This is a genomic window from Calothrix sp. UHCC 0171 (assembly GCF_034931845.1).
GTDB lineage: Bacteria > Cyanobacteriota > Cyanobacteriia > Cyanobacteriales > Nostocaceae > Brunnivagina.
The window spans coordinates 432,938-475,913 of sequence record NZ_JAYGHN010000001.1; the positions used below are offsets into that span (position 1 = coordinate 432,938).

Sequence of the window (42,976 nt, forward strand, 5' to 3'; positions counted from 1 at the left end):
CTGAGTTTGGCATATTCGCTATATGTTCCAGGTGCAGGATAGCCAAGCGCACGAATTCTTTCTGCAATTAAGTCTACTGCTAGCGCTAACTCAGTATATTGTGTCTCAAACATCAAATGTAATGTTTGAAACATCGGTCCTGTCACGTTCCAATGGAAATTGTGGGTTTTGAGATATAGTGTGTAAGTATCTGCCAAAAGACGCGACAATCCTTCAGCAATTTTTGCTCTTTTACCGTCATCAATACCGATATTTACAGAAGCCGCTTGAGTTGCCATATAAATTTCTCCTGATTCCTATTAGTAATTAGTCACTGCTTCTTGGTCATTAGTCAAGGGAGAATGAGTAATAGTAGACGGACTTACTATTCCAGTTTGTCCCAGGTTATACTTAATACTGAGTTAATTCCTGTATCATTACCTCACTTTACAAGTTTCCCATTTTCCCTACGCCATGTGCATTTGGAGTACACTCTTGGGTGCTTTACGAATTTTGGCTAAAATAGTTTCTTGACCTAAACGCTGACATGCCTCGTAGCGATGGCAACCTGAGAAGCCATAATACTGTCCTTCTACTTCTAGTACATCTATTGGTTCTTGCTGACCGATTTCTGCTATTGAAGCCATTAAGGCTTTCACTTTTTCTTGGTCGTTTGTGCGGGGCAAGGGTCGCCGAATTTGGTTTAATGGTATTTTTTGCACTCTTACCATGTATTGTTGTTCGCTAATTAACTTTATCTTTCAGTTCTTAATCTAAATCATAGTCGTTATGACTTTATTTTGCAATTGTTTCAGATAAGCTTTTGAGGAACACTCACACTACAACTATGAATAATTCTTATATTACATAAAAACTACAATAAGTATGTGGGTGTGTTTGCTTTATTTCGGTTACTAAAAGGGAATGGAGGACAGGTGACAATGGATATGATTTTGGGGCGTTTGTATTACACAACAGTAACGATGTTTTGCGTTCTGGGTTTAACTGGTGCATCGAGTACAGCCAGTAAAACTGAGGATGTGGAATTAAAGATTGGGATAGTACAGAGGTTTGGGGATGACGCGAAGGAAATATTGCAATTGGAACCGACGAAAGGCGATCGCTTGCGTTTAAATTTCCAGACTAGAGCTGGAGAGCGCTCTGTGACTACAGATAAGCCAGTTCGCTTGGAAATTGCCATGCAGTCTTTAGCGAAAGCAACTGCTGAGGAGCGCTTAATTTTGGGCGTATTCCGTACATTTGAAGCTGCGGAGGACAATGCGAACAAGTGGCGTGAAAAGGGTATAGAAGTCGAAATTGCTCAACCCGATCGCTGGCAAGTTTGGGCAAAACGTGGTACGTACAGCACTCCTCTGCTGCGGAGACTATTATTGCAAAGCCTGCAAGCAACTGGAAGAACAACACCTTTTATTGAAACCCAAGTTCTGAAACAGGTACCAATAGTTACATGGAAGGTAGGAGATAAAACTTATACATCAAAATCAATTAAAATTACCAGTGACAAAAACCTAGTTCGGGTGAATGAAGGTAAAAAACTTGATGTGCAAGGGAATAATAACCCAGCAAAGAACAACACTAAAGAGGCTAAAAAAGATACTCTTAACCCAGACAAGGCGCGTCTTTTCCCTGGTGAATTGTTGATACAGCCAAATGCCTATGGGACATACACCTTAGTAAATCAAGTACAGTTAGAAACATATTTAAGGGGGGTAGTCCCTTACGAAATTGGGACAACAGCGCCAACATCAGCATTAGAAGCACAAGCGATTATTGCCCGAACTTACGTTTTGCGTAATTTGCATCGATTTGCTGTTGATGACTATCAACTATGTGCTGATACACACTGCCAAGTTTATTTTGGCTTGAAAGGAGTTGCACCAACCACCGATAAAGCGATCGCAGCCACACGAGGAATGGTGCTAACTTATGATAATCAATTAGTTGACGCACTATATGCAGCGAGTACAGGAGGGGTAACAGCTTCATTTTCGGATGTTTGGAATGGTGATGAACGCCCCTATCTACGTCCTGTTATCGACTCCGCCAACAACATTTGGAATTTATCAGCCAAGTCACTGGCTGACGAAAAAAATTTCCAAGCCTTTATCAACAAAAAACAGGGATTTAACGAATCAGAATGGCAATTATTTCGTTGGCGTAGAGAAAGTAGCCTTGAAGATATAGCTAAAGACTTACAAAAATTCCTCAAAGTCAAAAAAAGCCCCTATGCCAAATTTAAACAAGTTCGGGATATGAAAGTAGTCGAACGTAGCATCAGCGGACGGATTCTCAAACTCGAAGTCGCCACAGACATCGGCTCATTCCAACTCAACAAAGACGAAGTTCGCAGTGCCTTCGCAGCTCCAATTAGCACTTTATTCTACCTCCAACCAATTAATAAAGGTCAACCGCAACTTTGGGGATATGCCTTTGTTGGTGGGGGTATGGGACATGGTGTTGGTTTAAGTCAAATCGGGGCGCAGAATTTAGCTAAACTCGGTTGGTCGAGTGCGAACATTCTCCAGTTCTATTATCCCAACACCCAACTGCAAATACTCAATGACAAGATTAAAAAATAGCAACACGAGAAAATTATGCATTAAAATAAGCAGTCACAAAGAAGGAAGCTTGATCCCGATTTGTGCTGCTTGTTAAATTATGTCAAAAATATTGTGTGAGGCGCTAGAAAAATTTAGTAGAGTTCTTCTTCCTTGTTGGTTTCGATAGTGCAATCAGAAGTTGGGTAAGCTACACAAGTAAGTACATATCCAGCTTCGATTTGCTCATCATCCAAGAACGATTGGTCAGATTGATCAACAGTACCAGCAGCGATTTTACCAGCACAGGTGGAACAAGCACCAGCGCGGCAAGAATAGGGCAGGTCAAAACCAGCTTCTTCAGCAGCGTCTAGAATGTAAGTATCGTCTGGACAATCAATAACGTGAGTTCCTTCTTCGGTGACGAGTGTGACTTTGTAACTTGCCATTTTGTAATCCTCTCTGTTTGAAAACGGACCGTATAAGTTCTCTTAAAGCAGCAACTACGACTCATCTCGCCGGATGAGTCGATTTTTTATTTGCTTCAATTCTGATACTACGAGAAAAAAGAAACGATGTAACCAGAAAATGAACACGATTAGTAATGAAATTTAGTTACTTAATACCGATAAGTTTTAGTTATATTATTACCAAGAGTCTAGTCAACTCATTTAGTTATCTTATTTATTGTTAAAAAGTTGAAATATTTGCTGGGAAAGTTTTTGAGTCTGTCATAATCCACCTTGCATACAGATATTATTAAATGGCATCAGTATTTAAAGTAGCAGTCAGCGTTCAATAGAGCATGATGCTTCTCATTTATTTGTCTTAGAAGTATTAAAAATAACTTGTCTCAATCTCTAAAGGAAACAATTTTCAGGAAACCAAGAGAGTAAGCTAGTGGCGACAATGTATAATTCTTCAGTCTCTGTGACAAAAGCTGTTATAAATGTGGGTTTGATTGGTACTGGGTATGCGGCAAAACTGCGAGCGGAATCGCTACTGCCTGATAGTAGAGTTCGTTTAGTCGTAGTTGCAGGTCATGATTTAGAAAGAGTTCAAACTTTTGCCAAGGAGTACGAAGCTGAAGCAATAAATTCTTGGCAACAAATTTGCGATCGCGATGATATAGACTTAGTGTTCATATCGACGATGAACAGCGAACATAGCAAGATTGTACGTGCTGCAATCACCTCTGGTAAACATGTTGTGGTGGAGTATCCCCTCGCCTTTGACACTCAGGAAGCGGGAGAGTTAATTGCTTTGGCAAAACAACACAATAAACTCCTCCACGTCGAACATATTGAACTTTTGGGTGGAGTTCACCAAGCAATTAAACAATACCTGCCAGAAGTGGGGCAGGTGTTTTACGTCCGTTACAACACGATTAAACCCCAGTTACCAGCACCCCGTAAATGGAGTTATAACCATAATTTCTTTGGCTTTCCCCTAATTGGTGCTTTGTCGCGTTTACATCGCCTCACAGATTTGTTTGGTGAAGTTTTGACTGTAAATTGCCATCACCGTTTTTGGCAAGTTGAGGATAATTACTATCAAAGTTGTTTTTGCATCGCTCAACTTTCCTTTGCTAGCGGATTATTAGGACAAATTATCTATGGCAAAGGTGAAACCTTGTGGCAACCTGAACGTAAATTTGAAATTCATGGTGAAAAAGGCGGTTTAATTTTTAATGAAGAAAAAGGAATTTTAGTGCGGGCAGGGGAAAAAATACCTTTAGATGTTGCCAGTCGTAGTGGATTATTTGCGAAAGATACCAGTATGGTTTTAGAGCATCTGTTAAATGGTATGCCGTTATATGTTCAGCCTGAAGCCAGTTTATACACCTTGAAGGTTGCCGAAGCGGCAAAGCGTTCTGCGGACACTGGTTTAACAATGATTGTAGATTAATATCACCAGCAAAATCCCCCGAAATCTTCTGTTCCAGGGGGATTTAAGGGCAGGTTAGGGAAATATTGCTATTGTGCCTGTTGTATTCTCAAATCAATCACAGATGCATTGAAGTTATAGTTAAAGCCTTCTAGCTCAAAAGGCATCCCAATTTTAACTTTACTATTACCAAGAACTGGTCCATTATCAGTGAGTTGGGCTTTACCTTCTAAGGTTAAAAGCATATCAGTGCTGAAGTTATCTTTTCTGGGGTCTCTTAATTCTTTTACCGAACCATCTGGTTGGGGAACAGGAATTGTCCGAGGTAATTCTCGAATTGATTTAATGTTGATTTCGCCATAGGGTTGATTGCGGATAATAACTTTGGTTTTACCACCTTTATTAAAACCATTAACGTATAACTGTTGAGTGTCGCGCACATTTAAGCCTCTCACCACCAAATCAACTTCGATAGGTACGGTTTTCTGATTTACTTGGGCAATGGAACCCGTACCAGGCAGTAAGAAAATACCAATTGCAACTAATACAATTACGCAAATAGCGCCAACATCAAGAAGATTGAATTTACCAAACAAGCGACCTTTGGAATCTAAAATAGCCATAAAATATTTCCTGATAGCAAGGTTAAAAGTTACAAGGGAAAAAGGAAAGGGTCATTAGTTCAGATGCGATGGAAATGCGTTCGCTGAGGCAATGACTAAATCAACACAACTTAGGTTGGTGGGAAACTAACGTCATGAGCAAGACGAGTAAGTATAGAATTCTTCCACTCGACCCACATAGTATATATTTTTTACCAAAGGGTGAAGTCCAGCGACAGTGTATCATAACTGGTGCTTTTGATTACTGACGTTAAAAAAATGTACAATTCGTTGTCATCTAAGACTGTAAAGTTAGCATTGAGTCAAGATAAATAGTCAAGATAAATCAAATCAGCTTTGACTATTTGCTGGTTTGTCAGTTGTAGTTCATTAGTTCTCACATAGCAGTTCTTGGTGTTTGTGTCTAGAATGCAACAAACATCTGCGGAAATTCGTCGAATACTTTTACGTTCTCGCAAAACCCTCCCACGACCGGACGATTATGAGGATTATGAGTTGGAAGTATTTTTCTGTGAATGACTTGATAAAACGGCGACGTTGGTTATACCCATTAACCTCTATAGTAGTTGCCATATCTCTTTGCCTGGGTACAGCGCTTCCGTCACCAGCGATTGACTGGTTCCCCATATTGATTCGTGGCGCACAAGTGCTTCAGCTTTCCAATATATCGGAGCGTCAAGAAGTTGAATTAGGCCGGCAGATGAATAGCCAGATTGTGGGTAGCGAAGTCAAACTGAGTCGCAATCCTGAAATTAATCTTTATGTTGAAGAAATTGGTCAGCGTTTGGTTCAATATAGCGATCGCCCCAACCTCAAATATACTTTCCAAGTAGTTGATAATGATAGCGTTAACGCCTTTGCCACTTTAGGAGGTTTTGTTTACGTTCACACTGGGTTATTGAAAACCGCAGAAAATGAAGCCGAACTCGCTAGTGTCATGGCACACGAAATTGGTCATATTGGTGGTAAACACCTGCTTAAACAGATGCGTCAACGTGCTGTAGCCAGTGGTGTAGCCTCCGCAGCTGGTTTAGACCGTAACCAAGCCGTGGGCATAGGTGTTGAACTAGCACTTAACCGTCCCCGCAGTCGTGGAGATGAATTTGATGCCGATCGCCGGGGCTTAAAAACTCTGAGCCGTGCGGGTTACGCGCAATCGGGAATGGTGTCGTTTATGCAAAAACTTCTCCAGTCTAAACAGTCAGTACCCACATTCTTAAGTACCCACCCAGGTACAGGCGATCGCATTACTGCCCTCAAACGTGCCATCAATGAGCAGCCATCGAATGGGAGAGCCGGATTGGACAAAACAGTATATCGCTCAAATCTTAACGCCCTACGGTGAGCCAGATGCGGAGAAATCTAGAAAAATTAATTTTTGTTTTCCACTCTCCGCATTCCCTTCTTTACTGACCTCATAGTACACAACGGCGGAAATAAAGCTAACATCTAGAATGGTTGAAAAGCTGATAAAATCCTCTTTCTTTTGCTTTCTTACAAAGTTAGACGTGACGGAAACCGACACCGTCTACTTTGCGCTTCTTACTCTTTACTTTTGCCTTGACGTACTAGCGCCTATTCCCTTACTTTGATGCACTTGATTAATGTCATCTGGGTTGACAATGGCGATCGCTTCTGAGAGGGGTAAAATACGGGTGATATTTTTGAATACATTCACTTGGTAGACCATAGAGTTATTAATATCTAAGCCAGTCAACCAACCACTACGAGGATGATAGGCTCCCGTATCAATATCTAACCATCCCCGACCTTGTGCTAATTGTCCCGGCTTCACTCCAGGCATTGTAAATGTAATTGTATGACCAGTGATGATGAGTTTGTCGGGGAAAAAAGCTTTTTGAATGCTATGAAACTCATTACGTACCCAGCAAAATTGTTCAGATGTTTGTTTTGCTAGAGCGATTGTCGGGTCAACACCGGCATGAACTAGCCAAATATCCCCCAAATCCAAATATGTGGGTAAATTTGCAAACCATTCCACATGTTCATAGGGAATAATTGCTTGCTTGTAACTAGCTACAGTTGCTTGTCCACCAGTACATAGCCATGTTTGCACCATGGGACTAGGGTCGTCTATTTCGGCAAGAACATTTAACAGTATTTGTTCGTGATTACCAAGCAAACATTTATACTTATGATGAATAACAAACTCTACCACCTGGGCACTTTCTGGTCCACGATCGATTAGGTCTCCAAGAAAATAAACCTCATCCGTTGACGTGGGTGCGATCGCATCCAACAACGTCATCAATCCCTTATAGTAACCGTGAATATCCCCAATGATTATCCGGCGATGGTTGAATGCATTCATCTAGTTATAAATGTAAAATTAATCATCAAAAATCGTACCTGATATTTTTTACAAGTACAAATACTTACTTTCAGTAAAAAAAAGTAATATACATGTTTTTATTGTAGTCTGCAACTTGGTATCAAGATGTTTTACAACTTACCGATAATTAAAAACGAAGGCAGCGATCGCGCGTTAAGGTAGGATTTGATGGGAACATTGCCAAATGAACTTGAATAATTCTCATGAGCGATAATTTTTCTCAGGAAGTAAGTGCGCGTATTTGTGGACACATGAATGAAGACCACAGTAATGCTGTGATTCTTTACGCCCAAGTATTTGGTGGTTTAACGGAAGCAAGTGCAGCACAAATGCTTACCATTGATCCACAAGGAATGGATTTGCTGGCACGGGTAAGTGATGAAGATGTACCAGTGCGGATCAATTTTGACCATGTCCTTCAAGACTCTGAAGATGCCCACCAGACTCTCATTGCCATGGTTAAGCAGGCACGAGTTCAGGCAAAGTAGGAAGCGACGGGACAAGGAGAATATGCAAGGAGATGGGCGAAGAAAATAGGTTCTGATTTTTACTGTTCTCTACCTTTGATATTTCTCTATGTCCCAGGCTCAATTTCCAATACTCTCATCTCAAAAATATAATCTTAAATTAAATTTAATGGATAGACGTTCTTTTTTAATTACTACAAGTACATTCGCCCTCTCACAACTATTACTTGGATGTGGAGGGAAAAATCAACCAGGACTAACAGTTGATTTATTAAAATATTCTCTTCCTAATCAGGTAATTGGTCAATTTCGCCGAAACTTGCAGAAAGATATCAATCTGAAAAATATGCAAGTTGATATTAGACTTGTTGAACAGTTACGAGATGTATTCAAAAAATTAGAGAGTTGGCAAAATAAGCATACATCTAATGACAAGAACTGGGTAGAAGGAATTAGTCGTCGTTTGCAGATTGGCAAACCGGATAATCAGGTTTCTGCTGACTTACTAACATTAGGAGATTTTTGGTTAAAACCAGCAATTGAGGCGAAATTAATTCAACCATTAGATATTGACAAAATACAACAATGGTCAACTTTGCCTAAACAGTGGCAAGATTTAGTAACGCGCAACGATCGCGGTTTTTTAGATAAACAGGGAAAGGTGTGGGCAGCGCCTTATCGTTGGGGAAATACCGTGATTATTTACCATCGTGATAAATTTGAGAAAAATGGTTGGAAACCACCAACAGATTGGGCTGATTTGTGGAGAGCAGAGTTTCGCGATCGTATTTCTTTGCTCAATCATCCACGTGAGGTTATTGGCTTAGTTTTAAAGAAGTTGGGAAAGTCTTATAATACAACAGATTTAAGTTTAGTTCGAGACTTGGAAGAAGAACTCCAACAGTTACATCAGCAAGTCAAATTTTACGGTTCAACAAAATATATTGAACCTTTAATTATAGGCGATACCTTAATTGCTCAAGGTTGGTCACAGGATATATTACCAAACTTGTCTAGATACCCATATTTAGGTGTAATTGTTCCCAATTCCGGTACAGCTATGTGGGCAGATGTTTGGGTTCAACCAACAGGTCGTCAAAGCCAAGCAGAACTATTAAAACAATGGATAAGTTTTTTCTGGCAACCAAATATTGCCAAGGAAATCATGATATTAACTAAAACTAATTCACCAATTCCAACTAATATTACTGCATCGGATATTCAAGAACCATTACGCAATATTTTATTAGCAAATCAGGATACTTTTGCCAAAAGTGAATTTTTACTACCTTTACCAATAGAAGCTGAAAAACAGTATAATAATTTATTTAATCAGCTAACATAAGGATTAATTAGTAACGCATCATGATTCAGGTTTTGGTAGGGAAAAGATAACTTCTCAGACTTATTTTAACCTTCCACGCTAGGCATACTCAATTGATTTTGAGCATTCATATTAATATTACAAACTGGTCGTTCAATTGCAAAGTTACAAGTATAAGTTCCTAAAAGTTCTTGTTGATAATTAAAAACTCGCAAATTATAACCATAATTTCTTGTATCACTACCCACACGATTGACAAACTCGTAGCGTTCAAGGTAATCCAGCAAAGTCCAAAGTTGCTGATTCACAATTAAATCTACGCGAGCTGCTTCTCCTGGAACTCTAGGATAAGCTATCCAATTATCAAGCAATTTATCTTCGGAATTTTTCTTCGCCCACCATAAACTAGGAATAGTCAAATTGGCTGCATCTATTGTATCTGCCGTAATTACACCTTGGGGATTTTTCAACTGTTCTAAATCTAAAGGTGTTGGCGATGGCTCAACCAGATTACGTTTTTCTGCATATCCGACTTGGTTAATAAAAATGAGGATGAGGCTTGCGAATATTAGATGCATCAAAGTCGCAAGTGTTTTTTTCTGCTTCAATACCATACTAATTGTGAATAACATTTAAAAAGATGTTGCTGGTGTGTTTGTATCTGCTGATTTTTCTTGTAACGATTTTAATAAATTTTCTGTGATGATGGCATTAACAAATTTATTTCCCTGTAAATTCATGTGAATATGATCATGGTATAAATCTTTGGGGTTTTGAGATGCCTCAAATAACGGCAGAAAATCTATATATGTTATTCCCTGGGCTTCCGTAAATTCCCTTAACCTTCGTCTTGCTGTAATCTCGTAGTCACGGGAATTTTTGCCCAGTTCGCGTTTTAGGGGTGTCATTGCCAGTAAAAATTTGGCTTTGTGTTGATTTGCATATGCTTGAATATTGCGAATCGCCTCTAAGTTAACTCCGACTCTATCTCCAGTTTCTGTTTGCATTTTTTCGAGTTCAGGAATCGGCTTTTGTTTCTCGATGTAACGCTGATATACTTCGATTAAGCCTAGGTTTAAGAATGGTTTTTTATCAGCATAGTTTTTATCTCTTCCCACTGGTAATGATGTTGGTTTGGTGGCAAATAAATCATCAGTGTTAATTAACAACACTAATGCCTGGGCTGAAAATGTACCAAATCTCTGCAAATATGCTAATTCATTTCTTGGTCCCCAGGAATTTGCTGAGGCATTTAATACTTCTATATTTTTAAAGTCAAGTGTATATACTGTTTCATCAGAGAAACTATTAATCGAGGTATTTGCCAAGGACTGAATCATTAAGCTAGAAATGGTTTCTTTTTGATCAGTCCACCAACCACCATTGGCAATAGAATCGCCCAACAGTAATACCCGTAATGTTGAGGATGGTAGTTCCTTTTGAATTTGGGGACTACGCATTGAGTATTGATTGATTTCGATGCGTTTGCCATTACGACGGGTATTTTGGTTAGGTGCCAGCAAATAACCAATTTTCTCATCACCAACATAAATTAAAGGGTTGCCAAATCCATACAGCGATCGTAAAAGCGATTCAACCACTATTATCGCTCCCACTACCACAGCAAAAGTAATTACTAACCCCATTTTCACAAACAAACCCCCACAATTACTGAAATCATTCGGAAAATTAGTCCAAGTCAAAAGTCACATCTTATACTAATTTCTCAAAAATGACCTGAGGGTAATTGAAGAGGATATGGGTAAAAGCAGACTTAGAGAATTACCCTCTCCGTATGTCTCTCTTATTTTCTCAATAATTGATGCTCGTAAATGTAATGATGCAATTCGTTATAAATCTCAATTATATTCTTAATTAACTTACCGTATACTTCGCCTCTAGAAAGACTACAATCGGAACGAACGGAATCAAAACTTTAAATCAAATCTATTAAGAGGAGGCTTACAAAAGTATGTCCGACTTAAACCGAGGCATCATGAAATTTGATGGTGCCGATTCTCCAAAACTTGTAACTATTTCGACAGTGTTGCTGTTGGGTTCAATTGCGGCTCTAATTATCTGGGCTGTACAATCTGCCTACGCTGTTAGTTAGGCTGTTAGTTAAGCTATTAGTTTTACTAATTGTCATAGTTCCAAAATCACACAGAATTATCTTTATCTCATAGATAAATTCCTTAGAGACGTTAAATTTAACGTCTCTAATACTATTTATTTTTGCTCATTGCCAAAAAAACTGTCACAAAGGCGTTAGAATAGGCAACCGAGCGTGTATGTTTATCATGCACCAAGAAAATCAAAAAATTATTTTAGTCTTGGATTTTGAATTTACATTGAAGGTATATCTAAAATCCAAATTTAAGGATGTTTGAACTCAGGGGTTTTTTAGTTATATTCGTAATCTGCCCGCTCTTGGGTGCGTTGCCGCTAATTGCTTGGATTACGCAAGCGTTATCAAAAAAGCAATTGGCACAACTCGGTACTGGTAATGTTGGTGTTTCGGCAGCCTTTTACCACGGGGGAACGCTGGTGGGGACGCTGGCGGTATTATCGGAAGCATTCAAGGGCATTGCCGCAGTTTTGCTGGCGCGTGCTGTTTTTGATGACGGTTCCGCTTGGGAATTGCTGGCACTAATTACTTTAGTTTTGGGTAGATATTTTGTTGGGAGAGGTGCGGGAACGACGAATGTTGTCTGGGGATTTGCGGTACATGACCCCTTGGCGGCTATCTTTGTTTTATTATTAGCAGTTATTAGTTTTACAATTATCCGCTCCCGACAAGCCGCTAAATATGGCATTTTGATCGTATTCCCGATTATTGTCAAGGTGTTACATTCCGAAGATGGATTTCGATTGCTGGCTGCGATCGCCTTGGCTGGGTTATTGGCTTGGATATATAATCAAATTCCGGATGATCTAGATTTATCTGTAACCGGTGCAAGTTTAGACTCCCAAGGGGCAATGAATTTTCTTCGCGGTGATGGTGTGTCAGTTCTCACTTTAGATGATGAACTTGATGCGGCTTTTGTGGGGAATAAAGCCGCCAAGTTAGCGGAAATTAAGCGTTGGGGTTATCAAGTTCCTAAAGGTTGGGTATTACTTCCCTACGAAGACCCACAAAGTTTAATCGATATTCTGCAACCTTCAGAATTATCTCCCCTGGTGGTACGTTCTTCGGCGGTGGGTGAAGATACAGATACGGCTTCGGCGGCGGGACTATACGAAAGTATTTTGAATGTTACGACCAAACAAGGATTACTAAGTGCGATTAATCGGACTCAAGCTTCCTACAATAATCCTTCGGCAGCACAATACCGCCGAGACAAAAATCTTAAAGAAGCGGCAATGGCGGTTCTGGTACAGCAACAAATCCGTAGTGTCTATTCAGGTGTAGCTTTTAGTCGTGACCCCATCACCCAAGAAGTAGATGCCATTATTATTGAAGCACTACCAGGAAGTCCGACACAAATTGTATCCGGCAGGGTGACACCCGAACAATATCGGGCTTTTGTGGTCGAAAGTGATAATGTTTCCTTTATCCACCTGGAAGGGCAAGGTAAGGTTCCTCAAGTAATTCTCAAGCAAGTTGCCTATTTAGTTCGCCATCTGGAAGAACGATATCATGGTGTACCCCAGGATATTGAATGGAGTTACGACGGGCAAACGTTGTGGGTATTACAAGCTCGTCCGATCACGACTTTACTACCCATTTGGACAAGAAAAATCGCGGCTGAAGTTATCCCCGGCTTAATTCGTCCCTTAACTTGGTCAATTAATCGCCCTTTAACATGTGGGGTATGGGGGGGAATTTTTGCTGTTGTTTTGGGTGAGCGTTCTTTGGGTTTAGATTTTAATGAAACAGCGACATTGCATTTTTCCCATGCCTATTTCAACGCCACCTTATTGGGTCAAATTTTCCGCCGCATGGGTTTACCGCCAGAAAGTCTGGAATTTTTAACTCGTGGCGCGAAGATGAGTCCGCCGCAGCTAGATACAACGTTACGGAATTTACCAGGATTACTAAAGCTGCTAGGGCGCGAACTATCTTTAAAACAGGATTTTCAGCGAGATAATCGCCGTAAGTTCATGGTCGCATTGTCGCAACTATCACAAGAGCCGGCAGATGATTTAGATGCAGCACAATTATTAACACGCATCGACTATATTTTAGAATTGTTGCAAAAGGCAACCTATTACAGCATCTTAGCTCCTTTAAGTGCGGCTTTGCGTCAGTCAATATTTAAAGTTAAAGATTTGGATATTAACAATAGCCAAACTCCTGAAGTTGCAGCAATCACAGCATTGCAAAAATTAGCAACAGAAGCAAAGCAAATACTATACATCAATACAACCACTGAAGAATCAAGCACAGGAATAGCTTCCGGTTTTGATCCGGATAATGTCTTTGAGGATTTAGCTGTTTCCACAGAAGGGCAAAGAATTCTGGCAGAATTTCAACAACTGTTACAACGCTACGGTTATTTGAGTGAGGTGGGCACTGACATTGCGGTGCCGACTTGGAAGGAAGAACCCGAAATTGTCAAAAGTCTGTTTGTGCAACTGATGTTGGGTACCCAGCCCGAAAAAAATCACAAAAAACGCCGTCTGCAAATGAATATGTTTGTGCAGAGCCGCATGGATATCAAGGGACAGGTGACAGAAGTTTATTCGCGCCTGTTGGCGGAGTTGCGCTGGTGTTTTGTGGCTTTAGAAAAACAGTGGTTAGACGATGGAGTATTACAGCAAACAGGCGACATTTTCTTTTTAGAATTCGAGGAAATTCGTCAACTGATTGTAGCCGCCAATCCAGAGATGGTGAGTAGTTTGCAAGTGCTGATTTTGAGAAGGCGATCGCAACTTGATCGCGATCGAGAAATGAACCCAATTCCCCTACTAGTGTACGGCAACACTCCCCCAGTTATCCCGGCTTTGATGCCTGCACTTGCCCCCGACCAAATTTTGCAAGGTATTCCCGCCAGCCCTGGACAAGCGACAGGAAGGGTAAAGGTGTTGCGAAATCTACAGGATATCCCCGAAATCGAGTCGGATACGATTTTAGTTGTACCTTATACCGACTCTGGCTGGGCAGCTTTATTGGTTCGGGCAAAAGGAATCATTTCTGACGCTGGTGGTCGGCTTTCTCACGGTGCAATCTTAGCTCGCGAGTACGGAATTCCCGCAATTATGGATGTCAGAAATGCAACTTGGGTCTTGCAAGATGGACAGCGCGTGCGAATCGATGGTTCCAGGGGTATTGTGGAAATAGACAACGATTTAAGACCAGATTAAATAATGCCAAATCAAGTGCCAAATGACTATTTAAATTTCACTGCATCTGCGAAACGTTGGTTAATCTCATCCCAGTTGAGGACATTCCACCAAGCATCTAAATAATCGGCACGGCGATTTTGATACTTGAGATAATAGGCATGTTCCCAGACATCATTACCCATGATGGGGTATTTACCAGCAGCAAGGGGACTATCCTGGTTGGCGGTGCTGACGACTTCGAGTTTGCCATTTTGATCTCGAACTAGCCATACCCAACCACTCCCAAAACGCTTGCTGCCTTCTTCATTGAAGCGCTTCTTGAAGTTGGCGAAACTACCGAAATTTTCTTGAATAGCTGGGGCAATTGCACCTGTCGGTTCTCCGCCACCATTTGGTTTCATAATCCGCCAAAACATCGCATGATTAATATGCCCACCGCCGTTATTACGGACTACATTGCGGACATCTTCGGGTACGCTGTTGAGATTTCGCACCATTTCTTCGACACTAATATTTTTGAGTTTGGGGTGTTTTTCTAAAGCTGCATTCAGGTTCTTGACGTAAGTTGCGTGGTGCTTATCATGGTGAAACCGCATTGTTGCTGCATCAATATGTGGCTCCAAGGCTTCGTATGCGTAAGGTAAAGGTGGTAGCTGGATTACTCCTTGTGTTTCTGCACTATTTTCTGTGGCTGTGGGACTGGCTGTGGGACTATCTTCTGGATTCGGAGCAACAGTTAAGGTTTTCCCAGCAGTTGGTATTATATTCTCCGATGAAGTACAACTATTTAGCAGCAATGCACCCGTACTAGCACCCAGTAAACCTAAAAAATGGCGACGATTTAAATTCATAACGATATAGGCATCTATGTAAAATTTGATTATGCTTTTATACTGTCACTTTTATTTTCTAAGATTTAGACTCAAAGTTACCAATTTTCAGCAAAATTCAGACTAATTATTTTTTTACTGCCAACAAGTATTAAATAATACTCGATATTTTTTAACTGCTCGATAATCTTTGTACAGTTTCCCCAGCTAACAATTGATGAGCTTCAGCTAAAATCTGAGGGATTTTATCAGCATGGGGGCTTTGACTTAAGCATTGACGTAAATCGATTTCCTGAAGGCGATCGCTTTTATTTCCAGGAAACCAATGGCTACCATTTCCTAACAGGTTATAGCGCATTTTTGCGTAGTCTAGCATATCGTAGGTTAGAGCTAGATTTCTCAACCATAAAATAACATGAATATTGATATTGCCAGGAGTTTGTTCATAAGTTGGTAAATTTACATGCCAAGTTTTTGCCCAGTCTTCACCACATAAATTAATCAATTCTTGTTCTAACTTAGTTAAAATTGGCGGCAAAATTTCATCAGCATTATTTAGTAAATCTAATACTTGTAAATGTTCGTCAAAATCACTTGCTTTTGCTGCACCTATACTTAATGTATGCACTTGCGAATGACTCAAACAAAACAAGTCATTAAATACCATCGGACTCAATGGTTTACATAATTCTACTAACTTTGGTGGTGGGCTATATAACTTACCACCTTTATCTGAGGGGCTAATAATAAATACTCCCATATCATGGCGAGTCGCCGCTTCAATAGCTCGCCAATTATTTTGATTAATGTAGTACCAATGTAAATTTACATAATCAAACTGATTCGTCTCAATTGTATTGATGATTATGTCGCAAGCACCATGAGTAGAAAAACCAATAAATCGTACTTTCCCCTGTGCTTGTAGTTTCTGCGCTACATCCAAACAACCACCAGCAGACATTGTCTGCTCAAATGTTTCACGATGATTAATACCGTGAATTGACAGCAAATCCACGTAATCCAGATTCAGATACCCTAAAGACTTCTCAAATTCATATTCAAAATCCTTTGGATTCGCTTTGGGAGTAACTTTGGTTTGCACAATTAATTTTTCCCGTGGTAAAGTCGGTAAGACCTGACCTAACTGCATCTCTGAACTACCGTAACCACGCGCAGTTTCAATATGATTGATTCCAACTGCCAAAGCACGGTGAATAGTGGCTTCAAGGTTGGCTTGGTTATCACTAGGAACCTCTGCTTGCGGAACATCTTGCCATTTGAACTGATACCGCATTCCCCCACAGGAAAATATAGGCATTTGTAGTTCTGTACGTCCAAATCTTCTGTAAAGCATTATGTCTTTTTCTTTCGCTTCTGGCTCAATATAACGTTATTATTGATTACTGGAGATTAAATACTCTCATTGGTGATGATGCGTTTGTATTAACTCCAAAATTATGCATCCATAGATTTGCATCTATAATTCTGAATCACTTTCACCTCAATTAATTTCACTTAAATATCATCAGGGAATGTATAACATTCTGGTTTAGGGTGTGTAGTCAAGAGCGATAAAAAAAGATAAAAAGTTATTTTGTGCCGAGGAAATTACTGATTAATTTTTTCGAGTTGCATCATTGATAACTCTTTTATGAATTATTTTTGCGTCTGTTTTCCCATTTTTCTATTCTACAGGCAGAGACAACAATTAACCAAATGCTGCATGATTACATACGTTATTTCGGTGATTCAGATTCTTGTAAAAACATATCCTGTGAAACAAGAAAAACTTATCTTTAGTCATCAGGAAATGATGAGATAACTACTGAAGTATTTGTTTGTACCATTAATTAGTTGATAGAGGTTTCAATGCGAGGAAATTCAGCAGAACAGCCAGTAAATCAGTCAATAGAAGTCAACTCCAGAGAGATACCTAAAGTTTCGACTCATAGTATCGCCGGCTATTTAATAGTTGGGATTCCGATGGTTTTACTTATTAGTGTTATTGGTTATAAACAATATCGAATACTGGCTCGTCGTCGCCGGATTGAGAAACTGGAACGCCTATGGCACATAGATATTGATGAAAAGACATATTAGACATATTAGACATATGAATAGCTATTGGGCATTGGACAAGGGAAAAGAACTACTCGCATTTACTATTTCCATGCCCAATGCCCTATGAGCAAATTTATATTTGTCTCACAGATGGTTTCCCATCTATCACTTCACCAATTAAAACGATATCCGCACAATTAACAAAAATTCCATTTTCCAAAACACCAGGAATATTATTCAGTGTTTTCTCGAGGTTAACTGGGTCAGGAATATCATTAAATCTGACATCAATCACCATATTACCCTGGTCAGTAATTACTGGTCCTGCCTTTTTGACTCCCATACGGAGTTCGGGTTTACCACCGAGTTTGGTAATGGCATTCATAACGGGTGTCATTGCCATGGGGATAACTTCGACAGGAACGGCAAAAGATGAACCTAGTTTATTGACTAATTTACCACCATCAACAACGACAACAAACTGGTTAGCGAGATAATCTACAACCTTCTCGCGGGTATGGGCTGCACCACCGCCCTTAATTAAATTTTTTTGTGGGTCAACTTCATCTGCTCCATCAATGGCAATATCAATATGGTCGATCGCATCGAGTGTAGCTAGAGGAATACCATACTGCTTTGCCAAAACTTCTGCTTGAAAAGAAGTGGGAACCCCAACAATATTTTCCAGTTCGCCAGATTTGAGACGTTCTCCAATATATTGAATTGCATAGGCTGTCGTTGAACCCGTACCCAAGCCAACAATACTATTCGACTTCACCAAAGCGGCTGCGGCTTTACCCACTTCTTCCTTCATTATCTTTACTGGGTCTGCTGCTGCGCTCATCTTAAAAACTCCTGATTATCCATTGTTTATAATCCATATCCTACCGTTAATAGGGAATGGGGGAATAATTCCCAATGCGTCATCTGGAAGTATTTTCAGGAACGAAGTTATTCCGAGTTGGTCTTAAGTAATTAGGTAGTTTTTGAATATACAGTAGTTACCAGGGTAATGAGAAAAACCGGAAATACGCAGATGCTGAATCAGATAGGAGTTGGAAAAAGCTAAATACTGATAGCTGATGTTATGCGGCGTTTTGATTGATTGAGGTCAATTTTCTCCCACTCTACTGTGTACACACAAGTGAGGAGTCAATCCTGGTTTTGGACTTATTCTGTGTAACTATACCGACAAGGTGCTGTATAAAATCTCGTGAGTCATTGTCTGTTAGTTATTAATTTAAATCATGCGTAATTGTTTCACTACTTTATCTTTGATTGCCTTATTACAAACCTTACCAGTCATGGTGTATGCTGCGGATAATGTGGCTGTACAAAGTTCTGATCCGATCGCCCAGGTAATTGCAGCGAATTGGATGCGAAATTTCGCTGATGGCAAATTTTACCCGGAAAGAATGATTAGTCGGGCAGAATTAGCGGTAATTATGGTCAAAGTGTTTAAACTCGATCAACGCCAAGGTTTACCTAAAGAAAATATTGCTGTTGCGGATGTTCCAACTTCCCACTGGGCTTTTAATGATATTCAAATAGTTCTCAAAACCGCGATTATGCGGGGTTATCGCGATAATTTATTTTTTCCCAATCAGCAAGTGACAAAAGCAGAGGCGATCGCAATTTTTGCTCAAGCTTACGGTGTTTTCCAATTTCCTGATGAAACAATTGATGAAATTTTAGCACCATACGCCGATAGAGCATTAATTCCCACATGGGCAAGAAAAGCCTTAGCTACAGTCATTGCGGAGGGATTTATTACTCCAGATGCTCGCGGGAACATTAAACCGTTGCAACCTATGACACGTGGGGAAATAGCATATTTACTGAGTAAATATTTACAACGTCAGCAAAGGCAGCCAGATACACCAATTGCCCCGGAAGCACCACCAATGAAGTAATCCAGTCTCAAAATTGGAGTTTTGACACTCTGCCCTCTGAAGAGAGGCAGATTCTTTAAGACTTGCTTAAAAGGGATAGTCAAATATCCCCCTAGACGCTCAAAACAACTACCTTTAAAGATGCTGCAATTGCGCTTACTTTTTAAATTTCGTTGCGTTCCGAGTCCATCACCATGCCAGTTTGGTACGCTCAACATCCTGCCATTGCTTGTTTACCCAGGGCTGAACTTGTTCAGGAACGAGGTAAATCAGGGATTTCACCTTACTAGGGTGTTTCATCACGTAGATGGTTATTCCTACTTGCTACAAGTAGTTTAGCATTTTTGAATGCAGATAAATCTGCACGAGTCGTTTTTCCTAGTAAAGTCAGTGATTCCCTCACGGGAACCACTGCTCTCCAAAACCGTGCTTGAACCGTTAAATTCACACGGCTCCTCAGTGAATTGGTACTTGTCAGGTATACCTCATTACCAACATATCCTCTTCCCAAAACCAATTTAGTTCGGAGGGTGGTTTAGGCTTGGTACTATTACAACCAGATTGAGTGCCGGGACTACTATCATCAGCAGTCTTTGTGTCGTGGCAATGTCTGTGTAGAAGTTGCCAATTTTTATACTCATCCTTTCCACCTTGCGATTTGGGGATGATATGGTCAATTTCCATCACATCGTTTTCACGGAAGAACAAACCACAGTAGGCACATTTCCCTTTTTGCCATTTCAAGAGTGAAGCCACCCTTTTGGGCATTTCTGGGTTGTTACCCATTCTTGTACTCCAATAAATCAAATTCCCATCGTATGGGGAAGCAGCGCCAGTAACCTTTATATGCCGCGCTATTTTAATGCGGGTATGGTCAAGTAACCTCAGTGGGTTTTCTCCTGCTTCCTTGGTTGCGAATACCCAATTATCACCGTCTATCGGGTGCCAATATTTCTTTGACACCCAAAAGCATGATTTTTTTGGGTGGCGGAATTTTGCCCAAGAGACGAGTTTTAAGTAAACCAGGTTGTCTAAAAATGCATAGATTTCCTTGCTTATGACAGTTGCAAAGTAATTAGCCCAACCCCGAATAATCGGGTTTAGTTGTTTAATGAGCGCCGCTTGAGGTGCTGCTTTATGAGCATCAATTACACGAGCCAAATGGTCATAATGTGCCTTAACTTTTTCTTGACTTGGGGTGATGATGGTTTTAAAGCCTAGCTTTTCCCCTTTGGTATTTTTACCTGTATGGTGTTTTCCTTTGGGGAATTGACGTATATTAAAACCAAGAAAATCAAATCCTGGTTTTTGCCCTTCATATTTTGATAGGGTATGTATCAATCTTGTTTTACTAGGCTTTAATTCCAAGCCATAGTCTTTTAACCATTCGGACATTATTTCCCGGCATTTTTGGACGACGGTTATATCTTCATGAAGAATTACCAGGTCGTCGGCATACCTAATCAACATGGCTCCTGGTTGATAACCAGAATATTTACCTTTTTTGAGGATTGTACCTTTTGGAAAGGCTTGTTTGATTCGGTTTTCCATGCCGTGGAGGGCAATATTTGCCAAAAGTGGCGAAGTAGTTCCGCCTTGGGGCGTTCCCTCCGATGTTGGAAACAACTGCTTACCGTCCATTACCCCCGCTTTCAACCAAGCTCGTATTTGACGGCGAATGGTAGGGAATGTGTTTAGTTTTTTAAGCAGTGCCTCATGGTCGATGCGGTCAAAACAACTTGCTATATCAGCATCAAGCACAAATTTTGGTTTATACCTGATACAGTTAAATATTGCCTCGATTGCATCATGACATGACCTTCCGGCTCTGAACCCATATGAGTTAGGTTCAAATCGCGCTTCCCATTCCGGCTCTAAGGCTTGTAGGGTGAGCGCTTGCAAGGCTCGGTCTTTCATTGTAGGTATACCTAAAGGTCTTTTCTCATCCTTTCCAGGCTTGGGAATCCATACACGCCTGGTCGGGTTAACCTTAGAACCCAGTTTTAGTTTATCGATTAGGGTTAGGCGTTGTTTTGGGGTCAGCGACTTAACACCATCCACACCAGCCGTCTTTTTCCCTTTATTATCCTGGGTAACTCTACGAACCGCTAATGCTCTTGCTGACCAAGAATTCATCAAGGTTTTTTGGAGTCTGCGATATGCTTTTACATCGCCACGTTGAGAGGCTCGATAAATTCTCTTTTGCAGCTTATACACTCTACGCTCCAGCTTTCGCCAGTTGATAGAGCGCCATTCCACCGTAGTCTTAAAACTCGTATTAGACATATTTACTGCTACTGGAAACTTCATCTTCCAAATCACCGTGATTCTGTCTGCCTATCCTCACCATTACAGTGAGGCGTTTGCTTTTGAATCAATCTTGACTACTCGTAGTATTAGTTAGCACCTACTCAATTATTGAAGATTGAGAACATACGAGAGGTTACTTCGTTTCTAATAGTCATTGTTTGAGTTTTTAGAGCGGTACTATCCACCGGGTTTAGAGGAAGTGCTTGTTGGACACCCAGGACCTTGCCAACTCCCCATTATCCTTGCCCTTTTGGGACTCCCAGCGTTTCAGCCTGATTACGCTGGTTATTCCTGACGATGGTTCAAACATACCTTCGTATTCCTACTCATGAACTCCTGCTTGATGTATACCAGATTAGGCTTCCAGTATTTAACACCTTTCACCCCCGCTTCAAGGATTGATGGCTAGTCGCTACCTTGGGGGACACAGTTCTAGACTGCGCTCTGTGTGCTTTCACTCCTGCACCTGGAGGATGGGACTTGGTTTCAAACCTCACCCACATGACTATCAAATTGTTAAAGTTACTTAGTAACTTTGCGGGTAATCCTCCACCCTTTTCAAGGTTAGTTTCTACCCAACGAATCGCACCCCTGGGCTGAAGCCGCAGGGCTTCCAAACTCCCAGGTATTTTACGTGAGCGCCGAACTAAGACCTTAAATAACTGGCTCCATTGACATCAACAATAGAACCTGTGAGAAATTCTGAACCGGGGGAAGCTAAAAATAAGACAGTTTGGGCGATTTCCTCCGGTTTTGCTACTCGATTTAAGGGACTTTGCTGGCGAATCGTATCTCCTGCCGCACTCGCTAAAAGTTCACTTGTCATATCGGTTTCTACGTACCCAGGAGCAACTGCTGTCACGCAAATATTGTGTGGTGCTAAGTGCTGTGCTAGGGACTGACTAAAAGAATTGAGGGCAGCTTTACTGGCTCCATAGGCTGTGGCTGTGGGTTCGCCGCGAAAAGCACCCCGGGAAGTAATATTAATAATGCGTCCGCTTTGTCGCTGAATCATGTATTGAGCAACACAATAAGCTAGGTTTACTGCCCCCAAGAGGTTTGTATTTAAACTGCACTGCCAAATAGCTTGCCAATCTGCATAACTGGTACTGCTGAGGGGATGTTCTACGTAAATACCAGCATTATTCACCAAAATATCAATCTGTCCAAACTCAGCAATGATATAATCAACCATCTCGGCGATCGCCACAGCATTAGTCAGGTCTGCACCCACGACAATATGTCTGTTACTGGCTAAAGAATCCCGGAAACTTTCTGCAAGCTGACGTTGCTGATGATAATGGATGGCTACACGGGCATTTGCAGAGGCAAAAGCAGATGCGATCGCTTTGCCAATTCCTCGCGAAGCGCCCGTAACCAGCACTGTTTTTTCGTGAAAATCAAAATTAATCAAGCTTCAAATAACCTGTATGCAAATTCCCTAAGGTTAAAGACAAAAATTCATACCCTCAAATTAAAACCGTAAGCCTACCCCACCCTGTAATGACAGCGCCGTGCCACCACCGTCACGAAAAGCATCAAAGGCAATAATTGCGTTCCCAAAAATGACAGTGTTGCTACCAGGTACACTGTAATCAACACCAGGTTGGAGAGCAAAAGCAATTTTATTCCCCACTGGTGAAGGATCATCACCCCCAGCCAGTACCAATCCCGCACCAATATAAGCATCGGTTTGCCAGTTGAGAGGAATATCGTAGGAAACCGTTGGCACTACAGCTGTACTTTTACCTACCAAAGCTTGAGCGCGAAAAGAAACGGGTGATTCCAACAATTTGTAACGAACTGCTAACACACCCCCAACTTGAACGCCATCAGATAAACCTATAGATGGACCAACACCAACATAGCTACCATAAGCAACCTGTGCTTGGGCGGGTTTGGAGAATTGTGTCGCACTTAAAATTACAGTTGCGATGATGAGGGATGTTAAAGATTTCAGATGTTGATTGAGATAGTTCACGTCCTGACTCCTCACAATAATTGTGGATTTTGGATTGGGCAATGGGTCTGAAAATTACGAAATTTCCCCCACCGCCTATCCTCATTTATACTACGGACATCGGGGATGAATGCCACCTTGAGTACAAATGTAAGCTAATTGTTTGGGGTCTAAACCCTTAGCAAAGGTAAAATCTACACCTTTAACTACGGCAGATTGTGCGCCAAGTTGAGGTTTCTGGACAAAATCCTCCGAGGAGTCTTGTCCTCCTGGAGAAAGAATTGCACCTTGGAAGTCAGCCCCGGCAACATTTGCACCTTGTAAGTCCGTAAGGCTTAAATCGGCGTTGCGTAAGTTGCTATTTTCGAGGTTAGCAGAACGTAAAATTGCCCGCGACAACCGAGTGGCGTTGAGGTTGGCACTGGTGAGGTTCGCGTGGTTTAAGTAAGCACCGGATAAATCGGCAGCTTGCCAGTCAGTTTTCGTCAGATTGGCATAGGAAAGTTGCGTACCAATGGCGATCGCTCGTCCAAATTTAGCACCGTATAATTCCGCATCAGTAAATTTTGCTTCACTAATGTCAGCACCAGTTAAGCTGGCACTTTCTAAGACGGCTCCGCGTAAATCTGCCCCGACTAATTGAGCGCTACTGAGGTTTGTCCCAATTAAACGTGCCCCTGTGAGATTGGCTTTATTAAGGGTGGCGCGGCTCAAATTACTCTTATTCAGTAAAACTCGACTGAGGTTGGCATCACTGAAGTTAGCTTGCTTCATTTGGGCTTGGCTTAAGTCGGCAACCCAATCATCATAGGTATCCCAACGTCCATCTTCACCAGGACCGCGAAAACGACTAGTTTTGAAGCTGGCTTGATCAAGGTTAGCACCTTTGAAATTCACACCCCATAAATCTGCTTTATCGAGAAGCAAATTAAAGTAAGCTGTGGCATTGGCATTCGTTTGCGATAATTGCGCCCGATTCAGATCAATATTTTTTAATTGATTGCTGTAAACTGCCAAAATTTTATTAATTGCCTGTTGGTTGACCTGTAATTGCTGTTGTCGTACTTGCCGTTGACTAGCATCCCCATTCTGAGAATTAATTTCATTGGTGAGGAGTTGATTTTTGCGTTTGAGGTCGGGAATTGCATCTGCTCCAACATTTACCAAGGCTTGCTGAATTGTGTTTAGAAGTATTGGATTTGTTTCTTCTGCGAGCAAATCGACTAAAAATTGGGTGGATTGGGAATAATTTAAAGTGCCAATCGCCATAATTATCCGTTGGCGTTCTTCAACTGTGGCATTGGAGTTATTTTTCAAGCGTTGTTCAAGTTCGCTAAATTGCTTGCGGTTTCCTTCTTCGGTAACGCGAGAATTTTCCTGCGACTGGATATATACCTGAGTCGCCACCAAAGTACCTAAAACTGCAACCATACTCACTAGCGCCATCGCAAACAGAGCAATGCTAGGATTTTGGCGTATCCACCGCCATAAATTAGACTTACGGATAGTTTCTGGGGACATAACTACGGAAGCGATCGCAGCTTCTTCGTCAGCTTCGTTCCACGGCTGAGTGCGCCGGCTTTGGGGTGGTGTGAATGGCTGTGTTGCATCAATTGTATAAGTCCCAGCCAGGCGATCATGTAAAGCGCGCCTTGAACGCCAACGCGGAAACCCCAAACCCTCACCTAACAGTGTGATTGCTGCCAAACCCGCCAACACAAATAAATTCGGGAAAGTCGGACTGTAGCGCCACAAAATATAGGCAACTGACATGGGTACACCCCAACGCCCTACCCCTTCCCGCACCAAAACCGCCAGAATACCGGGTGCTGTTCCAGTTTCAGACACAACCCGCACCGCAAACCAACGCTTGGGGATTGTACTACCAGTTTTGGCAAGTAAATATAATTGCCAACATGAAAGCGTCAAGGGGGCAATGGCTCCCACCGTCCAGAGAAAATTAGTTAACCAAGAAACATTACGAGTACCATAAGCTATTGGTAATGCCAGGGGACGGGCAACTTCACGTTCAACCAGTCCCAATAGGGGGTTTAGGGGAGATCGACTCAACTCACCGTGGTTATTGGCAAAAACACCAATCCCATAGGGAACCAAGCCACTCACCGCAATTAGAGCAATTTCTGTAGTCCATGCTGCCAAACGCCGAGTTACTAAAGACATAGAATTCGCCTGCCCATTTGGCTGTTGTTGCGATCGCTGTGATGGATTTGTACTTCTCCTCGCAATTGGGGTTGTCATTATCGAGTGTCCTTAATCTTTAACTTTAAATATGGAAATACTCATGTCTGTGCCGGAAAAGGCAATTAAAAATAAACCATTCAGTTTACAACGAGATACTTAAGTTTGCCATGTGTTATCTGCCTTTTCTAGTTAGTAGTAAACCATGACAAATAAACCTAGCGAAGGGGTACAAAAAATTTATATCCTACCCATGCCAATCCTGCAAATAAAAACACACTCATAGCTGCAACAATCAATTGGTAAATCCCTGGCAGCATGGCAAAGCCAAATATAACACCTGCGATCGGAAAATGATGATTAAACCAGCCGAAAATACGGCGATTTGCATTGCCACTACACCATTAATCTGACGGTAGCCCCTGTTTCTAGTTTTGCCAGTTGACACGGAAAGTCATGACTAGTTTTAGACACTGACTACTGCGTTTCCGAATATACTATTTTCATCAAAAAATAAGTAAGTATATTTACAAGTTTCCTGGAAATATTATGGAACTAAAATATAATTGTTTTCGTCTTAAAAACTAAGATAATTATCTCAACATCGCTGAAAATAGTCGGGAATTGCGGCATCTCGTGGAAAGTAAATATGAAAATTCACATCTTTTTAAAATCTCTGTTTGTTCCCACTGGCTTGGCGATGGGTATTCTTGTCTCCTCGGCTCATTTAGTCAATGCCCAACAAGTAAAAATTAGCCCAAATTTTCAGCCAGACCCAATTACCTTAACCGGAAAGTCTGGAGGCAGCAATAAAAGCAATTGTGGCAATATTCCATCTGCCCCAAGTCACGTGATTGAAGTCACCGAATCCTTACCATATTTACGAGTAGCAGTAGAAAATGTTGGAGGCTCTGGACAACCAACTTTACTGATAGATGGACCTGGGGGCAAATATTGTGTACTAGCCGATAATTACTCCGGAGGTAAGCCAGAAATGACGGGTTTTTGGAAGGCAGGGATTTACTCCCTATCCGTAGGCGAACTCTCTCAAGGACAGCATAACTATACCTTATCTATTTCCCAACAAAAGAAGTAATTGCTGAAGCAGGGGAAAAGGAGAAGATGCGGAAATAAAAATTTGCACAGCAAGCCCTACTTATAGTCTTCCTATCTCCTCATTTTCTGATCCGCCTTTTCCTTCCTCTACTCTTCCAAAACATTCGTCGGGATTTCGACAGCCTTGACATCGATAGTCCCTTCCGGTGCTACACGCTGAAAATGACCATCTTGTACCGATAGCACCTCACCACAATTCGGACATTGGAGTTCCCTGTTTTTGAAGCCTGGAAGTTCAAACCCGCACGCCGGACATTTATCTGTTACTAAATTTTGTTGCAACCACCAACGGAAACCAAAAAAGCCAATTATTGGCACTAAAAAGATTAATCCGACCAGAATCAACAACGAATTGACTAACCACCCCAAACCAAGTGACCCTAGTAACCAAACGACGACGAATAGAGTCAACCAAGGGCGAAGATTTGCTAACTGGAACTGAAAAGATTTAAGGCTCATTTTATCAATATCTACTTACTATGTCTTGCTCTCCTTTTTAGGATAGCGATTTTGGTAGTAAATTTTTTAGCGCACCTGAATTGAAGTATAAAATCTCCAAAATCTGGCAACACATAAAATTAGGACTTACACACGTGAAGCCAGAAACCCTGTTTCTTCGTCGATATCTGGTCGTCAAAACAACGATTTTGCATAGTAACCGGGTTTCTTTGCGTAAGCTCTCCATCTCCGCCTCCCTGCGTCACCATCTGTTACTTTTTTTTGGAGAATTGGTATTATTTGCAAATCTCTGACTGCAAACTCTTACTTTCTACCTCTCCGTGCTTGTGGAGGAGCTAAAAATTGTTCTTGTAATCTAGCTTGGAAAGCAGCAAAACCAAAATGGGAAATCACTTCTTCCCGTAGCCATTGCCCATTACAGCGTTGGTCATTACCGGTGAGTATTTCGATACATCCTTTGGCAACCGCCTCTATGTCGCGGTGAGGAACTCTCCAACCAAGACGACTATTTTGAAGCGGGTCAGCAGAACCATCATTATCACCTGCTAAAACAGGCACACCACAAGCCATTGCTTCTAAGTAGACAATCCCAAACCCCTCTTGTGAGGGCATAATGTAAGCATCTGCGAGACGATAATGTTCTACGAGTTCTTCGGTGGGCACAAATCCGGCAAAGACAACGCGATCGCTCACACCACAATTTTCTGCTAATTGCTGCAACCGAGGTAAATCATCACCCCTACCAATAACTAAATATCTCACATCGGGAAAAGCTTGGGCTATTTGGGGTAAAGCTTGAATGGTAATATCCACTCCTTTATAAATATCACCCGACCATAACCGCGCTACCGTCATCAAAACCTGTTGGGATTGATTCAACCCATAACGCTTTAACAACACTGCTGATTTTGCGCCAGGGGTGAAATAATTACCATTTACTGCACAGGGCAAAATATTAATTCTTTGGGGGTTAAGTTGATTAACCGTGCTGGCAATATCACGGGTATACCGACTCACTGCCCAAATACGATCAGCTTTTTGTAGACTATTTTTGGTTATATTTGGCAATGGTGCCCACACTTCCTTACCATGGGTCATGACTGTGTAGGGAATCCCCAAATTTTGGCAAAAGACCCCCACCAAAGGGGCAAGGTTAACATGTCCGCAATAAACATGCTGAGGGCGATTCTGCACCAAATATGCGAATAAAGCTGTTGCCATTCGCATTCGTCCGACTTGAGGAGAGCTAGTTTTAAAATAGTTAAATCTTAAGCGATCATCGGACTCAAAGGGATTTTGACAACTACGTGCATCCCGTAGGATAAATACTTCTGCATCACAATTGGTCGGCAACGCTAAATACGATTGAAAAACATCTTTGACATAGGACTGGATTCCACCCTCGCGTGAAAAAATTTCCAGAAAAACAAAAACGTCATTGGCTCGCTTGGTTGTTTTTGATACTAAATAACTTTTACCTCGGTTCGGACTTTTTTTAAGCATATTTTTTCTACATTACTGTCCATAAAGCGGATAAATACAACCCAATATCGAACTATTTATGATGAACAATAAAAATAAAACTATAATTACTGATAATTTATAATACAAATTATTTACGTAATATACTTACATAATAGCAAGCAAACATCGTGACGAGAATGTGATGATTACTGAAAGAATGAAATATTTTATACAAAATAAATAATATGCTGGTGGTGAAGAAAAATAAATATTTAATGACCTTGTAAACCATACTTAACAATCAACAGACAATTTCTGTCATCAACAGAGCGCTCGTAAACAACACGATCAGCTAAACGACGCAACAAAAACCAGCCGTATCCGCCGACTTGAAGAGTACCAGGTTCTGGTTCAGCGATCGCATCTGGATTAAATGGTTTACCACGATCCCAAATTCTGATTTCGAGGCGATCTTTCCACAAGAATAAGTCAATGTCGATAGTTGTTTCTGGTGGTAAGGCGTGATGAGCATGACGAACTGCGTTGGTAAAACCTTCTGCCAACGCTAAGTTAAGCTGATAAAGTTGGCTCTCTGACCAGCCTAATTGCGACAAGTATTTTAGACAAAATTGCTCAAACCATTGTTGCACTTGGTTTAGAAGCTTTAGCTCGCTCTTAACCGTTAGATGGTCTTGCTGCATTATGCTAAGCATTGACCTGGAACTTAAAAATAATAGGGGGAAGTGAAGCAATCACAGGTGCAAGTAGACTGAATGAATCAGCAGAAGAAAATATATTCTTATAACTTCTTAACAGGTCTGATGCAGTTGGATTTGAAACCAAGTTACCACATGTATTTTCATTTAACGCTACCGAAAAAGCACTTAATAATGAATTTTAACCCCAAAATTTAAAATCTACAGACCGAAAAAAATTAAAATTGATGCCTGTTGAATATTCAAGAACAATACAAAATAGCACTGACTCTTGAAACTCACAGGCATCAAATCACTCTATGGAGACTTTAATAAAAACAGTCCGATTAGAAAAGTCCCAAGGTCAAAGATTTATCGATTGGGAAAGTAGCACCAATACCCAACCATAGTGTCACCAAAGTCCCAAACAGAAATACTGCGGTTGCGACTGGACGACGGAAGGGATTTTGGAACTTATTGACGTTTTCGATGAAAGGAACCAGGATTAGTCCCAAGGGAACCGAAGCCATCAAGAACACGCCCAACAACTTGTTAGGGACTGTACGCAAGATTTGGAATACAGGATATAAATACCACTCAGGTAAAATTTCCAGTGGTGTTGCAAACGGATTTGCGGGTTCGCCATTCATCGCCGGGTCTAATACAGCCAGGGCGACGATACAAGCAAAGGAACCCATAATTACTACTGGGAAGATATACAGTAGGTCATTAGGCCATGCTGGTTCACCATAGTAGTTGTGACCCATGCCTTTGGCTAGTTTCTCTCTTAAACTGGGATCGGTTAGATCGGGTTTCTTTTGTGTTCCCATTTTTAAATATGCTCTCCGACTGAGGTGAAGTTAAAGCATTCGTGGTTAGAGCCATTTTGCTGATGGCTACTATTACTCTCTGAAAAGCTGTGATTTTTTGTAGATGGCGATCGCATCTTTTTTTTACAGCTTGTAGCTGAAGTTACAAGTATTAATTTGCTTTTTTATTACCTGTCACTTAATCTTCACGACGATAATCAAGGGACATGTTATTTAAGTTTAAAGCAAACTAATTCTCTTGTAACTGAAATATTTGTCAGCTTTGTGGGAATTTCGCCATAATTGCAGCGAAAACAAAAACATTACAACGGACCCGAAATACCTTGCTTGCGAATCATCAAGAAGTGGAGCAGCATGAATACAGCAATTAACCAAGGTAATACAAAGGTGTGGGCACTGTAGTAACGGGTGAGAGTTGCTTGTCCAACACTGGAACCACCACGAAGTAGGTCAGCCATTAAGACACCGACTACAGGAATAGCTTCAGGTACACCACTGACGATTTTCACAGCCCAGTAGCCAACTTGATCCCAAGGTAGGGAGTAGCCAGTCACACCAAAAGATACAGTGATTACAGCGAGAACAACGCCACTAACCCAAGTTAATTCGCGAGGCTTTTTGAAACCACCAGTGAGGTACACGCGGAAAACGTGCAAAATCATCATCAACACCATCATGCTGGCAGACCAACGGTGGATAGAACGAATTAGCCAACCGAAGTTAACTTCGTTCATAATGTATTGCACAGAAGAATAAGCTTCTGTAACAGTTGGCTTGTAGTAGAAGGTCATCGCAAATCCAGTTGCAAACTGAATGAGGAAGCATGTCAGAGTAATTCCACCCAGACAATAAAAAATGTTGACGTGAGGAGGTACATATTTGCTGGTGACATCATCAGCCAGAGCTTGAATCTCCAAGCGCTCCTCGAACCAGTCGTAAACGTTAGCCATACAATCTCGCTTTTCCTAAAAATCGATTGCGGTTGATAGATATCCCAATGACCGCTATTTCGGGCGTGATTTTGGGATTTTAACTTATAGAGGTTCGCTTGTTAGCGATGAAGCAGTATTAGTGCTAAGAGTTTTTAAGAATCTTAACACTCTGCAAAAGTGGTATGTATTGCGTTTTCTTTGCACCCAATCTTGAGGGATGATAGACACAAAGTAGATTCTAGCGTTTATGAGAAGGGATGTACAAAGTATCCGTTGGTTGCCCGTAAGATGAGAAAATGCATCACTTCTATAAAAAAAGTAACATAATCAAGAGATAGATTTCATCCAACGGCAGGTTAACTGCGTTGTCACTTGTGAATTTGGGTTGAAAGTGAAATTGGGTTCGGAGCTTCATGCAGAAAAAATTTTTTCGGGTTGTATTCGCACTGGTATTGGCTTTTTGGTTCGGTTTTGCTGGTTTTTGCCAAAGTGCGATCGCGTTGACAGATGAGCAAAAATTAGTTTCAGAGGTTTGGCGAATTGTCAATCGTGCCTATCTTGATGAAACATTTAATCATCAGAACTGGGCTGCTGTAAGACAACAGATTTTACAAAAACCGATTAGCGACCAGCAAGCAGCATATACAGCAATTCAAAAAATGCTCAAAAGCTTGGATGACCCTTTTACCCGTTTTTTAGACCCAGAGCAGTATCGTAGTCTACAGGTGAATACTTCTGGGGAATTAACTGGGGTTGGCTTGCAAATTGCCTTGAATGGGGAAAGTGGAAAATTAGAAGTTGTTGCTCCCATCGCGGGTTCTCCGGCAGATAAGGCGGGAATTCAACCACGCGATCGCATTATTCAAATTGAGGGTACATTAACTGAGAAATTGACTCTGGATGAAGCCGCAGCGAAAATGCGTGGTCCGATAGGTAGTATTGTCACACTTGTAGTTGAACGGGATGGGGAAACAACTCCTCGACAATTCCAATTGAAACGCGATCGCATTGAACTTAATCCCGTCATCGCCGAACTGCGTCCTGCTACTCAAGGAAAATCGGTTGGCTATTTGCGTCTGACTCAGTTTAACGCGAATGCGCCTCTGGAATTGGCACGAGCGATCGCGAATCTAGAAAAAAAAGGTGCAAATGCCTACATTCTGGATTTGCGGAATAATCCTGGTGGTTTATTACAAGCGGGGATTGAAATTGCCCGTCTCTGGCTTGATTCTGGTACTATTGTTTACACTGTTAATCGTCAAGGCATTCAAGGTAGTTTTGAAGCTCTTGGTTCAGCTCTTACCAATGACCCATTAGTAATTTTAGTTAATAAGGGTACAGCCAGTGCCAGCGAAATACTCGCAGGTGCTTTACAAGACAATGGTCGGGCAAATTTAGTTGGTGAAACAACATTTGGTAAAGGCTTAATTCAGTCACTTTTTGAACTTTCCGACGGTTCCGGTTTGGCTGTAACTATCGCTAAATATGAGACACCACACCACCGTGATATCAACAAGCTCGGTATTCAGCCAGATCGAACAATACCATCAAAACAAATCACTCGTGACCAAGTTGCTACCGAAGCGGACGCGCAGTATCAGGCGGCACTTGAATTGTTAGAGAAGCAAGCGGTTGTTGTTGGTAGTGTCTGAAGCACCGGAAAAATCCCCATCACTAATAAACTAAATTGATGCCTACTCAGCCCTGAAAATTTTTGAGGTCTAAATAAGCATTATCAATCAAGCGCTGTCCTCGGAGAAAACCAGTATTGGCTCCAGGACAGATGTATGAAAGTGTTGTGGGTGAAAATTTTTCGAGGATTAAATTGAGGCTTTTGAGTTGACGAAGCCAGTGAAAGGTTTTGGCAGTTCGGATGGGCATAGCCTCACCTTGGAGATTAGGGAGTATATGTCTGCCGGTGAACAATACACCGCCAAAATCGTTATAGTAGAGGCAAGAAGAGCCAGGAGAATGCCCTGGTGTCCAGATCAACTGGGCGATCGCATTTAATTTTAATTCGTGACTAAAAGTAGTTACAGTTAGTCCAGGTAATAAATAAGCCTCGTGTTCCTGAATCACAACTTCACAATTGAAAGCTTGTTGAAGTTCGGGGGTTTTGCCAATAGCGCCACGATGGGTGATAAATAACCAGCGAACACCGCCATGCAATCTGATAAAATCCTGGTTTATATTGTCCCCAGCCGGACAATCGATCAGGATATTGCCTTCATTTCCGACAATGAAATAAGCAGTTCCTCCCAGTGTGTCCCGATTTGGTGGAAAGGCAAAAATGCGATCGAGTACAACCCGTGGCTGCTTATTTGTGGGAGTTGGCGGTTGATTTAGAGGGCACATGGGAAAAGTAGATATTGAGGAGTTGTGAATTAGCGAGAAAGAACAGGAAAAATAATTTACTTTTTAGTGAAAAAGAAGAGGAAAAAGGCGTAAAAATAGAAACTTATAGACTAATATGTTTTCCTTTTGACTTCACTTTACTTGCTTCTGTGCAGTAATCCATTATTGGTATGGTAAACATCTTAAAGTTTTAAAAATCAAGTTTTAAAACCTGAGAACAAAGCTGAAGGTGTAAGCTGAAATTTTCAGCTTGAGAATTTAATAGATAGCCAATTTTGGCGAGAAAATGGGAAAAATAAGCCTGAGTATACATCACAGTTTATATCCACTATCCCAAATTTAGGTATTAAAACAATTTTGTCAAATCAGATTCTTAGCAGTCATCAATTGATTTTCGCAAAAACTTAATTTTACTTAAGCATTTTGCCATCTAAAATCTAAAATCCGCAATCAGATAAAACGTTTGTTTCAAAATACACGCAGATAACATGGAATTTTGGTTTCTCCTGTTACTAGGAATTATTACTTACTTGATGGTGCAGCGCAGCGTCGCTCAAATCACGAAAACCCCAGTTTGGTTATTGTGGCTTGTGTTGATGACTCCAGCCTTGTTGTGGACAGCATGGACAGCTATCAATGGTCAAAATGTACGCCCTCCACAGGCTTTAATGATTGGACCCTTGATTATTTGTCCAATTGTATACTGGATATTATTTCAGAAGGGGCGACGAACGGAGTTAACTGGAAAGCAGACTGAAGTAGCTACACCAGAATCCGCAGCAGTTAATCATCCAGTTACGGAAGCAGTTCCAGTACGTCCGATTGAAGCATCGGAAGAAACTCAACTGCGAAACTGTTTTCCTTGGTCAGTATACTACCTACAAAATATTGACTATCGACCGCAGGCTATTATTTGCCGGGGACAGTTACGTGCTGAGGCAACGGCAGCTTACGAAACAATTAAAGAGAATGTAGAAACACAATTTGGCGATCGCTTTTTGGTTATGTTCCAAGAGGGCTTAAATGGAAAACCTTTCTTTGTCCTTGTACCGAATACAGAACTGGCTAAATATCAGTATCGCAGTTCCGAAAAATTAACACGACCAGGATTAGCACTTTTGCTACTATTAGCAACACTACTAACGACAACCCTCATAGGGGCTTTAGAAGTTGCCGGGATTCAGCCGAAGCAATTGCAAGCAGAACCAGGGCTTTTCTGGCAAGGATTGCCCTACGCATTCGCATTTATGACTATTTTGGGCTTACATGAACTCGGTCATTATTTCACAGCCAGACGCAATAAAGTTCGCGTGACCCTACCCTATTTTATTCCCATGCCTTTCTTCCTAGGAACATTTGGCGCTTTTATTCAAATGCGAAGTCCCTTACCCAATCGTAAAGCATTATTCGATATTAGTATTGCTGGACCGATTGCCGGGTTAATTGCGACTTTACCTTTACTATTTTGGGGACTGACGCAATCAACAGTAGTTCCTCTGCCTGAACAATCCGGGTTATTAAATTCCCAGTCAATTACAGTTCTCAATCCCAAATATTCGATTTTACTCGCCTTAATCGCAAAGTTAGTTTTGGGTAGTCAGTTAACTATAAAATCTGCGATCGATTTACATCCTGTTGCTTTTGCTGGCTTACTGGGATTGGTGGTGACGGCATTAAATTTGATACCTGTGGGACAATTAGATGGTGGTCGAATTATTCATGCAATGTTTGGTCAGAGGAATGCAATTGTTATTGGTCAAATAGCACGTTTATTGTTGCTATTACTCTGCTTAGTACAGCCTGGTTTCTTCCTCTGGGCAATAATTTTGTTGTTTATTCCCTTAGTCAGTGAACCGGCATTAAACGATATTACAGAACTGGATAATAAGCGCGATATTTTGGGTATTGTGACAATGGCTGTATTGGTTTTAATTGTGTTGCCATTACCAAATGTTTTTGCCAGGTTCTTGGGAATGTAAATATGGCGAAGTAATCATGGCTAGTTAAACATCTAAGTCTGAATTTTCAGAGAAATGGAGACACCAGCTAAATTATTTTGGAGTGCCTGAAAATTATTAATGGCTCCATAACTCCACAATGTTAATCAACATTTGTTAATGACATTGCAATCCCGATAAAATCCCATGCATTTTCACTACTGACCCAATAATCACGATCGCAGGGGCACGAAATCCGACTGTTTCGACTTTTTCGACTATTGTCGCCAATTCTCCAATCAATTCTTCTTGTTCGGGTCTTGTACCCCATCTTACCAAGGCGATGGGAGTTTCTGGACTCAAACCTGCCTGGGTTAATTCATCGACTATATAAGCCAAATTGTGAACTCCCATGTAAATCACAATTGTTTCTGAACCTTGGGCAACTGCTTGCCAATTGACTGCGGGACGGTATTTGCCTGCGGCTTCATGTCCAGTCACAAAAGTGACGGAGGAGCTATATAACCGATGAGTGAGGGGAATCCCAGCATAGGCAGGAGCAGCAATACCTGATGTAATTCCCGGCACAACCTCTACTGCCACACCAACTTGCATGAGTTCCTCCATTTCTTCGCCGCCACGCCCAAAAATAAAGGGGTCGCCGCCTTTTAACCTGACAACGACAGCATGTTTTTGTGCTTTTTGTATCAGTAATTCTGTTGTTTCTTCCTGTAGCAAAGAATGCTGACCTTTACGTTTTCCGGCATTAATTTTTTCAGCGAGGGGATTAATCATTGCCAAAATTGCTTCGCTCACCAAAGCATCGTAAATGACAACATCTGCACATTCAAGCAATCCTTTCGCCTTAACTGTAATTAAACCAGGATCACCTGGTCCCGCACCAACAAGATACACTTTGCCAATAAACTGTTGCTGTTCATCCCCAGTGCGGCTCATTTTCGTCTTAATTCCCAACTTACTTATAGTAATTCCCAAATTAAATCAGCAAATTTTGCAGACATTCCTAAAGGCTCAGTCAAATTTAAACTTACCCCAGGAAATTGTAATTGTAGCTTTTTTACAGTAGTTGCGATCGCATCGGGAATACCACCTGGGAAGAGAAAATATGGTGCAATTGTAATTCGTTGATTTCCAGTGGCGACTAATTCCCTGACTTGCGATTCTAAATTTGGGGAAACAGCCCAGTATGCTGGAGTGACATCTAAGTTTAATGCTTGTAAATTGGAAATGAGTTTTTCTATCGGTTTTTGAAAACCCGGACGACGGCTACCATGGGCGATTAAAATATATTTTTCTGCGGGCATTGTCATGAGTTGTGTTGCAATTAATTTTCCTAAATTTGCATGACTTCCCAAGTAAGGGAGTAGTTCGATGATGATATTTTCTCCTAATATTTGCTTGGCTAATTCTTGCTTTGCTAATGCAATTTCTGCGGGAATATCTTCCATAACGTGCGTTCCGAGAAGTAGAAATAAAGGGAGAATCTTCAGTTGTAGGGGTTGTTGTGGGGATGATACAATTTGTTTAGCAAAATCACAAATTTGCCGGTGTAAAGGTTGCAGTTGCAATTCTAGATATGCCGTACCAATCTGATTCTTAATTATGCTATTTTCTAACTGCGATCGCTGGCGAACATGTAATAAATCAGATAATTTTCGCGCCAGTTGTTGCATGGCAATATTTGGACGTGGATCGCGACTTCCGTGAGATATTAAAAGATAGGCAGAGGACATTGGTAAAGATAGTAAATGTGAGTGTATTTTATCAAAAATACAAGTGATAATTAGTATTTAAGACTAAATTGGAACAGAAATAATGAACTTAAACTGGTCACAAGAAAAGTATATCAAGGCATACAAATTTGCTGCGATCGCACATCAAGGACAAACTATACCAGGTTCTGAAATACCTTACATTATGCACTTAAGTTTTGTGACGATGGAAGTGATTGCGGCATTAAGTATAGAACAAAATTTCGATGGTGATTTAGCCATTCAAGCAGCTATTTTACATGATACAATTGAAGATACAAATACAAGTTTTGCACAAATCAGCGATGAGTTTGGAGAAGTTGTTGCTCAAGGTGTACTTGCTTTAACTAAAGATAATTCTCTGGAAAAATCTCTACAAATGCAAGATAGTTTGCAACGCATTCAGGAACAAGCAAAGGAAATATGGATGGTCAAATTAGCAGATAGAATTAGTAATTTGCAGGTACCACCGTATTATTGGACAAAAGAAAAAATTAACAAATATCGCGACGAAGGAATTTTAATTTATGAGACATTAAAAGATGCAAGTAATTTCCTAGCATCACGCCTAAATCACAAAATAGAAGTCTATCAAAAATTTTTGCAGTGAAATCCTAAGAATTTTTATCCTAGCAATTCACAAAAATAACATCATAATTAGTAATGACATTTACGGCAATTATCATCAAGTAAAATTAGTTGTAGGTTTTCTGCAATCTAAATCCTGTATTAATAAGCCTATGAATACAGAGGGTGACTCCAGATGTGGCAAAATTCCTGTGTCAGGTATGTTGGTAAAATTTTGAATAGCATTAGGATTTAGTTTTGCTAATCTTTTGCCTAATTGAATGTCAGTAAATTGAGCCTTTTCACCCCAATATATAATAGTTGGAATTGTTAATTGTTTAATATATAAACTCAAGTCAAAATAAAGGTTTCCCCGTAGAAATGCTAAAGCCGAAAATTTGGCATTTGGTTGTTGTGCGGATTTGAGATAAGCCTGCACCATTTCTTGAGTAACTCGTTCGGGTTTTGCAAACAAAAAACGCTGCAAAAAATTACTGACAGCTAATTCATTTTCTGCACCAAGTGTATAAATAATCTGATCTAAAAGTGGTGTATTAATCACTTCCAGGGGTAATCTTCTACCCGCACCCTCACCAAAATCATTAAAACCTGAAGGAGATACTAAAAATAGTTGTTTGCATAAATGTGGTTGATTAGTCGCTAGACGAATCATAAATGCTGCGGTTAAGGAAGATGCAACTATAGTCACGGGAGGAATGCAGGTTTGATGAATAAATTCACTAATTACTGTTAAATAATCATTAATTTGATAATCTCGCATAGGATGTGCTGAATCTCCCCAACCAATTAAATCGGGTGCTAAAATAAGGTGTGTTGTGGCAAATGCAGGATAAACTTTTGACCATTCATAGGCTGATGCTCCACCACCAAAATTATGAAGAAAAATTAATGGTGGTAAATTCGACTTTTCTAGTTGAGATATCAACCAAGGCGTGCTGGTTTGAGTATAGTAAACCATTTTTCCTAGTGATGTTTGTACTGCCTTTTGACCAAATCCAGGCGGTTGAAACTGAAGCATAATAATTATCAAATCATCTAAAGTATGCCTTGTATTATATTACAATTAGATGTAGTCTTATTCTGCTCAACTGTAGTTTAGGTAAGGCAAATGAATATTATCTGATTTTAATTTTATGATTGAACTGACAGAATTAGTAAATGCATATCGAGAAAATGCCCAAAATAAACCCGATAAAAATCAAGTTGTCGATGCACTCATTCAATCAGAAAAAATAGCTAAAAAGCAACGATTAACATATTCATTTACATCACTTTTAGGAAAATGGCAGTTGTGTTTTGCTACAGGCACTCGCAAAGCGCAGAAGCGTGGTGGAATTATTTTAGGGAAAGGTTTTTATCTCCCAAAATTAATTCCAGCATCAATTTCTTTTACTGCTTCAGATGCTTCTAGTAATAAAGGAGAAATTACCAATCAAATTCAAGTGGGTTTCTTGTTGCTCAAATTATCTGGCTTATGTCGATATTTAGAGAAGAAAAATATTTTATGTTTTGATTTTCATCATATAACAATTAGCTTATTTAATCGGATTGTATATGATGGGAATATTCGCGGTAGCAAAACTCAAGCAAGTAATTTTTATGATACATCAATTTCAAAATTACCATTCTTTGCCTTCTTTTTAGTCACTGAGGATTTTATTGCTGCTAGAGGTAGAGGTGGAGGTTTAGCTATTTGGGTAAAAGAGAGAGACTGAAAGATTAAGATTCAATAGTATTTACTAAATTGCAAAAAATCGATTTAACTGTCAATATTATTCTAAATAATTCCCACAAATTTATAGCTAACAAACATTAACTCAGGTATTATGTCTACCTTAATTACCGTCGTAAAACCTCACATTAAAGATTGTTTTGCAATTAATTTTGCACCATTATCTTTGACAGATATTTATTCCAAAGCTGATGATCCGAGTAATGGTGCAATTATCATTATGAGCGGTACAGTTCGCAACCAAACAGGAGGAAAAGGGGTAATTTGTTTAGAATATCAAGCTTATGAACCAATGGCTTTACAAGTTTTTTACCAAATAGCTGCTGATATTCGACAAAAATGGTCGGATGTTAACCGTGTGGTTATTTATCACCGAATTGGGCGCTTAGAAATTGGTGAAATCAGTGTTTTAGTTGCTGTTGGCTGTCCCCATCGTTCAGAAGCATTTGCGGCTTGTCAATATGCGATAGACACACTTAAACATCAAGCGCCAATATGGAAAAAAGAGCATTGGCAAGACGGTTCTAGCACTTGGGTTTCGATTGGTGCTTGTGAGAATGATTGTGAATAGTAAAATTTAATCTTCCATTTTGCCACAAATGATTTTTTGCGGAGATGTTTATTTTGTATTTAAGTTCACAAACATTGATTTTTTACAGAATTTTCTGATGTTATTTCGTGTCAATCAACCTTCTGTTCAACAATTAAAATCGCATTTACTTCAAATCTCAATTTTGAACTTCTAATGTAGTCTTCATCAATCTCAAAAGCTAACCAGCGTCTTTGTAATGTTTCTGCAACCCTACCTGTCATATTAGAACCAGCAAAAGGTTCTAAAACAATATCCCCAGGTTCTGTACAAAGATTGATAACAAACTCTGGTAAGGCTTGAGGAAATCTTGCTGGGTGTGGCTTTAAACCTTCTTCTTTGCAACGTCGTTGGTAATAATCATTTGAGGAAGTATTTGAGGCAGAAATTACATTTACAGGCTGTACTACATCTTCAAATAAAATTTCTTGTATGCAAGTTGGTTGCCCTATTTCTTCTTTGTCCATATCGCAACGTCCATCAATAATATTTGGGGGAATAGCCCCTCCTCTATCCTTACCAAATTTATCGGAAATATCATGACCTGATGGTCTGACTTTGGGTTTGTAACCATTTTTGAGCAGATTTTTCATTGCCTTGCTATAAGGCTTTAAAACTCTTCTGTTGTTAGCTTTGGGATGCGGTTCTTTTGATAACCACCAAACTGTATTTACCGAATCTTTAACTCTTTCCCTGCGAACTGTCACCCATTCAGCCGGTGTGGGAAGTTTCGCGGGATTATACCAATACAATTCCTGTGCCAGATAAAATCCCAGTCCGCCTTTTTCTTTTGCTTTGCATAGAGCAACAACTAATTCAAAATGGTAAAGAGACCGAACTGGCATTCCTTTAATCCAACTGCCACCAATATCAATAACTAGTGAGCCTGTCGGTTTCAGAACACGATAAAACTGTACCGCATAATCTTTAAACCACTCAACATATTCGTCAGCATCGACGTTTCCATACTCTTTTTTACGAACCAGTGCAAATGGTGGAGATGTGCAAATCAAATCGATACTTTCATCGGGAATACCTGCCATTAATTCCAGACTATTTCCCAAATAAGCAGCACCTAATGTTGTTTCATAGTAAGGGTGACAATTAAGGCTTATATCAAATTTCATGGTACAAATAAACTACTAACGAAGACAGCATTATCCATAAAAGCATAAGTTTTTTAGCGATTGGCTCCTTTTTGTGATCAATTTACTGGCGAAATTGATCCAGTCATAGGATTGAGGTATTGCCTTCTAGTAATAATTTGATCGTCAAATGCGGTATTTTCCCTTTAGTCAAGGCTTATGGTAGGTTAAGTTTACATGTATTGACCGGAGAATAAATCTTGGGAGTTGAATTACGCAGTTTCGTTTTTCTGGACAGCTTACAGCCTCAACATGCAGCTTATATCGGAACAGTCGCCCAAGGTTTCTTGCCATTACCGGGGGATACTTCGCTGTGGATCGAAATTTCTCCGGGTATTGAAATTAATCGTATTACTGATGTAGCGCTGAAATCGGCTTCTGTACGTCCTGGGGTGCAGGTTGTCGAACGTTTGTATGGATTGCTGGAAGTGCATTCTGGTTCTCAAGGAGAAACGCGGGCTGCTGGACAAGCAATTTTGGCTTTTTTGGGTGTCAGAAAAGAGGAATGTCTCAAACCACGTGTGGTTTCTAGCCAAATTATCCGCAATATCGACGCTTACCAAACACAATTAATCAATCGCACTCGTCGGGGGCAATTACTCTTAGCAGGGGAAACACTGTACGTGTTAGAAGTTGAACCTGCTGCTTATGCGGCACTAGCGGCAAATGAAGCTGAGAAAGCTGCTGCCATTAATATTTTGGAAGTACAAGCCGTGGGTAGTTTTGGCAGATTGTACTTAGGGGGACAAGAACGCGATATTCTAGCAGGTGCTGCTGGTGCGAGGGCTGCAATTGAAAATGTTGCTGGTAGGGCAAATCCTTTAAGTGGTCGTCAGGAGTAAAAAAAGACAATGGCTAATTACGAGCATCTAGCTATTTTACGGGCTGGTGCGATCGCATGGATTGAGTGGAGGCGAAAAAATTCCCAAGTTGAGCCAGATTTGAGTTTGGCTAATTTGAGAACTGCGAATTTAAAGCAAGCTGATTTGAGTGCTGCTAATTTAATTGGTTGTGATTTGAGTAATGCTAATCTCGAAGATGCTTTGATGCATGGGGCAAATTTAATTGGTACTAATCTCAGTGCAGCTAATTTGAGAAAAGCTGATTTGGGAGGGGCAAAACTTCACCGAGCTAATCTTTGTTTTGCTAATCTAGTCTCGGCTAATTTGATTAGTTGCGATTTGAGTGGAGCAAATTTACACGAAGCAGAATTAATTGCTGCTTATCTTTATCAAGCAGATTTACATAAAGCTAATTTAACGCAAGCTCATTTAATTCATGCTTATTTATTGCGGGTAAATCTCAGCGAAGCTTACTTAAATAAGGCGGATTTACGATGGACAAATCTGAGTGGTGCAAATTTGGCTGGCGCTAGTTTGATTGAAGCGAGATTATCGGCTGCAAACCTTCGAGGTGCAAATTTAGCTGGCGCTAACTTTCGAGGTGTCAAAGATATATGCTTACAACAAGTTCAAGTAGCTGAAAATTGGGAATTTGCAGAATATGATGATGATTTTCATCTCAGCAGAATCTAGAAGTTAAAATGCAACATTTTTCCGGGTAATGAGGAAAACCTTCAATTCTTTAAATATTGATAAATATTGATCAGATGAGAGCTTATACCAATTCA

At 40.5% G+C, this 42,976-nt stretch carries 43 protein-coding genes (1 of these 43 only partly in view); 17 read left to right on the top strand and 26 right to left on the bottom strand.

The features are described 5' to 3' along the window. Both VB733_RS01735 and VB733_RS01740 read right to left on the bottom strand, forming a co-directional pair. Positions 1-278, bottom strand: the 5' portion of a protein-coding gene (locus VB733_RS01735) for a Dps family protein (RefSeq protein WP_323338382.1). It extends 208 nt beyond the left edge of the window; only the first 278 of its 486 coding nucleotides appear in the window; the start codon lies at positions 276-278; its stop codon lies off the left edge, out of view. 168 nt (positions 279-446) lie between these two features. Beyond that, positions 447-710 carry a sulfiredoxin gene (locus VB733_RS01740; protein ID WP_323338383.1) on the bottom strand — a complete coding sequence of 88 codons (264 nt, stop codon included), beginning with the start codon at positions 708-710 and terminating at the stop codon, positions 447-449. A 210-nt stretch (positions 711-920) separates the two neighbouring features. On the opposite strand from VB733_RS01740, the gene VB733_RS01745 reads away from it, so the two are divergent. Beyond that, on the top strand, positions 921-2,579 hold the full coding sequence (locus tag VB733_RS01745; RefSeq protein ID WP_323338445.1) for a SpoIID/LytB domain-containing protein: 1,659 nt from the start codon (positions 921-923) through the stop codon (positions 2,577-2,579). Between the two features lie 113 nt (positions 2,580-2,692). Here VB733_RS01745 and VB733_RS01750 read toward each other — a convergent pair whose 3' ends face one another. Then, positions 2,693-2,986, bottom strand: a complete 294-nt coding sequence (locus tag VB733_RS01750; protein WP_323338384.1) for a ferredoxin — start codon at positions 2,984-2,986, stop codon at positions 2,693-2,695. A gap of 460 nt (positions 2,987-3,446) precedes the next feature. Between VB733_RS01750 and VB733_RS01755 the strand changes: the two genes are divergently transcribed. Next, the gene (locus VB733_RS01755; RefSeq protein ID WP_323338385.1) at positions 3,447-4,445 is read left to right on the top strand and encodes a Gfo/Idh/MocA family oxidoreductase; all 999 of its coding nucleotides are present in this window, start codon (positions 3,447-3,449) and stop codon (positions 4,443-4,445) included. A gap of 68 nt (positions 4,446-4,513) precedes the next feature. On the opposite strand, the gene VB733_RS01760 is transcribed toward VB733_RS01755, so the two are convergent. Beyond that, the gene (locus VB733_RS01760) at positions 4,514-5,047 is read right to left on the bottom strand and encodes a DUF4330 domain-containing protein (RefSeq protein ID WP_323338386.1); all 534 of its coding nucleotides are present in this window, start codon (positions 5,045-5,047) and stop codon (positions 4,514-4,516) included. Between the two features lie 490 nt (positions 5,048-5,537). Here VB733_RS01760 and VB733_RS01765 point away from each other — a divergent pair, with 490 nt between their 5' ends. Then, the gene (locus VB733_RS01765) at positions 5,538-6,392 is read left to right on the top strand and encodes a M48 family metallopeptidase (RefSeq protein ID WP_323338387.1); all 855 of its coding nucleotides are present in this window, start codon (positions 5,538-5,540) and stop codon (positions 6,390-6,392) included. A 204-nt stretch (positions 6,393-6,596) separates the two neighbouring features. On the opposite strand, the gene VB733_RS01770 is transcribed toward VB733_RS01765, so the two are convergent. Next, a complete protein-coding gene (locus tag VB733_RS01770; protein WP_323338388.1) occupies positions 6,597-7,379 on the bottom strand; it encodes a metallophosphoesterase family protein in 783 nt (260 codons plus the stop codon). Positions 7,380-7,603: 224 nt separating this feature from the next. Between VB733_RS01770 and VB733_RS01775 the strand changes: the two genes are divergently transcribed. Continuing rightward, positions 7,604-7,888 (top strand): DUF2470 domain-containing protein, encoded by a 285-nt coding sequence (locus VB733_RS01775; protein ID WP_323338389.1) that lies wholly within the window; start codon positions 7,604-7,606, stop codon positions 7,886-7,888. A 148-nt stretch (positions 7,889-8,036) separates the two neighbouring features. Next, the gene (locus VB733_RS01780; RefSeq protein ID WP_323338390.1) at positions 8,037-9,212 is read left to right on the top strand and encodes an extracellular solute-binding protein; all 1,176 of its coding nucleotides are present in this window, start codon (positions 8,037-8,039) and stop codon (positions 9,210-9,212) included. Positions 9,213-9,277: 65 nt separating this feature from the next. On the opposite strand, the gene VB733_RS01785 is transcribed toward VB733_RS01780, so the two are convergent. Further along, on the bottom strand, positions 9,278-9,823 hold the full coding sequence (locus tag VB733_RS01785) for a hypothetical protein (RefSeq protein WP_323338391.1): 546 nt from the start codon (positions 9,821-9,823) through the stop codon (positions 9,278-9,280). Continuing rightward, positions 9,824-10,843 carry an SGNH/GDSL hydrolase family protein gene (locus tag VB733_RS01790; protein WP_416336279.1) on the bottom strand — a complete coding sequence of 340 codons (1,020 nt, stop codon included), beginning with the start codon at positions 10,841-10,843 and terminating at the stop codon, positions 9,824-9,826. It lies immediately after the preceding gene. 320 nt (positions 10,844-11,163) lie between these two features. Between VB733_RS01790 and VB733_RS01795 the strand changes: the two genes are divergently transcribed. Together VB733_RS01795 and VB733_RS01800 are read left to right on the top strand one after the other, a co-directional pair. Beyond that, a complete protein-coding gene (locus VB733_RS01795) occupies positions 11,164-11,304 on the top strand; it encodes a hypothetical protein (RefSeq protein ID WP_323338393.1) in 141 nt (46 codons plus the stop codon). Between the two features lie 269 nt (positions 11,305-11,573). Beyond that, complete coding sequence (locus VB733_RS01800) at positions 11,574-14,498, top strand: glycerol-3-phosphate acyltransferase (RefSeq protein WP_323338394.1); 2,925 nt, start codon at positions 11,574-11,576, stop codon at positions 14,496-14,498. 26 nt (positions 14,499-14,524) lie between these two features. On the opposite strand, the gene VB733_RS01805 is transcribed toward VB733_RS01800, so the two are convergent. Together VB733_RS01805 and VB733_RS01810 are read right to left on the bottom strand one after the other, a co-directional pair. Next, positions 14,525-15,331 carry a superoxide dismutase gene (locus tag VB733_RS01805; RefSeq protein ID WP_323338395.1) on the bottom strand — a complete coding sequence of 269 codons (807 nt, stop codon included), beginning with the start codon at positions 15,329-15,331 and terminating at the stop codon, positions 14,525-14,527. A 151-nt stretch (positions 15,332-15,482) separates the two neighbouring features. Further along, positions 15,483-16,664, bottom strand: coding sequence for an aldo/keto reductase (locus VB733_RS01810; protein WP_323338396.1), 1,182 nt, complete (start codon positions 16,662-16,664; stop codon positions 15,483-15,485). A gap of 515 nt (positions 16,665-17,179) precedes the next feature. On the opposite strand from VB733_RS01810, the gene VB733_RS01815 reads away from it, so the two are divergent. Further along, positions 17,180-17,410 (top strand): hypothetical protein, encoded by a 231-nt coding sequence (locus VB733_RS01815; protein WP_323338397.1) that lies wholly within the window; start codon positions 17,180-17,182, stop codon positions 17,408-17,410. Positions 17,411-17,504: 94 nt separating this feature from the next. On the opposite strand, the gene rpiA is transcribed toward VB733_RS01815, so the two are convergent. Continuing rightward, positions 17,505-18,215, bottom strand: a complete 711-nt coding sequence (gene rpiA / locus VB733_RS01820) for a ribose-5-phosphate isomerase RpiA (protein ID WP_323338398.1) — start codon at positions 18,213-18,215, stop codon at positions 17,505-17,507. A 403-nt stretch (positions 18,216-18,618) separates the two neighbouring features. Between rpiA and VB733_RS01825 the strand changes: the two genes are divergently transcribed. Further along, positions 18,619-19,284, top strand: coding sequence for an S-layer homology domain-containing protein (locus VB733_RS01825; protein ID WP_323338399.1), 666 nt, complete (start codon positions 18,619-18,621; stop codon positions 19,282-19,284). A 265-nt stretch (positions 19,285-19,549) separates the two neighbouring features. Here VB733_RS01825 and VB733_RS01830 read toward each other — a convergent pair whose 3' ends face one another. From VB733_RS01830 to VB733_RS01855, 6 genes are all read right to left on the bottom strand, one after another. Next, entirely contained in the window at positions 19,550-19,711 is a 162-nt protein-coding gene (locus VB733_RS01830) for a hypothetical protein (RefSeq protein ID WP_323338400.1), read from the bottom strand. Between the two features lie 26 nt (positions 19,712-19,737). Next, a complete protein-coding gene (ltrA, locus tag VB733_RS01835) occupies positions 19,738-21,573 on the bottom strand; it encodes a group II intron reverse transcriptase/maturase (protein WP_323338401.1) in 1,836 nt (611 codons plus the stop codon). A 380-nt stretch (positions 21,574-21,953) separates the two neighbouring features. Next, on the bottom strand, positions 21,954-22,190 hold the full coding sequence (locus VB733_RS01840) for a hypothetical protein (RefSeq protein WP_323338402.1): 237 nt from the start codon (positions 22,188-22,190) through the stop codon (positions 21,954-21,956). A 29-nt stretch (positions 22,191-22,219) separates the two neighbouring features. Then, positions 22,220-22,957, bottom strand: a complete 738-nt coding sequence (locus tag VB733_RS01845) for an SDR family oxidoreductase (RefSeq protein WP_323338403.1) — start codon at positions 22,955-22,957, stop codon at positions 22,220-22,222. Positions 22,958-23,047: 90 nt separating this feature from the next. Beyond that, complete coding sequence (locus tag VB733_RS01850; RefSeq protein WP_323338446.1) at positions 23,048-23,533, bottom strand: hypothetical protein; 486 nt, start codon at positions 23,531-23,533, stop codon at positions 23,048-23,050. Positions 23,534-23,644: 111 nt separating this feature from the next. Next, entirely contained in the window at positions 23,645-25,792 is a 2,148-nt protein-coding gene (locus VB733_RS01855; RefSeq protein ID WP_323338404.1) for a pentapeptide repeat-containing protein, read from the bottom strand. Between the two features lie 589 nt (positions 25,793-26,381). Between VB733_RS01855 and VB733_RS01860 the strand changes: the two genes are divergently transcribed. Further along, on the top strand, positions 26,382-26,828 hold the full coding sequence (locus tag VB733_RS01860) for a hypothetical protein (RefSeq protein WP_323338405.1): 447 nt from the start codon (positions 26,382-26,384) through the stop codon (positions 26,826-26,828). A gap of 107 nt (positions 26,829-26,935) precedes the next feature. Here VB733_RS01860 and VB733_RS01865 read toward each other — a convergent pair whose 3' ends face one another. The 5 genes from VB733_RS01865 to petB form a co-directional block, all read right to left on the bottom strand. Next, the gene (locus VB733_RS01865) at positions 26,936-27,307 is read right to left on the bottom strand and encodes a hypothetical protein (RefSeq protein WP_323338406.1); all 372 of its coding nucleotides are present in this window, start codon (positions 27,305-27,307) and stop codon (positions 26,936-26,938) included. Positions 27,308-27,610: 303 nt separating this feature from the next. Next, positions 27,611-28,810, bottom strand: a complete 1,200-nt coding sequence (locus VB733_RS01870) for a glycosyltransferase (RefSeq protein WP_323338407.1) — start codon at positions 28,808-28,810, stop codon at positions 27,611-27,613. Between the two features lie 233 nt (positions 28,811-29,043). Continuing rightward, entirely contained in the window at positions 29,044-29,484 is a 441-nt protein-coding gene (locus tag VB733_RS01875; RefSeq protein WP_323338408.1) for an anti-sigma regulatory factor, read from the bottom strand. Positions 29,485-29,813: 329 nt separating this feature from the next. Continuing rightward, the gene (gene petD, locus VB733_RS01880; RefSeq protein WP_323338409.1) at positions 29,814-30,296 is read right to left on the bottom strand and encodes a cytochrome b6-f complex subunit IV; all 483 of its coding nucleotides are present in this window, start codon (positions 30,294-30,296) and stop codon (positions 29,814-29,816) included. Positions 30,297-30,598: 302 nt separating this feature from the next. Beyond that, positions 30,599-31,246 (bottom strand): cytochrome b6, encoded by a 648-nt coding sequence (petB, locus tag VB733_RS01885; RefSeq protein WP_096614623.1) that lies wholly within the window; start codon positions 31,244-31,246, stop codon positions 30,599-30,601. Between the two features lie 395 nt (positions 31,247-31,641). On the opposite strand from petB, the gene ctpA reads away from it, so the two are divergent. Then, positions 31,642-32,880, top strand: a complete 1,239-nt coding sequence (gene ctpA / locus VB733_RS01890) for a carboxyl-terminal processing protease CtpA (RefSeq protein WP_323338410.1) — start codon at positions 31,642-31,644, stop codon at positions 32,878-32,880. 46 nt (positions 32,881-32,926) lie between these two features. Here ctpA and VB733_RS01895 read toward each other — a convergent pair whose 3' ends face one another. Then, the gene (locus VB733_RS01895; protein WP_323338411.1) at positions 32,927-33,583 is read right to left on the bottom strand and encodes an MBL fold metallo-hydrolase; all 657 of its coding nucleotides are present in this window, start codon (positions 33,581-33,583) and stop codon (positions 32,927-32,929) included. Between the two features lie 488 nt (positions 33,584-34,071). Here VB733_RS01895 and VB733_RS01900 point away from each other — a divergent pair, with 488 nt between their 5' ends. Beyond that, complete coding sequence (locus VB733_RS01900) at positions 34,072-35,562, top strand: site-2 protease family protein (protein WP_323338412.1); 1,491 nt, start codon at positions 34,072-34,074, stop codon at positions 35,560-35,562. 135 nt (positions 35,563-35,697) lie between these two features. Here the strand turns inward: VB733_RS01900 and cobA are convergent, their stop codons facing one another. Next, positions 35,698-36,477, bottom strand: coding sequence for a uroporphyrinogen-III C-methyltransferase (cobA, locus tag VB733_RS01905; RefSeq protein ID WP_323338413.1), 780 nt, complete (start codon positions 36,475-36,477; stop codon positions 35,698-35,700). 23 nt (positions 36,478-36,500) lie between these two features. Beyond that, positions 36,501-37,274 (bottom strand): sirohydrochlorin chelatase, encoded by a 774-nt coding sequence (locus VB733_RS01910; RefSeq protein ID WP_323338414.1) that lies wholly within the window; start codon positions 37,272-37,274, stop codon positions 36,501-36,503. Positions 37,275-37,356: 82 nt separating this feature from the next. Here VB733_RS01910 and VB733_RS01915 point away from each other — a divergent pair, with 82 nt between their 5' ends. Continuing rightward, positions 37,357-37,902 carry an HD domain-containing protein gene (locus VB733_RS01915; protein WP_323338415.1) on the top strand — a complete coding sequence of 182 codons (546 nt, stop codon included), beginning with the start codon at positions 37,357-37,359 and terminating at the stop codon, positions 37,900-37,902. Between the two features lie 75 nt (positions 37,903-37,977). Here the strand turns inward: VB733_RS01915 and VB733_RS01920 are convergent, their stop codons facing one another. Continuing rightward, the gene (locus tag VB733_RS01920; protein ID WP_323338416.1) at positions 37,978-38,898 is read right to left on the bottom strand and encodes an alpha/beta hydrolase; all 921 of its coding nucleotides are present in this window, start codon (positions 38,896-38,898) and stop codon (positions 37,978-37,980) included. 115 nt (positions 38,899-39,013) lie between these two features. On the opposite strand from VB733_RS01920, the gene VB733_RS01925 reads away from it, so the two are divergent. Together VB733_RS01925 and VB733_RS01930 are read left to right on the top strand one after the other, a co-directional pair. Further along, complete coding sequence (locus VB733_RS01925; RefSeq protein WP_323338417.1) at positions 39,014-39,595, top strand: hypothetical protein; 582 nt, start codon at positions 39,014-39,016, stop codon at positions 39,593-39,595. 111 nt (positions 39,596-39,706) lie between these two features. Continuing rightward, positions 39,707-40,183: a molybdenum cofactor biosynthesis protein MoaE gene (locus VB733_RS01930; protein ID WP_323338418.1), complete on the top strand. Its 477-nt coding sequence runs from the start codon at positions 39,707-39,709 to the stop codon at positions 40,181-40,183. Between the two features lie 110 nt (positions 40,184-40,293). On the opposite strand, the gene VB733_RS01935 is transcribed toward VB733_RS01930, so the two are convergent. Next, the gene (locus tag VB733_RS01935; protein WP_323338419.1) at positions 40,294-41,328 is read right to left on the bottom strand and encodes a site-specific DNA-methyltransferase; all 1,035 of its coding nucleotides are present in this window, start codon (positions 41,326-41,328) and stop codon (positions 40,294-40,296) included. A gap of 218 nt (positions 41,329-41,546) precedes the next feature. Between VB733_RS01935 and VB733_RS01940 the strand changes: the two genes are divergently transcribed. Both VB733_RS01940 and VB733_RS01945 read left to right on the top strand, forming a co-directional pair. Then, positions 41,547-42,188: a hypothetical protein gene (locus VB733_RS01940; RefSeq protein WP_323338420.1), complete on the top strand. Its 642-nt coding sequence runs from the start codon at positions 41,547-41,549 to the stop codon at positions 42,186-42,188. A gap of 9 nt (positions 42,189-42,197) precedes the next feature. Beyond that, entirely contained in the window at positions 42,198-42,881 is a 684-nt protein-coding gene (locus VB733_RS01945; protein WP_323338421.1) for a pentapeptide repeat-containing protein, read from the top strand. Positions 42,882-42,976: the final 95 nt, after the last annotated feature.

Bases quoted from the DNA above. Each gene is read 5' to 3' on its own strand.
- VB733_RS01910 (WP_323338414.1), bottom strand. From the start codon at position 37,274: ATGTCCTCTGCCTATCTTTTAATATCTCACGGAAGTCGCGATCCACGT.
- ctpA (WP_323338410.1), top strand. From the start codon at position 31,642: ATGCAGAAAAAATTTTTTCGGGTTGTATTCGCACTGGTATTGGCTTTT.
- VB733_RS01825 (WP_323338399.1), top strand. From the start codon at position 18,619: ATGCGTAATTGTTTCACTACTTTATCTTTGATTGCCTTATTACAAACC.
- VB733_RS01755 (WP_323338385.1), top strand. From the start codon at position 3,447: ATGTATAATTCTTCAGTCTCTGTGACAAAAGCTGTTATAAATGTGGGT.
- rpiA (WP_323338398.1), bottom strand. From the start codon at position 18,215: ATGAGCGCAGCAGCAGACCCAGTAAAGATAATGAAGGAAGAAGTGGGT.
- VB733_RS01760 (WP_323338386.1), bottom strand. From the start codon at position 5,047: ATGGCTATTTTAGATTCCAAAGGTCGCTTGTTTGGTAAATTCAATCTT.
- VB733_RS01935 (WP_323338419.1), bottom strand. From the start codon at position 41,328: ATGAAATTTGATATAAGCCTTAATTGTCACCCTTACTATGAAACAACA.
- cobA (WP_323338413.1), bottom strand. From the start codon at position 36,477: ATGAGCCGCACTGGGGATGAACAGCAACAGTTTATTGGCAAAGTGTAT.
- ltrA (WP_323338401.1), bottom strand. From the start codon at position 21,573: ATGAAGTTTCCAGTAGCAGTAAATATGTCTAATACGAGTTTTAAGACT.
- VB733_RS01770 (WP_323338388.1), bottom strand. From the start codon at position 7,379: ATGAATGCATTCAACCATCGCCGGATAATCATTGGGGATATTCACGGT.
- VB733_RS01855 (WP_323338404.1), bottom strand. From the start codon at position 25,792: ATGACAACCCCAATTGCGAGGAGAAGTACAAATCCATCACAGCGATCG.
- petD (WP_323338409.1), bottom strand. From the start codon at position 30,296: ATGGGAACACAAAAGAAACCCGATCTAACCGATCCCAGTTTAAGAGAG.
- VB733_RS01895 (WP_323338411.1), bottom strand. From the start codon at position 33,583: ATGTGCCCTCTAAATCAACCGCCAACTCCCACAAATAAGCAGCCACGG.
- VB733_RS01785 (WP_323338391.1), bottom strand. From the start codon at position 9,823: ATGTTATTCACAATTAGTATGGTATTGAAGCAGAAAAAAACACTTGCG.
- VB733_RS01865 (WP_323338406.1), bottom strand. From the start codon at position 27,307: ATGAGCCTTAAATCTTTTCAGTTCCAGTTAGCAAATCTTCGCCCTTGG.
- VB733_RS01750 (WP_323338384.1), bottom strand. From the start codon at position 2,986: ATGGCAAGTTACAAAGTCACACTCGTCACCGAAGAAGGAACTCACGTT.
- VB733_RS01875 (WP_323338408.1), bottom strand. From the start codon at position 29,484: ATGCTTAGCATAATGCAGCAAGACCATCTAACGGTTAAGAGCGAGCTA.
- VB733_RS01800 (WP_323338394.1), top strand. From the start codon at position 11,574: ATGTTTGAACTCAGGGGTTTTTTAGTTATATTCGTAATCTGCCCGCTC.
- VB733_RS01810 (WP_323338396.1), bottom strand. From the start codon at position 16,664: ATGCTTTACAGAAGATTTGGACGTACAGAACTACAAATGCCTATATTT.
- VB733_RS01745 (WP_323338445.1), top strand. From the start codon at position 921: ATGGATATGATTTTGGGGCGTTTGTATTACACAACAGTAACGATGTTT.
- VB733_RS01805 (WP_323338395.1), bottom strand. From the start codon at position 15,331: ATGAATTTAAATCGTCGCCATTTTTTAGGTTTACTGGGTGCTAGTACG.
- VB733_RS01900 (WP_323338412.1), top strand. From the start codon at position 34,072: ATGGAATTTTGGTTTCTCCTGTTACTAGGAATTATTACTTACTTGATG.
- VB733_RS01795 (WP_323338393.1), top strand. From the start codon at position 11,164: ATGTCCGACTTAAACCGAGGCATCATGAAATTTGATGGTGCCGATTCT.
- VB733_RS01740 (WP_323338383.1), bottom strand. From the start codon at position 710: ATGGTAAGAGTGCAAAAAATACCATTAAACCAAATTCGGCGACCCTTG.
- VB733_RS01780 (WP_323338390.1), top strand. From the start codon at position 8,037: ATGGATAGACGTTCTTTTTTAATTACTACAAGTACATTCGCCCTCTCA.
- VB733_RS01920 (WP_323338416.1), bottom strand. From the start codon at position 38,898: ATGCTTCAGTTTCAACCGCCTGGATTTGGTCAAAAGGCAGTACAAACA.
- VB733_RS01930 (WP_323338418.1), top strand. From the start codon at position 39,707: ATGTCTACCTTAATTACCGTCGTAAAACCTCACATTAAAGATTGTTTT.
- VB733_RS01870 (WP_323338407.1), bottom strand. From the start codon at position 28,810: ATGCTTAAAAAAAGTCCGAACCGAGGTAAAAGTTATTTAGTATCAAAA.
- VB733_RS01775 (WP_323338389.1), top strand. From the start codon at position 7,604: ATGAGCGATAATTTTTCTCAGGAAGTAAGTGCGCGTATTTGTGGACAC.
- VB733_RS01765 (WP_323338387.1), top strand. From the start codon at position 5,538: ATGAGTTGGAAGTATTTTTCTGTGAATGACTTGATAAAACGGCGACGT.
- petB (WP_096614623.1), bottom strand. From the start codon at position 31,246: ATGGCTAACGTTTACGACTGGTTCGAGGAGCGCTTGGAGATTCAAGCT.
- VB733_RS01945 (WP_323338421.1), top strand. From the start codon at position 42,198: ATGGCTAATTACGAGCATCTAGCTATTTTACGGGCTGGTGCGATCGCA.
- VB733_RS01915 (WP_323338415.1), top strand. From the start codon at position 37,357: ATGAACTTAAACTGGTCACAAGAAAAGTATATCAAGGCATACAAATTT.
- VB733_RS01860 (WP_323338405.1), top strand. From the start codon at position 26,382: ATGAAAATTCACATCTTTTTAAAATCTCTGTTTGTTCCCACTGGCTTG.
- VB733_RS01925 (WP_323338417.1), top strand. From the start codon at position 39,014: ATGATTGAACTGACAGAATTAGTAAATGCATATCGAGAAAATGCCCAA.
- VB733_RS01815 (WP_323338397.1), top strand. From the start codon at position 17,180: ATGCGAGGAAATTCAGCAGAACAGCCAGTAAATCAGTCAATAGAAGTC.